This window comes from Pseudomonas sp. AC083 (genome assembly GCF_979253165.1).
Genome location: NZ_CEEDDH010000018.1, coordinates 1 through 57,671, shown reverse-complemented (window position 1 = coordinate 57,671; position 57,671 = coordinate 1). Strand labels below are relative to the sequence as shown.

The following is a 57,671-nucleotide window of genomic DNA, read 5'->3' as shown; positions in this document are numbered from 1 at the left end:
CACGGAACTGGCCCATGCCAAGGATGAAAACGAAAGCCTGCAACTGAACCTGATGGAGCAGGAAGAAAAACACGGCGCCACCGCCGCGCGCATTCAGGCGCTGGTTGATCGCGTCAATGCCGGTCCTGTGAGCGCATGAACCACGGCACAGCAGGGGTAAAAGTCATCTCCATTCTTGGCGAGGACTATTCGATCAAGGCACCGGCCGGGGAAGAACAGACCCTGCTGGACGCGGCGATGATGCTCAAGGCAGCGCTGGAAGACACCAAGCGCAAATACCCGACGCTGATCGGTGACCGTTTGCTGGTGCTGGCGGCGATGAATCTGTGCTCGCAGCAGATCGAAATGAAGAAGCAGCACCAGGAAGAACTCGACCGTTATCAAGAGCAAGTCAGCGCCACGGTCGACACCATTGCCAAGACGATCAGTCAGGGTTGACTCGCTTTTCGCAGCGCCTCGGTACATTGAGGCGCTGAACATGCTGAGGTCTTGTTGCTATGAGGCTTGGAGTATTGGCTGCCAGTAGACTTTTGTTGTCCATTCTCCATCGGATTGCTTGATGAACTCTGAGTGGGAAACTCTATAGGTGGTATTTTCGATCGTCACTTCATCACCCTTGGAAAGCAGGTGGATATATTCTGCCGACGCAATTGGCTGAGCTGTGCTGTACGTCGTGCCTGCGAGGGTGGTGATCGTAATTTTGTAATGGGTTACCGGGAAAACCATGACCTCGGTGAAGTGCCTGCGAATAATCATCGATTGAGAAGTCGAGCTCCCTACAAAGTCGCCAATGAGCGCCGATTTAACAAACGTATCGTTGTCAGCCATTGCCTGAACAAAATTCTCTCGTGGACCGGTGTCAGTCATGTTCTTTCTCCTGCTATAGACGGCTTGGATCTGGGACGCGGATGCTTGTCACAGACGTGAAACCGTGAATCTAAGCCACCCGATGCAAGTTGTAACCTGTCAGATTTGACAGTGAATCCCTCGATATAACGGCCTGCTTCTTGCTAGGAAGGATACGGCTGTACCGAAGGTTGTGTTTTATTCTGATGCTCTTTGTATACAATCGGCACGGCTGTTGCAGTGGTTCAGGCTCTTATTCTTCGGGGGTGCTCCATGCAGTGGTGGCGACGCAGTATTCAATGGCAGTTGATTCTCGGCATGGGCGCGGCCCTGCTGATCAGCATCGTGATTGTGGTTGGCATTTATACCCTGGTGGTCAACCGCCTCGCCCAGAGCTATCTGGTCGAACAAGCGCTGCCGTCGAGTATCGAAGCGACACGCAACGATATCGAACGCATCCTCGTACAACCGCTCACCGCCGCCAAGGACATCGCCAGCAACAGCATGGTGCGTGACTGGTTGGCGACAGGCGAGGACAGCAGCAAAACTGCGCTCTTCGCGCAGTATCTGGAAGGCATCCGTGCTGAACACAAAGCTTTCACCGCGCTGATCATCGGCACCGAATCCAACCACTACATCACCGAAAAAGGCCTGGATCGAACCCTCAGTCGCGCGAAACCGGCCGATGCCTGGTTCTATTCCTTTCTCGACAGCAATCAGCCGCGCACCCTCAATATCGACAACGATGGCGCCACTGGCGAGCTGGCCTTGTTCATCGATCTGAAGGTCGAGCAGGCCGGTAAAGTTGTCGGTGTCGCCGGGCTCGGGCTGAGCATGAAGGAGCTATCGGAGCTGATCCACAACTTCAGTTTCGGCGAGCGCGGCAAGGTCTATCTCGTGCGTTCCGACGGTCTGATTCAGGTCCATCCTGAGGCGCAGTTCAGCGGCAAACGCACCTTGACCGAGCAGATTGGTGCCAATGCGGCACAAGCGCTGATGGGGCACAAGGATGCGGTCAACAGCAGCTTCCAGCGCGAGGGTGAAGACTTCCTCGCCTTCAGCCTGCCGCTGCGCGATCTCGGCTGGACGCTGGTGGCCGAAGTGCCGCAGTCGCAGATCTACGCCGAAGCACGGAAAGCGATGTGGATGAGTGGCGGCATCGGTCTGCTGGTGGCGCTGGTCTGCCTGGCGTTGGTGGTGTGGCTGGCCCAGGGGCTGGTGCGACCGATTCGACAAGTAACACGGGCGCTGGTGGCCATCGGTAGCGGTGGTGGAGATTTGACTCACCGGTTAGATTCCAGCCGTGCCGATGAGCTGGGCGACCTGGCGCGGGGCTTCAACCGTTTCCTCGACAGCCAGCGCGCAATGATCGGTGAAGTGCTGACCACCAGCGAGCGCCTGCGCACGGCCGTAGGGCAAGTGGCTACGGTGGTGGACAACACCGCCGAGCGCTCCGGCCGGCAGCAGGAAATGACCGACATGGTTGCCACCGCCGTCCACGAAATGGGTCTGACCGTGCAGGAAATTGCGCAGAACGCTGGCAACGCCGCGCTTGCCTCGCAAACCGCGCGCGATGAGGCGTTGCAGGCACGGGAAGTGGTTGGTGGCTCGATCCGTCATATCGAAAGCATGTCCGATGAGATCGGCTTAGCGGCGGGCGCAGTGGGTGAGCTGGCGCAGCAAGTGGCGTCGATCGATTCGGTGCTGGCGGTGATTCGTGGCGTTTCCGAACAGACCAATTTGCTGGCACTCAACGCCGCCATCGAAGCCGCCCGCGCTGGCGACATGGGCCGTGGCTTCGCCGTGGTCGCCGATGAAGTGCGCACGCTTGCGCGCCGAACCCAGGCCTCGACCAATGAGATCCAGCTGATGATCGGCAGCCTCAAGCAAGGCGCGGAGAACGCCGTGTCTTCGATGCGCACCGGCCAGGCCGCGACGGGTACCGGGGTTGAATCGAGCCAGCGCACCGGTGCGTCGCTGACGGCGATTACCGGTCAGGTTGAGCGCATCAGCGACATGAACCATCAGGTAGCGACGGCGACCGAAGAACAGTCGGCGGTGACCGAAGAGATCAACCGCAACGTGCAGGGGATTTCCGATCTGGCACGGGCGACGGCGGGGGAGGTCAGGGCTTGTCGCGAAGACTGCCAGATGTTGCAGAAGCTGGCGGATGATCTGGCGCGGCAGATGGGTGGGTTCAAGTTGAGCTAAAGGATCAAGATCAAAAGATCGCAGCCTTCGGCAGCTCCAACATTGGAATGCGGTTTCTGTAGGAGCTGCCGAAGGCTGCGATCTTTTGCTTTTAGAACCACGCGTCCTGCATCCCCAGACACGTATCATCCCGCGCCTCCAGCAAGTCCAGCTCATGCTGGCAACCCGGCACTTCCCATGTCAGGAAATACCGCGCCGCCTGCAACTTGCCCTTATAGAAATCGACGTCCGCCGTATTCCCTTTGGCCAGGCCTTCCTCGGCGCGAATCGCCTGCTCCAGCCAGCGCCAGCCGATGACTGCGTGGCCGAACACTTTCAGGTACAGCGCCGAGTTCGCCAGGCTGCTGTTGACCTTGCCTTGGGCCAGATCCGTGAGCAGGCCGATGGTCACGGTTTGCAAGCGGGCCACGAGTTTTTCCAGCGGTTCGCGCAGGGTGGTCAACGAATCGTATGCAGTGGCACGTTCGGCCGTGTTGGCGATCAATCGAATCAGCTGCTTGAGACCGGCGCCACCGTTCTGCGCCAGTTTGCGCCCGAGCAAATCCAGAGACTGGATGCCGTGGGTGCCTTCGTGGATCGGGTTCAAGCGGTTGTCGCGGTAGTACTGCTCCACCGGGTACTCACGGGTGTAGCCGTGGCCGCCAAGAATCTGGATCGCCAGTTCGTTGGCTTTGAGGCAGAACTCCGAAGGCCAGGATTTGACGATGGGCGTCAGCAGGTCCAGCAGCTCATGAGCCTGTTTGCGTTCGGCTTCGGTTTCCAGAGTGGTGGTGTCATCGAACAACCGCGCGGCGTACAGGCCGAGGTCAAACGCACCTTCGACGTAGGATTTCTGCGTCAGCAGCATGCGTCTGACGTCCGCGTGCTGAATGATCGCCACCGGCGCAGTGGTCGGATCCTTGCTGTCCGGCACCCGGCCCTGCGGCCGCTCACGCGCATATTCCAGCGAATACAGGTAACCGGCATAACCCAGCATCACCGCGCCCATGCCGACGCCGATTCGCGCTTCGTTCATCATCTGGAACATGTAGCTCAAACCATGGTGCGGTTTGCCCACCAGATAGCCGACGCACTCGCCGTTATCGCCGAAGTTCAGCGCCGTCGATGTGGTCCCGCGCCAGCCCATCTTGTGGAACAAGCCGGCGAGCAGCACGTCGTTGCGCTGGCCCAGGCTGCCGTCGTCGTTGACCAGAAACTTCGGCACGATAAACAGCGAAATACCTTTCACCCCCGGCGGGGCGTCGGGCAGTTTGGCCAGAACCATGTGCACGATGTTTTCCGACAGCGGATGGTCGCCGCCGGAAATGAAGATCTTGTTGCCCTTGAGGCGATAGGTGCCATCGGACGCAGGCTCGGCGCGGGTGCGAATGTCCGACAGCGATGAACCGGCATGCGGCTCGGTCAGGGCCATGGTGCCGAAGAAACGCCCGTCGATCATCGGTTGCAGGAAGCGCTGTTTCTGCTCTTCGCTGCCGAAGCTCTCGATCAGGTTGGCCGCGCCCATGGTCAGGAACGGGTACGAGGTCGACGCTGCGTTGGCGGACTGAAAGTGCGCGAAGCAGGCTTGCGACAGCAGGGTCGGTAATTGCATGCCGCCCGCTTCAAAACTGCGTGCGGCGTTAAGAAATCCGGCTTCGAGAAAGGCATCCACCGCCGGTTTCACTTCGGGAATCAGAATGGCTTGGCCGTCTTCAAAGCGCGGCTCGTTTTCATCACCCTTACGGTTGTGCGGGGCGAAAAACTTTTCGGCGATATTGCGCGCGGTGCCGATGGCGGCGTCGAAGGTCTCGCGATTGTGCTCGGCAAAGCGCTCGCGCCGGGTCAGACCCTCGGCATCGAGGACTTCGTACAGCTCGAAAGCCAGATTGCGGGAACTGAGCAGCGTCTCGGACATGGCGGCCTACCTTAAAGAAAGTATGCCGCAGTCTAGGTAGGCCCATAAAAATGGGGAAGGAAGATAGATAAGGGTGATGGGGCGGCACAAGCCACAAGCTTCAAGCTGCAAGTAAGAGCAGTTTGCTTTTACTTGCAGCTTGTCGCTCGAAGCTTGTAGCTGCTTTTATCCGATCGTCATCAAGCTGGCATTACCCCCCGCCGCAGCGGTGTTGACGCTCAATGCCCGTTCGATCACCAGGCGCTCCAGGCCAATGTTGGTCTCGCCCTGGGACAGGCCCTGCACGCCAACGATCGCGCCGCCACGCTGGGCGATCTGCTGGCAGACGCCGCGCAACTGGTCGGAGTGACCGTGATGCAGTACGGCATCGAACACCACTTCGTCCTTGTTCCAGTCGGCAACGCGCTTGATCCGCGCCTGCACTTCCTTCGGCAGACGGGCGAACAAGGCCTTGCTCAGCTCGGTTTCCGGCCACACCGCCGAACCGCCCACCGCCAGCACCGCCGCCAGTTGCGTCAGCAGATCACCTTCAACTTCCGCCAGGCACAGCACGTGCTCGCGCGGCAGGATCGCGTAGCTGTTTTTCTCGCCGGTCGGGCCAGCCAGCACGCGGGTGATGCCGCTCTGCGATTGCGCTGCGTATTGCACGCACAGAGTGCTCAGGTCGGCGAACTTGTTGTTGTCGGCCCAGGCTTTCAACGCGTTCAACGATTGGCTCATGGCATCGCGCAAGCGCACGTCCGGGGCGACGATGGCATCACCACGGGCGAAGGATTGTTCGATGGCGTCGGCAGGGCGTGTCGACAACAGGCGGTACAGATACAGCGGGCCACCGGCTTTCGGGCCAGTACCCGACAGGCCTTCGCCGCCGAACGGCTGCACGCCGACCACGGCACCGACGATGTTGCGGTTGACGTAGACGTTACCGGCGTTGACGTTGTCGATCACCTTGGCGATGGTCTCGTCGATGCGCGTGTGCACGCCCAGCGTCAGGCCATAACCGGAGGCGTTGATCTGGCCGATGAGTTGATCCAGCTCTTTGCGCTTGTAGCGCACCACGTGCAGTACCGGGCCGAAGATTTCGCGTTGCAGTTCGTCGAAGCTTTCCAGCTCGATCAGGGTCGGCATGACGAAGGTGCCGCGCTTGACCTCTTCGCTGTCGGCAATCGCCACCTGGTAAACATTGCGACCTTTGTCGCGCATGCCCTGGATGTGCTTGTCGATGCCGGCCTTGGCTTCGGCGTCGATCACCGGGCCGATGTCCACGGACAGACGCTCGGGGTTGCCGAGACGGCTTTCGGCCATGGCACCTTTGAGCATTTCGATGACGCGATCGGCGGAATCTTCCTGCAGGCACAGCACGCGCAATGCCGAGCAGCGCTGACCGGCACTGTCGAAGGCCGACGACACTACGTCGATCACCACTTGTTCAGTCAGTGCCGAGGAATCGACGATCATCGCGTTCTGTCCACCGGTTTCGGCGATCAGCGGAATCGGACGGCCCTGGCTGTCGAGACGGCCAGCGATGTTGCGTTGCAGCAAGCGCGCGACTTCGGTGGAACCCGTGAACATCACGCCTTTGACGCGCTCATCGCCAACCAGACCGGCGCCGACGGTTTCACCGCGCCCCGGCAGCAGTTGCAGCACGCCTTCCGGGATGCCGGCTTCGAGCATCAGGCGCACGGCCTGAGCGGCGACCAGCGGAGTCTGCTCGGCCGGTTTGGCCAGTACCGGGTTACCGGCAGCCAATGCCGCAGCGACCTGGCCGCTGAAGATTGCCAGCGGGAAGTTCCACGGGCTGATGCACACCACCGGACCGAGTGGGCGGTGGGCGTCATTGCTGAAATCGTTGCGCGCCTGCACTGCGTAGTAACGCAGGAAATCGACGGCTTCGCGGACTTCGGCGATGGCGTTGGCGTAGGTCTTGCCGGCTTCGCGAGCCAGCAGGCCCATCAGCGGCTGGATCTCGCCTTCCATCAGGTCAGCGGCACGTTCCAAGATCGCCGCACGTTCGGCCGGCGGCGTGGCCTGCCAGATCGGCGCGGCGTTCAGCGCGCATTGAATGGCGTTGTCGACGTCTTCGACCGTAGCTTCTTGAACGTGACCGACCACATCGCGGTGATCGGACGGGTTCAGCACCGCGACCGGCGTTTCGTTGCTGGAGGCGCAACCGAGCATCGGCGCGGCTTTCCAGTCGTTGTGCGCGGTGGCGAGCAGGGCGCAGGACAGCGAGGCCAGACGATGTTCGTTAGCCATGTCGATGCCGCTGGAGTTGGCGCGCTCGGCACCGTACAGATCACGCGGCAGCGGAATGCGCGGGTGCGGCAGGCCAAAACCGCCTTCGACGGTGGCCATCTGCTCGATCTGTGCCACCGGATCGGCCACCAGTTCCTGGATCGAAATCGACTGGTCGGCGATGCGGTTGACGAACGAAGTGTTCGCGCCGTTTTCCAGCAAGCGACGTACGAGGTAAGCCAGCAGGGTTTCGTGAGTGCCGACCGGTGCGTACACACGGCACGGACGGTTCAGCTTGCCTTCGGCAACCTTGCCTACAACTTGTTCGTAGAGCGGTTCACCCATGCCGTGCAGGCACTGGAACTCGTACTGGCCCGGGTAATAGTTCTGACCGGCGATGTGGTAGATCGCCGACAGGGTGTGGGCGTTGTGCGTAGCGAATTGCGGGTAGATGACTTCCGGTACCGACAGCAGTTTGCGTGCGCACGCAATGTAGGAAACGTCGGTGTAAACCTTGCGGGTGTAGACCGGATAGCCTTCCAGACCTTCGACTTGGGCGCGCTTGATTTCGCTGTCCCAGTACGCGCCTTTTACCAGACGGATCATCAGGCGATGACGGCTGCGGCGGGCCAGATCGATCACGTAGTCGATCACGTACGGGCAACGCTTCTGGTAAGCCTGGATGACGAAACCGATGCCGTTCCAGCCGGTCAGTTGCGGCTCGAAGCACAGACGTTCGAGCAGATCCAGCGACAGCTCGAGGCGGTCGGCTTCTTCGGCGTCGATGTTCAGGCCGATGTCGTATTGCTTGGCCAGCAGGGTCAGCGACAGCAGGCGCGGGTACAGCTCGTCCATCACCCGCTCGTACTGCGCACGGCTGTAACGCGGGTGCAGTGCCGAGAGCTTGATGGAAATGCCCGGGCCTTCATAAATTCCGCGGCCGTGGGATGCTTTGCCGATCGAATGGATCGCTTGTTCGTACGAGGCCAGGTATTTTTGCGCGTCGACTTCGGTGAGTGCCGCTTCACCGAGCATGTCGTAGGAGTAACGGAAGCCCTTGGCTTCGAACTTGCTCGCATTGGCCAGTGCTTCGGCGATGGTTTCGCCGGTCACGAACTGCTCGCCCATCAGGCGCATGGCCATGTCGACGCCCTTGCGGATCATCGGTTCGCCGCTCTTGCCGATGATGCGGCTCAGCGACGAGGTCAGGCCGGCTTCGTTGTGGGTGGAAACCAGTTTGCCAGTCAGCAGCAGGCCCCAGGTCGCAGCGTTGACGAACAGCGAAGGGCTGTTGCCCAGGTGCGGATGCCAGTTGCCGGTGCTGATCTTGTCGCGGATCAGCGCATCGCGGGTGCCTTTGTCCGGGATGCGCAGCAACGCTTCGGCCAGGCACATCAGCGCCACGCCTTCCTGGGACGACAGGGAGAACTCCTGCAGCAGGCCCTGAACAATGCCCGCACGACCGCCGGCACTTTTCTGGTTACGCAGTTTTTCGGCGATGGTCGCCGCGAGCTTGTTGGTGGCTTCGGCCATCGGTGCTGGCAGGCGCGCCTGCTCGATCAGCATCGGCACCACTTCCGGCTCAGGGCGGCGGTAGGCGGCGGTGATCGAAGCACGCAGAACCGATTGCGGCAGAATGCTTTCAGCGAATTCGAGGAAGCATTGGTGAGCGTGATCGGTCTGCACTTCGCCCGCGTCATCGGCGTCTTTGGCGGTCAAACCGTTCAACTCGGTCAGGGTTGCACCACCCTCGAGTTTTTCCAGGTAATTGAAAATTGCCTGCTTGATCAGCCAGTGCGGCGTGCGATCAATCGAGGTTGCGGCAGCCTTCAGGCGCTCGCGGGTCGGGTCATCGAGTTTGACCCCAAGGGTGGTGGTAGCCATATTTTTATCCTCATGGTTGCCACAGTTGCGTGGCATCAGCTGGCCGCAAGATTAGCCGTGCGTTGAATGAGGTGCAACCGGGTGCAACCCTTTTTTTGCCGGAATAATACGCAGCTCGTCAGGAAATAATTTCTGGTACGAAAGTGCTGCTCCTGCTTGGTGCTTTTGCTTCTAGCAAAGAGCCATGACTGCGACAAAAGGGAGCAAAAACGGGGTGATCGTCGATTAATCCGACTGGGTGCAACTAATTCTCGCGAAACTGGTTGCACCTTATTTGCTTTGTTGCATAGCATTCGCCGCCAAGGTGCAACCGGGAATAACCCGGTGCACCGGCTGATGGCTTTCCTGGGGAAACATCAGTCTTAAATGCGCGGGATCCCGGATCGTCTGCCAAACGTCGTCGTTTGCGAGCGGTTCACCACCGCCGCTACATAAAAACAAAGCCAGGGCGTAACTCAATGAGCGTAAGCAATCCAACCCTGATCACATTCGTGATCTACATCGCAGCAATGGTGCTGATCGGCTTGATGGCCTATCGCTCCACCAACAACCTTTCCGACTATATTCTCGGTGGTCGCAGCCTCGGCAGCGTAGTCACCGCGCTGTCTGCCGGTGCCTCCGACATGAGCGGCTGGTTGCTGATGGGCCTGCCGGGCGCCATCTACATGTCCGGTCTGTCCGAAAGCTGGATCGCCATCGGCCTGATCGTCGGTGCCTACCTGAACTGGCTGTTTGTCGCCGGCCGTCTGCGTGTGCAGACCGAGCACAACGGCGATGCCCTGACTCTGCCGGATTACTTTTCCAGCCGTTTCGAAGATAAAAGCGGCTTGCTGCGGATCATCTCGGCGATCGTGATTCTGGTGTTCTTTACCATCTACTGCGCTTCCGGCATCGTCGCTGGTGCCCGTCTGTTCGAAAGCACGTTCGGCATGACCTACGAAACGGCGCTGTGGGCCGGTGCGGCGGCTACGATTGCCTACACCTTCATCGGCGGTTTCCTCGCGGTGAGCTGGACCGACACCGTCCAAGCCACGCTGATGATCTTCGCGCTGATCCTTACGCCGATCATCGTCCTGCTGGCCACTGGCGGCGTTGACACCACGTTCCTCGCCATCGAAGCGCAAGATCCGAGCAACTTCGACATGCTCAAAGGCACCACCTTCATCGGCATCATCTCGCTGATGGGCTGGGGTCTGGGCTACTTCGGCCAGCCGCACATCCTTGCGCGTTTCATGGCGGCGGATTCGGTGAAGTCGATCGCCAAGGCGCGTCGCATTTCCATGGCCTGGATGATCCTGTGCCTGGGCGGCACCGTTGCGGTGGGCTTCTTCGGTATCGCCTATTTCTCGGCGCACCCGGAAGTCGCCGGTCCTGTGACCGAGAACCCGGAGCGCGTGTTCATCGAACTGGCGAAAATCCTCTTCAACCCATGGGTTGCCGGTGTACTGCTGTCGGCCATTCTGGCGGCGGTGATGAGCACCCTGAGCTGCCAGTTGCTGGTGTGCTCGAGCGCCCTGACCGAAGACTTCTATAAAGCCTTCCTGCGCAAGTCCGCTTCGCAACTGGAGCTGGTCTGGGTCGGTCGTGCCATGGTGCTGCTGGTAGCCCTGATTGCTATCGCGCTGGCTGCCAACCCGGAAAACCGCGTACTGGGCCTGGTGTCCTACGCCTGGGCCGGTTTCGGTGCTGCATTCGGTCCGGTGGTGCTGATTTCGGTGGTCTGGAAAGACATGACCCGCAACGGCGCACTGGCCGGTATTCTGGTCGGCGCGATCACCGTGGTGGTCTGGAAGCATTTCGAACTGCTGGGTCTGTACGAAATCATTCCGGGCTTCATCTTCGCCAGCCTGGCCATCTACTTTGTCAGCAAGGCGGGTGAGCCGACTCGCGGCATGGTTGAGCGTTTCGAGGCAGCGGAAAAAGACTTCCATCTGAACAAGTGATGGACTGAGCTTCGGCTCACCTGAAAACGGCCCGTTTCCTACAGGAAGCGGGCCGTTTTTTTGTTGCCTGTGATTTCTCGAATCCTGTGGAAATCCATTGTGGGAGCGAGCCTGCTCGCGAATGCGATTGATCATTCAATGAATGTGTCGACTGACATGCCGCTTTCGCGAGCAGGCTCGCTCCCACAGGGTGGGTGGCAGGTTTGATTGAATTGTCTGTAGTCGAACGGCCGAATTAACAAGGTCCTTTCAGCAATCCACGTAGGGCAAATCTGAATTTCCCGTCACCTGCTCAGCACCCCTTGCCCCTCATGCAGAATCGCCCGCCCTCACACTGCAGAGAGACATCGGATGTTCGCGCCTGCCAATCAACCGCGTTTCACGTTGACACTCGAAGGCGCCCGGCATGACCTCAAAGTCCTTGAGTTCACGGGCAGGGAAGCCATCAGCCAACCCTTTCGCTTCGAGCTGGAACTGGTCAGCGAGCGGCCGGATCTGGATCTGGAAAGCCTGCTGCATGGTCAGGCGTTTCTGAGTTTCGATGCTCAGGGTTGCGGTATTCATGGTCAGATTTATCAGGTCGGGCAGGGCGATTCCGGGAAACGTCTGACACGCTATCACCTCAGTCTTGTCCCGCGTCTGACGTATCTGGGGCATCGCATCAACCAGCGGATTTTTCAGCATCAGAGCGTGCCGCAGATCATCACGCAGATCCTCAAGGATCATTCGATCCTGCGCGATGCCTTTGAATTTCGCCTGGGCAGCGAATACCCGGAGCGCGAGTACTGCGTGCAATACGCCGAAAGCGATCTGGCCTTTATCCAGCGCCTGTGTGCCGAAGTCGGCATTCATTACCACTTTCACCACAGCCCCGAAGGCCATCTGCTGGTATTCGGCGACGACCAGACCGTGTTCCCCAAGCTGCCCGAGCCGACGCTGTATTTGCCGGGCAGCGGCATGTCGGCGGGGGCGCCGGCGATTCAACGTTTCAATGTGCGCGTGGAAACCCGCACCAGCGTCGTCACTCGGCGCGACTACAACTTCGAAAAACCACGGCTGTCTCTGGAAAGTCGCAGTGACGGCGAGCAGCGTCCGGTGCTGGAGGACTATCTCTTCCCCGGCCAATTCAGTGATCGTGAAACCGGCAAACAGCTGACTCGGCGAGCGCTGGAACGGCACGTCGCCGATTACCGTCAGGCCGAGGGTAGCAGCGACGAGTCTTCATTGGTCTGCGGCCATTTTCTGCAACTCACCGAGCATCCGCGCAGCGACTGGAATGATCTGTGGTTGCTCACCTGTGTCGAGCATCGCGGCCGTCAGCCGCAGGTGCTGGAGGAATCGGTGACCAGCGATGGCGAATCCTTTCAGGGCTACCGCAATACTTTCGTCGCCACGCCGTGGGACGTGGTCTTTCGTCCGGCACTGTGCCCGGAAAAACCGCGCATGTCGGGCTACCAACCTGCCGTGGTCACCGGCCCGAAAGACCTGGAAATCCATTGCGATGAATATGGCCGGGTCAAAGTGCAACTGGCCTGGGACCGCGATGGCGAATTGAACGAGCACTCCAGTTGCTGGCTGCGCGTCGCGACCGGTTGGGCTCACGATCACTACGGCAGCGTGTTGATTCCGCGCGTCGGCATGGAAGTGCTGGTCGGCTTCATTGATGGCGATGCCGACAAGCCGCTGGTCATGGGTTGCCTGCCGAATGCGGCGACCCCGGTGCCGCTGGATCTGCCGGCAGACAAGACCCGAAGCGTGTTCCGCAGCCAGAGCAGTCCCGGCGGTGGCGGTTATAACGAACTGCGCATCGAGGACAAAAAGGGCGCCGAGGAAATCTACCTGCGTGCCCAGCGCAACTGGACCCAGCATGTGCTCAACGACCAGCAGTTGCAGGTCGATAATCAGCGCAGTGTGGTGGTCGCCGGCACCGCCCGCCATGAACTCAAAGCCGACGAGCAACGCATCACCCACGGCCAGCGCCAGACCGAAGTCAGGCAGGATGATCATTTGTCCGTGCTCGGCAACCGACAGGTTCGGGTAAACAGCCAGGCCACCAGCGCCTCGGCGCAGATCCATATCAGCGCAGGCCAGCAAGTGGTCATTGATGGCGGCGCGAGCGCGACGATTCAGGCCGGCGGACAGTGGATCAACATCGGCCCCGGCGGAATTTTCAGCAGCGTGCCGATTGTTGTGGGTGGCTCACCAATGGCGGCAACGAGTGCGGCACCGGTGGTGCCGGGCTTGCCAGAGAAACTGGTCGCTGCGCCGGCGGCGATTCTCACCGCCGCACAGATCATGAGTCTCAAAGGTGATGCGCCTTTCTGCGAGGAGTGTGAGCGGTGCAAGGACGGTGTCTGTGCAGCCTGAACAATTGACGCCCGAAGATTGGCTGGCGCGGCAGCCGCTGCACGCGTCGGAGCAATTGATCGCAATTTTCAGCCGCGCCAGCGATGCCGATGCTTTCAAAGCCTGGCAGGGCACGGCGAATCCGGTCTGGGCCGAGACCATTTATGCCGAGTGGGACGCGGTGATGCCCTTTGTGGGAATTGTCGCTGCAGACAGTGAGTTTTTACGCTGGGTGATGGAAACCGACTCGCGGGACTGGGGGTGGCTGGCGGTGTCTTCGGCGGATCTTGACGTGCTGGTCGAACATTTCCGCAGCCTGACTCAAGTGCTGATGCCGGACGGTAAAGCGGTGTTTTTCCGCTTTTGGGATGGTCGGTTTCTGCTGCCTCTTTTGCAGTCTGACGAGGTCATTCCCGCGCAATTGCTGCCAGTCGTTTCACGAGCCTTGATCAATGGCCAGGCCATTGAAATCGGGGGCCGTGCGCTGGTTTCGGGGCGGGTCTTTCCGTGGTGGAGCGTGCCGCAATCGCTGTTGGCGCAGACTGATGCAAGCGTACGCATCGCCAATGCTTTGCAATGGCTGAGCGAGGAGCAACCGGCCGTGTTCGAGGCGTTTCCCGAGGCTGTTTTGCGCTGCAAGGTTGGGCAGTTTTTCAAATTATCGATGTCGGAAGATTCGTCACGATCGGCGCTTCTGGAGTTTTTGCTGGCAGAGGCAGAGTGAAATTTCGGGGCAAGCACTTCGGACGTTTCCTTCGAATCGCGGCGGTTTTCATGAACTGGTGCGTGGTGAGTTGCAGGGATAGTCTTTTCGTTGTCACTGCGAGAGCGGTGGCAGGGTGAAGGATCCCCGCATTCATGACGTTACAGTTCGTTGGCTTTTTGCGGCACTTGGTTCAAGTCCGTAAGATCGTTCGCGGCGGCTGTGCGTGGGGCACGCTTCGGCGTGGCCGAGGTCCATGATTGCTCGGTTCCTACTCCTGCGCACAGCTGCCACCCTAACCCGTAGGAAGGTGTGATGGCGGCTCACGTTTATCAATCATGGGACCCGGAAAATGACCAATATGCATACTGATCCACCCTACGAAAAAATCACGCCTCACCCCGACAACCGCTTCATGGCCCTCACCGGCAATTGCAGCGACATGCCCAGCCTGTTCGTCGACACCCACGTGCCCCTCGACATCCTCATGGACGCCGCCAACCACCGCATCCGCGCCGTGGTCCAGGTCCTGGAAAACATGTGCATGCGCGGCTCGATCGAATGCGACTCCGTGATCCTCAGCGACTTTGCCCTGCTGTGCGCGATTCCATTGCGGGATGGCTGTGATGTGCTGGACGTCATCGGCAAGCGCCTGCGCAGCTTGCCCGCCTGAAGATCAAAAGATCGCAGCCTTCGGCAGAGTGAGCGCCTATCCCGTGTGAGCTGCCGAAGGCTGCGATCTTTTGAAATCAGAGTGTCAGTCAGAGATATACGCATCTTGAGTTTTGATAAAGCGGTTGAACGCTTCGGAGTTGTAGATCTTCAGGCACGCAAGTAGCACTACTTTCTCATTTGAGTGTTTGCTGCGTGAAGATGTCTGCTCGTAAGCCGCCAACACGTAGCTCAGTGTTTCTTTATAGGGGTCGTGCAGCACTTGCAGCGTGTCTTCGTTTTGCAGGATGGAATGCAGGCCGTTGCCCATGAACGAATAGGCATCGGCGGACACTGCAATGTCTGTTCTCAGGGCTGATTGCTCATTGAATGGCGCCAGGACGCAATGGCTCAGGCCATAGTTCTTGAGTGCCTGACGTGCTTGTTCAATATGGATTTCGCCGAGGGCGAGGCATGGGTTTAGCAGGCTGAGCAGGAAAATGATCAGATAGCGCATGAGTTTTTGACGTCCTGTCCTTCAAGTTTTAGCCAGTTTAACGCCATGAAAGCAAAGCCCCTCACCCTAACCCTCTCCCAGAGGGAGAGGGGACTGACCGAGTTGTCTGGGTGATGTACGCCGACCTGCGACTTCAGTGGTGAACTCGCTTGGCCAAGCCTGGATGGTGGTGTTCTTTCTGGGGACTGATCGTCTCACGACTTGCGACTTGCGCGCTTATCTACGCTTGGCCAAGCCTGAGATCACGTCGATCATTCAGGTCGATGTAACTCGCAAGATCACTACCGTCAGTCCCCTCTCCCTCCGGGAGAGGGCTAGGGTGAGGGCAGGCTTTTGTCCGCTCGGCTGCCAGCCCCTGACTTGCCGCCCGGTAAAAGGTAAACTTTGCGCCCTTCGCAGGAGCAGCCATGAATTATCGTCACGCCTTCCATGCCGGCAATCACGCCGATGTGTTCAAACACCTGACCTTGACACGCCTCATCGCTCTGATGTCGCGCAAGGAGCAGCCGTTTGCCTATCTCGACACGCACGCCGGCATCGGTCTGTATGACTTGCAGGGCGATCAGGCCAATCGCACCGGCGAGTACCTGGAAGGCATTGCGCGGTTGTGGGCTCAGCCGGATCTGCCGGCGCTGACCGCCGACTACATGAAGGTGCTGCACGAGATGAACCCGGATGGCCAGTTGCGCTATTACCCGGGTTCGCCGGAGCTGGCACGGCGTCTGACGCGGCCGCAGGATCGGGTGATGCTCAACGAGAAGCATCCCGAAGATGGCGTGTTGCTTAAGGACAACATGGCCGGCGATCGGCGGGTGAAAGTGCATCTGGGCGAGGGCTGGCATGTGGCGCGGGCGATGTTGCCGGTGCAGGAGAAGCGCGTGGTGATGCTGATCGATCCGCCGTTCGAGCAACTCGACGAGATGCAGCGTTGCGCGGCGTCGATGAAAGAAGCCATCGGCCGCATGCGCCAGACTGTGGCTGCGATCTGGTATCCGGTGAAGGATCAGCGTGCACTGCGGCGTTTCTATCAGGACCTGGCAGGCACGGGTGCACCGAAGTTGCTGCGTGTGGAGCTGCTGGTGCATCCGCTGGACACACCGAACAGCCTGAACGGTTCCGGGCTGGCGATCGCCAATCCGCCGTGGGGGCTGGAGGAAGAATTGCGTGAGTTGCTGCCGTGGTTGTCGAAGAAACTGGGGCAGACCCAGGGTGGCTGGCAGATGGATTGGCTGATTGCCGAGAGCTGATCGCCGAGCGATCGTTCCCACGCTCCGCGTGGGAATGCCTCAATGGACGCTCTGCGTCCGCTGTCAGGACGCGGAGCGTCCCGGGCTGCATTCCCACGCAGAGCGTGGGAACGATCAGGCGGGGTTAGTTGCCCGCAAGGCTTGCTGGCATGCACACGCCGGTGCCGCCAATCCCGCAGTAACCTTCAGGGTTCTTCGCCAGATACTGCTGGTGATACGCCTCGGCAAAGTACACGGTCGGGGCCTGGTCGATCTCGGTGCTGATTTCACCCAGACCGGCCTTGGCCAGTTCCGCCTGATACACGTCTTTGCTTTTCAGTGCCGCATCCAGTTGCTCCGGGGTGGTGGCGTAGATCACCGAGCGGTACTGAGTGCCGATGTCGTTGCCCTGACGCATGCCCTGAGTCGGGTTGTGCAGTTCCCAGAACATCGCCAGCAGCTCTTCATAGCTGACTTGGGCCTTGTCATACACCACCAATACCACTTCGGCGTGGCCGGTCAGGCCCGAGCAGACTTCTTCGTACGTCGGGTTCGGCGTGAAGCCGCCGGCGTAACCGACGACTGTGCTGACCACGCCTTTGCGCTGCCAGAAACGTCGTTCCGCGCCCCAGAAGCAACCCAGACCGAAAATCGCGAAGTCGACGTCCTGAAAGAATGGACCGAGCAGCGGGGTGTCTTCGAAGACGAAGTGTTTTTCCGGCAGGGTCATCGGGGTTTCGCGGCCGGGCAGGGCTTGTTCTTTGGTTGGAAGCACGTTTTTGTTCACCAGAATTTCCGAGCGCAGAACCATGAGCGTTCCTCTCAGTCAGGTTGGAGGTAAAAAGTCAGACCGCCAGTGTGCCGAATGATGCCGAGTTAATCACTACCCAATGTAGGAGCTGCCGAAGGCTGCGATCTTTTGATTTTGCTTTTTAAAAACCAGATCAAAAGATCGCAGCCTTCGGCAGCTCCAGAGGGCGGCATGTTATGGCGAGAATGGGGTAGAGGGGTTAGAGACAGAGCGGCCCACGCGGATAGCGCTTGAGCGCTTTGATCAGCTCATCGCCCGGAATCGGTCGGTCGAACAGATAACCCTGACCGACGTCGCAACGATGCCGGCGCAGGAACGCCAGTTGCTCGGCGGTTTCGATGCCTTCGGCGACAACTTTGAGTTTCAGGTTGTGGGCCATGGCGATCACGGCGGAGGTGATTTCCATGTCGTCCTGGTTGTCGGGGATTTCATGGATGAAGCTGCGATCGATCTTGATGATGTCGATCGGGAATTTCTTCAGATAGCTCAGCGACGAGTAGCCGGTGCCGAAGTCATCCATGGCCAGGGTCAGGCCCAGGCGTTTGAGCTGGTCGAGCTGCAAATGCGTGTCTTCGGTGGCTTCCAGCAACAAGCCTTCGGTCAGCTCGAGTTCGAGCAGATTGGCCGGCAGCGCTTCTTCCCTGAGGATGTTGGCGATCGAGGCGACCAGATCCGGATCGGAGAACTGTTTCGGTGACAGATTGATTGCCACCTGCAGATTGCCCAGGCCGGCAGCGGTCAGGGATTTGCTCATGCGACACGCCTGACGAGCAATCCACTTGCCGATCGGAATGATCAGGCCGGTTTCCTCGGCGACGCTGATGAACTGGTCCGGGCGAATCATGCCGCGTTCCGGGTGGTTCCAGCGCAACAGCGCTTCCATGCCCAGCAGGCGACCGCTGCGCAGGCACAGCTTGGGCTGGTAGAACACGTCCAGTTCGTTCTGCGTGAGGGCGCGGCGCAGGTTGTTCTCGACGAACAGTTTGTAACTGGCTTCGGCGTTCAGCGCTTCAGTGAACACCTGCAACTGGTGTTTGCCGTTGGCCTTGGCCTTGTGCAGCGCCAGGCCGGCGTTGCGCATCAGGGTTTGCGGATCGCGCCCGTGCAGCGGCGCGCAGGCCAGGCCGACGGAGCCGGTGACGCTGATCAACTGATTGTCGACGAACATCGGCTTGTCGAGGGTCATCAGCAACTGACTGGCGATCTGCTGCCCGGCTTCAAGGTCGGTGTCGTCGAGCAACACGGCGAATTCGTTACTGGCAAAACGCGCCAGACTGCCACTCGGGCTGAGGCTGTTGCGCAGGCGCCGGGCGAGGCTGATCAACAGTTTGTCGCCAGTCTGGTGGCCGAGGCTGTCGTTGATCCGCTTGAAATTGTCGATGTCCACCAGCAACAGGCTGATCGGCGTATCGCTGTCGCGGGCGAAGCGCTCATCGAGATTGCGGATGAATGCCGGACGGTTGCCGAGGTTGGTCAGGTTGTCGGTGTAGGCCAGGCGCTCGATACGTTGCTGCGCGAGTTTAGTCTGGGTGATGTCTTCGTAGATGCCGATGTAATGCGTGAGCTCACGGTTATCGCCGTAGACCTTGGAGATCGACAGCTGGCCCCAGTACGGTTCGAGGTTCTTGCGGCGGCTTTTGAATTCGCCCTGCCAGCTGTTGCTCTGGGCCAGCGCCGAAGGCGCGTCGAACAGCAGTTCGCTGAGGTTTTCCAGCGCCGGCAATTCCGACAGGCGCTGGCCGTGGACTTCCTCGGTGGTGTACTGGGTGATCGCGGTGAAGCTCGGGTTGACGTACTCGACCACGCCGTCGCAGTTGACCAGCAAAAAGGCGTTGGCGCTTTGCTCGACCGCGCGCTGAAACAGATGCAGGGCGCTAGTGGCGGTACGCCGGTTGTGATTGTTGATCACTTGCGCAAACTGGTCGGCCAATTCGCCGGCAAAGGCGATTTCGTCGGACTGCCAGGCACGGGTCACGCCGGTCTGTTCCAGGCACAACACGCCGACTACCTGGCCGTCGACGCGAATGCTGGCATCGAGCATGGCGTTGACGTCACGCGGACGCATCGCCTCGGCCATCTCGCGGGTGCGCGGGTCGTGCATGGCGTTGTGGGCATCGATGGCGCGGCTGCTGTGCAGGGCTTCCATGTAATCGGGGAAGCCGCTGATATCGATCGGCTCCGGCAGCAGGTATTCCTGAGTTGCGCGGTGGTAGGCGGAGATCGGCAGCAAGCGCTGGCCTTCGAGGTTCCACAGGCTGGCGCAGTCGATTTCGTAGATATCGCAGGCGCAGCGGGTGATCAGCTCCGCGGCTTCCTGTAGCGAGTTGTGCGTGCTGTAGCGCTGGCGTGCGAGTAGCAGAATCAGATCCTGCTGGGCGCGCACGCGGTCCAGATGCTGCAGTTGTTCCTGCTGGGCACGCTGGTTCAGCTCAAGGGCGATTTGCAGGCGCGAGTTCTGGGTTTCCAGATCCACCGAAGGCAGCGCCTGGGTTTCGTCGAACACCTCGTCGACCGCCAGCAGATAGCCGCGCAGCAAGTGCCGGTTGTGCTGTTTGTAAGCTTCGCCCAGCTCGAGCATGTTCAACGCGCCGGCGGCGGTGTGCAGGGTGTAGCGCACCACGTAATGCGCGCTTTTGCTTAGTTGCTGCTGGATCGCGTCATGCAGTTGGTAGCGCGCTTCGGGCTCCATCAGGCTGGCGTAGGGCGAGCCGACCAGTGCGCAGAGCTCGACGGCCGGCTGGCCAAACTGGCGTTCGCAGTTGGGATCAAGGAACAGCATCGCCCAACTGGCTTCATTCAAGCGCTCGAAACGCAGCATGCCGAGCCGCGAGGGCACAGGCAACTGCGTCACTACCTCGGCCGCCATACGGCTGGCGGCATCGGGCTGGCTCTTCATGAAGGAAACTCGCTTGGAAATATGCTGAATGCGCCGGGCTCTCGCCCTCTTGTCTGTTGGCTGCGGCAAGGTTGCATCATTGCGGCACCGACTGACAAGAGAGATGAAGGCCAAGTGCTATAAGAATATGTCGGCTGCAGTGAACATTTCTCCAGTGCACAACTGAAATGAGCAGAAGATCGCAGCCTTGAACAACTCTTGCAGGCGCCGCGTAGCCATACAGGAGGTGCCGAAGGCTGCGATCTTTTGGTGTTTCAACGCAATTTCATACTGATCGACTGCAACTTCTTGCCATCGCGGTCATGGTAATTGACCAATATCTGATCAGCCTCAACGACCACATGCGCAAAATTGTCCTGACTCACCACGGCACTGGTGAGCTCGTGCCGATAATCCCCGGCTACCGTGCGCACCAGCGGTTGATCGAGGATAAACGTTGAAGCCTTGGCATACGGCAGCAATTTGCTGTTGTGCAACGGCGAGGACACGATGGTGTGGACCTCGAAATCGGTGTCCTCGCTGTGACTCAAGCGACTGGTCAGCGAGCCATGGACGTCGCCGGAGACGAACACCACGTTCTTGATCCGGTGAGTGCGGATGGTTTCCAGCAGGCGCAGACGCTGCTCGGGAAAAGCTTTCCAGGCATCGTCACCGTTGAACTTGCGATCGGGATAGAACATCACGCTGGTCACCACGAACTTCACCCGTGCCGGGCTATGGATCAGCCATTGCAGCAGGGCCTGTTCTTGCTCGATGTCGAGAATGCGCCGGTCATCCTTCGACAAGTTGCGTCGGGTGCGACTGTCGGTGACGAACCAGGCGATATCGCTGTCGCCGAACTGATACCAATAATGCTTCAAGGTATTCCGGTCTATCTGGCCCTCGCTGTTATATGCGTAAACCGGGCTGTGGCTGGCTTGATAAAGTTCATAAGCGGCCATGGCGTTGCGATACAAGTCCTTGTCCGCATCTTTTGCATTGGCGGGCCAGTTATCTTCTATTTCATGATCGTCGAGCATCATGTAAGTCGATGTATTGGACATCAATCGTTGAATATTCGGTTGCGAGAATGCCGTTCGATACTTCTTCAGAATGTCTTTGGCTTCGCGATCCGGTGCAATGATATTCAAATCATCTACATACACTTGATCGCCGGTCATGATCACCGCGCTGACGGGTAGATGACTGTTCTCGACAAGTTGATTGATCGAGCCAAAGATGCGATCGCCCAGTTGCGGCAACGAAGCAATGCCCGCGGTAATCCGCAGATAACGGCAAGATCCGACGATAAAGCCCCGGGGCTGGCTGGCTTGCGCGGTGCGGGTACGAAAGCGGTAGAGCTGTCGCGGCCATTGCAGTGGAAACTCCACCACTGTGTCGATGGTGTGTACCGGATTCATCGGGCTTAACCAGCCGGCTTGATATTCGTATTCACAATCGGCGTCCAGATCCTGTAATACCAATACGCCTGACATGTCGTTGGCTGGGTGCAAAAGTGCAAATACGCTGTTCGACCATTTTTCCGTTCCGGCCTTGCGGGCGCGAACTCCGGCAAATACGCGTTTTTTGTCCTGTTGTTCGCCGCGCATGAAAATGCGCACTTCGTTAGTTGTGGCGTGGCCCACGATGGGGCCGATAGTCGGTTTGAACATGATCGATTCCGTTCGAGATTTTAATAAGATGAATTAAATAAGCGGAGCGCATTGAAGCAACTTTCCTGAGCAGAGGTTAGTTGGCTGGCGGCAGAAAATATTGGCGTTAAGTGGACCAGACCTGTGGCCGATGTCAGCGCAGGTTGTAGGAAAGAGGCGCGATCCGGTTTATTTCAGGCAAAAAAAAGCCCCGTCAATTGACGGGGTTGAGGTACGAGCGTGTGGCGCTCGAAAGGGTGCAGCAAGCGGCCCTCCGTCGCCGGAGGGCCGTTTGGGTTACAGCAGGATGGTACGGATGTCGCCCAACAGGCTGCCCAGACGCTGAGTGAAGCGTGCAGCAGCAGCGCCGTTGATCACGCGGTGATCGTAGGACAGCGACAGTGGCAGCATCAGCTTCGGCTGGAAGGCTTTGCCGTCCCAGACTGGCTGGATGGTTGCCTTGGAAACACCAAGGATCGCCACTTCCGGCGCGTTGACGATCGGCGTGAAGCCGGTGCCGCCAATGTGGCCGAGGCTGGAAATGGTGAAGCAGGCGCCCTGCATCTCGTCCGAAGACAGCTTCTTGGTGCGGGCTTTTTCAGCCAGCGAAGCCGCTTCAGCAGCCAGTTGCAGCAGGCTCTTCTGGTCGACGTTCTTGATCACCGGCACCAGCAGGCCATCCGGGGTGTCGACGGCGAAGCCGATGTTCACGTATTTCTTGCGGATGATCGCCTTGCCGCTTGGTGCCAGCGAACTATTGAAGTCCGGCAGCTCCTTGAGCAGGTGCGCGCAGGTCTTGAGCAGTAGCGGCAGGATGGTCAGCTTGACGCCAGCCTTCTCGGCCACGGCTTTCTGCGCTACACGGAAGGCTTCCAGCTCGGTGATGTCTGCCGAGTCGAATTGCGTGACGTGTGGCACGTTCAGCCAGCTGCGGTGCAGGTTGGCAGCGCCGACCTGCATCAGGCGGGTCATCGGCACTTCTTCGATTTCGCCGAAACGGCTGAAATCGACCACCGGGATCGGCGGGATGCCCGCGCCACCGGTAGCGCCGCCAGCAGCGGCCGGGGCTTCCTTGGCCTTCTGCATCATCGCCTTGACGTAAACCTGGACGTCTTCCTTGAGGATGCGACCGTGTGGACCGCTGGCGCCAACGGCGCTCAGCTCGACGCCGAACTCACGGGCCAGTTGACGCACGGCGGGGCCGGCGTGAACTTTGGCACCCGGTTTCGCTGGTGTCGCAGTCGGCGCTGCGGCTGCAGCGGCAGCAGGTGCTGCGGCAGCCGGAGCAGCAGCAGGTGCCGGAGCGCTCGGTGCAGCAGCCGCAGCCGGGGCAGCAGCAGGGGCCGCGCCTTTGACTTTGAGCTTGAGGATCAGGTCGCCGGTACCGACTTCGTCATCCAGCTTGATCGAAACGCTTTCGACCACGCCAGCGGCAGGCGATGGAATTTCCATGCTCGCCTTGTCGGATTCCAGGGTGATCAGCGACTGGTCGGCTTCGACGGTATCGCCGGCCTTGACCAACACTTCGATGATCTTCGCCTTGCCGGCCGAACCGATGTCCGGGACGTGGATGTCCTGAACGCTGTCAGCGGCCGGTGCAGCCGGAGCCGCCGCCGGGGCTGGCGCAGCGGCAGCAGCAGGCGCAGCAGCCTGAGCCGGAGCGGCCGCAGCCGGGGCCGCAGCACCCGCCACTTCCAGATCCAGAATCAGATCGCCAGTGCCGACTTCGTCGTTGAGCTTGACGCTGATGGCCTTGACCACGCCAGCGGCAGGCGACGGGATTTCCATGCTGGCCTTGTCGGACTCCAGCGTGATCAGCGATTGATCAGCCTCGACGGTGTCGCCGACCTTGACCTGAATCTCGATGATCTGCGCCTTGCCCGACGAACCGATGTCCGGCACGTGCACTTGCTGTACCGAAGCGGCAGCAGGGGCAGCGGCAGGCGCGGCAGCAGGTGCCGCAGCCGGTTTCTCTTCGGCTTTCGCAGCAGGCGCAGGTGCCGCTTCAGCGGCGCCCTCGACTTCCAGCTCAAGCAGTTCGTCGCCTTCTTTCAGACGGTCGCCCAGCTTCACTTTCAGGCTCTTGATGACGCCGGCTTTCGGGGCCGGCACTTCCATGCTGGCCTTGTCCGATTCCAGGGTCAGGATGCTCTGGTCGGCTTCGATGCGGTCGCCGACCTTCACAAACAGTTCAATTACTTCACCTTCACCGCTGCCGATGTCAGGTACGCGAATGAGTTCGCTCACAAAATGTCTCCTCAGCAGTCCAGTGGGTTGCGTTTTTCCGGGTCGATGCCGAACTTGGCGATGGCTTCAGCCACAACCTTAGGTTCGATATCACCACGGTCAGCCAGTGCTTCCAGGGCTGCCAACACCACGAAATGACGGTCGACTTCGAAGAAATGACGCAGTTTCTTGCGGCTGTCGCTGCGGCCGAAACCGTCGGTGCCCAGGACTTTGAATTCCTTGGACGGTACCCACTGACGGATCTGCTCGGCGAACAGCTTCATGTAGTCGGTAGAAGCAATGACCGGACCTTTACGGCCGTTCAGGCACTCTTCGACGTAGCTCAGCTTAGGCTTCTGGCCAGGCTTGAGGCGGTTGCTGCGCTCTACGGCGAGGCCGTCGCGACGCAGTTCGTTGAAGCTGGTAACGCTCCACACGTCAGCGCCGATGTTGAACTCTTCACGCAGGATCTTCGCCGCTTCACGCACTTCACGCAGGATGGTGCCGGAGCCCATCAGCTGAACGTGGTGCGCCGCATCGCGAGTGTCTTCCTCGAGCAGGTACATGCCTTTCTTGATGCCTTCTTCGGCACCGGCCGGCATGGCTGGCTGCTGGTACGACTCGTTCATCACGGTGATGTAGTAGAAGATGTCCTGTTGCTCTTCGGTCATCTTCTTCATGCCGTCCTGAATGATCACCGCCAGCTCGTAGCCGTAGGTCGGATCGTAGGTGCGGCAGTTCGGGATGGTCGCGGCCAGCAGGTGGCTGTGACCGTCTTCGTGCTGCAGACCTTCACCGTTCAGGGTGGTACGGCCGGCGGTGCCGCCGATCAGGAAGCCACGGGTACGGCTGTCGCCAGCGGCCCAGGCCAGGTCGCCGATACGCTGGAAGCCGAACATCGAGTAGAAGATGTAGAACGGCAGCATCGGCTGGTTGTGGCTGGAGTACGAAGTACCGGCAGCGATGAACGAGCTCATGGCGCCTGCTTCGTTGATGCCTTCTTCAAGGATCTGACCTTTCTGGTCTTCCTTGTAGAACATCACCTGGTCTTTATCGACTGGCTCGTAGAGCTGGCCGACGGAGGAGTAGATGCCCAACTGACGGAACATGCCTTCCATACCGAAGGTACGGGCTTCGTCCGGGATGATCGGGACGATGCGCGGGCCGATTTCCTTGTCCTTGACCAGTTGCGCCAGGATCCGCACGAAAGCCATGGTGGTGGAAATTTCACGGTCGCCCGAGCCATCGAGGATGGCTTTCAGGGTGTCCAGGTCCGGAGTCGGTACGCTGAAGCTCTGCGCACGGCGCTGCGGCACGAAACCGCCCAGTGCGGCACGGCGCTCGGCCAGATAACGCGCTTCGGCGCTGTTTGGCTCTGGTTTGAAGAACGGCAGGTTCTCCAGTTCTTCGTCCTTGACCGGAATGTCGAAGCGGTCGCGGAACAGCTTCAGGCTGTCGACGTCGACCTTCTTGGTGTTGTGCGCAGTGTTTTTCGCTTCGCCGGCACCGGTGCCATAACCCTTGATGGTCTTGGCGAGGATGACGGTCGGTTGTTCCTTGTGGTTGACCGCTTCGTGGTACGCCGCGTAGACCTTGTACGGGTCGTGGCCGCCACGGTTGAGTTTCCAGATCTCGTCGTCGGACAGATCGGCAACCATTGCCTTGAGTTCAGGCGTGTTGAAGAAATGCTCGCGAACGAACGCGCCGTCTTTGGCTTTGTAGTTCTGGTATTCGCCGTCGATGACTTCGTCCATGCGGCGTTGCAGGATACCGTCGACGTCTTTGGCCAGCAGCGGGTCCCAGAAACGGCCCCAGATGACTTTGGTCACGTTCCACTGCGCACCACGGAACACGCCTTCGAGTTCCTGGATGATCTTGCCGTTGCCGCGAACCGGGCCGTCGAGGCGCTGCAGGTTGCAGTTGATGACGAAGATCAGGTTGTCCAGCTTCTCGCGGCCGGCCAGGGAGATCGCGCCCAGGGATTCCGGCTCGTCGCACTCGCCGTCACCGAGGAAGCACCAGACCTTCTGTTTGCCCGGCTGGATGAAACCGCGGTGCTCCAGGTACTTCATGAAGCGCGCCTGGTAGATCGCCTGGATCGGACCCAGACCCATCGATACGGTCGGGAACTGCCAGAAGTCAGGCATCAGCCAAGGGTGCGGATAGGACGAAAGGCCTTGACCATCGACTTCCTGACGGAAGTTGTTCATCTCGTCTTCGGTGATGCGGCCTTCCATGAATGCACGGGCGTAAACGCCTGGCGAGGTGTGGCCCTGGAAGTAGATCAGGTCGCCGCCGTGTTCGTCGGTCGGGGCCTGGAAGAAATAGTTGAAGCCGATGTCATACAGGGTCGCACTGGAAGCGAAGCTGGAGATGTGACCACCCAGGTCCGAATCTCGCAGGTTCGTGCGCATTACCATGGCCATCGCGTTCCAGCGTACCAGCGAGCGAATGCGGCGTTCCATGAACAGGTCGCCAGGCATGCGTGCTTCGTGGGTAACGGGGATCGTGTTGCGGTAAGGCGTGGTGATCGCGTAAGGGAGCTGCGAGCCGCTGCGGGTCGCGAGTTCGCCCATACGGGTCATCAGATAGTGAGCACGGTCTTCGCCTTCTTTGTCGAGAACCGATTCCAGGGCGTCCAGCCATTCCTGGGTTTCGACGGGATCGAGGTCTTGCATGGCTTGCTCCAGGGCGGAAAGGCTTCCAGAATCGGTTGCCTGAGTTTGCGACTGGCCTTGTGGGCAGACGATTTAAAATTCTTGGATTGCCGACAGGTTGTTCCGGCGGCGTGTAGTTTTACTACAAATCTTCCGGCATTTCAGCCTTTCGAATGTATAGACGAGTAGTAAAACTACAGATGAAAGGCTTGTGGCCTCCGACTGCGTTGTGAGAATAATCGTTAAGGCGGGTCGATTTCCATCCGAATAAGGTGAAAGTTTGATGCTGGATGCCAAAGAAGAAGAAATTTCAGCTATTTCTAACTTTTGTTCGACAGTCCTTCACGTAGCGGGTTTTCATCATTCACTACAAGCGGCCCTCAATACGCCGATCAAGGATAGACCATGACCCTGCCCGTGCTTGCCGAACTGCCCGCCATTCTCCTGCCGTTGGTCAGCCGATCCGAGCAGTCGTTCCGTACGTCCGTCGCCGCCCTTGAAGACGATCACGGCCTGTCGAACTGGACGCCGGAGCGCTGGGCGCAATTCGCCCGCGTCAGCGCCTCCAGCGAATTTGTCATTGAACAGAGCATTCGTGACCCTTTGATGTTGCTGTCGCTGGTGGCGTCCGGCGAACTTGATCGAGCGTTTGCGCCCGGCGAGCTGTGCGCACAGATTGCCGCCGCTGTGAACAGCGCGCAGAGCGAAGACGAACTCGGCCGCGCCTTGCGCCGCCAGCGCGCACGGCATCAGGTACGGATCATCTGGCGCGACCTGACCCGCCAGGCCGATCTGGTGCAGACCTGCCGCGACCTCTCGGACATGGCCGACGCCACCATCGATCAGGCTTATCAATGGCTGTACAGCCGCCACTGCGAGCAGTTCGGCACGCCGACCGGCCGGCGCAGCGGTGAGCCGCAGCAGATGGTCATCCTCGGCATGGGCAAGCTCGGCGCGGTCGAGCTGAATCTGTCTTCCGACATCGACCTGATCTTCGCCTACCCCGAAGGCGGCGAAACCGTCGGCGTGAAACGCTCGCTGGACAATCAGGAATTCTTCATCCGCCTCGGCCAGCGTCTGATCAAGGCGCTGGATCCGATGACCGTCGACGGCTTTGTTTTCCGCGTCGACATGCGCCTGCGTCCATACGGATCCTCTGGTGCGCTGGTGCTCAGCTTCAACGCGCTGGAGCAGTATTACCAGGATCAGGGCCGCGACTGGGAACGCTACGCGATGATCAAGGCGCGGGTGGTGGCTGGCGATCAGGTCGCCGGCGCGCAGTTGCTCGACATGCTGCGGCCCTTCGTTTACCGGCGTTATCTGGATTTTTCGGCGATCGAAGCGCTGCGCACGATGAAGCAGTTAATCCAGCAGGAAGTGCGGCGCAAGGGCATGGCCGACAACATCAAGCTCGGCTCCGGCGGCATCCGCGAGGTCGAGTTCATCGCGCAGGCCTTTCAACTGATCCACGGTGGCCGCGACCTGAGCCTGCAACAGCGTCCTCTATTAAAGGTGCTGAGCACGCTGGAAGGGCAGGGCTATCTGCCGCCAGCGGTGGTCAGTGAATTGCGCGAAGGGTACGAGTTTCTGCGTTACACCGAACATGCCATTCAAGCGATTGCCGACCGTCAGACGCAGATGCTGCCGGACAGCGCTCAGGATCAGGCGCGGATCGCCTTCATGCTGGGTTTCGCCGATTGGTCGGCGTTCCATGAACAACTGATGTACTGGCGCGGGCGCGTGGCCTGGCATTTCGCCCAGGTGATCGCTGATCCCGACGAAGAAGAGGGTGGCAAAAGCGAAGTGGTGGTCGGTGGTGAATGGCTGCCGCTGTGGGAGGAAGAACAGGACGAGGAGGCCGCGTGCCGGCAGTTGCAGGAGGGCGGTTTCGTCGATGCCGGCAAAGCCCTGAAAGCGCTGGCCGGTTTGCGCGGCAGTCCGCAATTGCGCGCGATGCAGCGGCTGGGGCGCGAGCGTCTCGATGCTTTTATTCCGCGACTGCTTGCGCAAGCGGTGGAGCATGACAATCCCGATCTGGTACTCGAGCGAGTGCTGCCGCTGGTGGAAGCGGTGGCGCGGCGCTCGGCGTATCTGGTGTTACTCACGGAAAACCCCGGTGCGCTGCGTCGCCTGCTGACCTTGTGTGCGGCGAGCCCGTGGATTGCCGAGCAGATCACGCGCTTCCCGTTGCTGCTCGACGAATTGCTCAACGAAGGTCGGCTGTTCAAGCCGCCGCTGGCGCCGGAACTGGCGGCCGAGTTGCGCGAACGCCTGACGCGAATTCCCGAAGACGACCTCGAGCAGCAAATGGAAGCCCTGCGCCATTTCAAGCTGGCGCACCGCTTGCGCGTCGCCGCTTCGGAAATTGCAGGCAGCCTGCCGCTGATGAAAGTCAGTGATTACCTGACCTGGCTGGCCGAAGCGATTCTCGAACAGGTGCTGGCGCTGGCCTGGCGGCAGACCGTGGCCAAGTACGGCACGCCGCTGCGCACCGACGGCACGCTGTGCGATCCCGGCTTCATCATTGTCGGTTATGGCAAAGTCGGCGGTATCGAATTGGGGCATGGTTCCGATCTGGATCTGGTGTTCATCCATGACGGCGATCCGCAGGCGGAAACCGACGGGCCGAAATCCATCGACGGCGCGCAGTTCTTCACGCGCCTGGGGCAGCGGATTATTCACCTGCTCACAGCGCAGACCAACTCCGGTCAGCTGTATGAAGTGGACATGCGCCTGCGGCCGTCCGGTGCTTCCGGGTTGCTGGTGAGTTCCCTCGGCGCGTTCGCGCGCTATCAGGAAAACGAAGCATGGACTTGGGAGCATCAAGCCTTGGTGCGCGCGCGGGTGCTGGTGGGCAGTCAGGATGTTGGCCAGGCCTTCGAGAAAGTCCGCGCCCAGGTATTGGGCAAACCTAGGGATCTGGCCAAGCTGCAACAGGAAGTCAGCGAGATGCGGGCGAAGATGCGCGACAACCTCGGGACCCGCAGCACCGCGGCCGGCACGGCGGCGAATGCGTTCGACGCGGGCGTGCCGTTTGACCTCAAGCAGGACGCCGGAGGTATCGTCGATATTGAATTTATGGTGCAATACGCGGCCCTGGCGTGGTCGCACAGCCATCCACCGCTGCTGCGCTGGACCGATAACATCCGCATTCTGGAAGAGCTGGAACACGAAGGGCTGATGCCCGCCGAAGATGCCAGTCTGTTGCGTGAGGCCTACAAGGCCTACCGCTCCGCCGCCCACCGGCAGGCCTTGCAGAAGGACGCCGGGGTGATACCGGGCGACCAGTTTGCCGACGAACGCCGGCAGGTTTTGCGTATATGGAAAGAGATGGGGCTAAGCTGAAACGCGCCAATGAACGCAATGAGATTCAAACGGTGGGAGCGAGCCTGCTCGCGAACGCGGAGTGTCAGTCAACAGCAATGTTGAACGTGCCGACCCCTTCGCGAGCAGGCTCGCTCCCACAGTGACCTGCGGTGAGCGCAGTGATGTGAACAGATGCAAAAACCTGTAGGAGTGAGCCTGCTCGCGATAGTGGAGTGACAGTCGACAGACATGTTGAACGAAATGACCCATCGCCAGCAGCGCCGCTTCCACAATGATTATCGAGGCGGGGAGGCGTAAATGCCTCCCCGGTTCGTTTTTGGAAACCACATGAATATTCTGATCGTTGGGCCCAGTTGGGTCGGTGACATGGTGATGGCGCAGACACTGTTTCAGTGTCTCAAGCAACGCCACCCGCAATGCGCAATCGACGTGCTGGCGCCCGAGTGGAGCCGGCCGATCCTCGAGCGCATGCCCGAAGTGCGTACGGCCTTGAGCTTCCCGCTCGGCCACGGCGCGCTGGAACTGGCGACGCGCCGGCGCATCGGCAAATCCCTGCGCGGTCAGTACGATCAGGCGATCCTGCTGCCCAACTCGCTGAAATCGGCACTGGTGCCGTTTTTTGCCGGCATCCCGAAACGCACCGGTTGGCGCGGCGAATTCCGCTATGGCCTGCTCAACGACGTGCGTACCCTCGACAAAGAACGCTACCCGCTGATGATCGAGCGTTTCATGGCGCTGGCCTATGAAGCGAACGCCGAGCTGCCGAAGCCGTACCCGCGCCCGAGTCTGCAAATCGACCCGGTGACCCGCGAAGCGGCACTGGCCAAATTCGGCCTGACCCTTGATCGCCCGGTCCTGGCTTTGTGCCCCGGCGCCGAGTTCGGCGAATCCAAGCGCTGGCCGTCCGAGCACTACGCCAAGGTCGCCGAAGCGCGCATCCGCGAAGGCTGGCAGGTATGGCTGTTCGGCTCGAAAAACGATCACGCGGTCGGCGAAGACATTCGCGCCCGGCTGATCCCGGGCCTGCGTGAAGAATCGGTCAACCTCAGCGGCGGCACCTCGCTGGCCGAGGCCATTGACCTGCTCTCATGCGCCGATTCCGTTGTGTCCAATGACTCTGGACTGATGCACGTCGCTGCTGCATTGAATCGTCCGCTGGTCGCGGTGTACGGCTCGACCTCGCCGGGCTTCACCCCGCCGCTGGCCGAGCAGGTCGAGATCGTGCGCCTGGGCATCGAATGCAGCCCGTGCTTCGATCGAACTTGCCGGTTCGGCCATTACAACTGCCTGCGCCAGCTGATGCCGGACGTGGTCAACGATGCCTTGCAGAAGTTGCAGGGCTCCGTGGTCGAGGTTCACTAACTTGCGGGTATTGTTGATCAAGACTTCATCGCTGGGCGACGTGATTCACGCGTTGCCGGCGCTGACCGACGCCGCCCGGGCCATTCCCGGAATCAAGTTCGACTGGGTGGTGGAAGAGGGTTTCGCCGAGATTCCGAGCTGGCACCCGGCGGTCGATAAAGTGATTCCGGTGGCGATCCGCCGCTGGCGCAAGAGTCTGTGGAAAACCATCACCAGCGGCGAGTGGAAACGCTTCAAGCAAAGCGTGCGCGCCAATAAATACGATCTGGTGATCGACGCTCAAGGCCTTCTGAAAAGTGCCTGGCTGACCCGCTACGTCAAAGCCCCGGTGGCCGGCCTCGATAAAACTTCCGCGCGCGAGCCGATGGCTGCGCGCTTCTACGATCGTAAACTCGCTGTCGCCCGAGGCCAGCACGCCGTCGAGCGCGTACGCCAGTTATTCGCCATCGCTCTGGGTTACGACTTGCCCAAAGGCCTCGGCGATTACGGCCTCAACGTCGAGCGACTGGTCGAGTTGCCACGCAAGAACGCTTACGTGGTGTTCCTCCACGGCACCACTTGGGACACCAAGCACTGGCCGGAAATCTACTGGCGCGAGCTGACCGAGCGGGTCGGCTACCTCGGCGTTGGCGTCAGGCTGCCATGGGGCAACCCGCAGGAAAAGGCTCGCGCCGAGCGCATTGCTGCCGGCTTCAAACACGCCGAAGTGCTGCCGAAGCTCAATCTGGCCGGCGTCGGCAAAGTCCTCGCCGGCGCGCAAGCCTGCGTGGCGGTGGACACCGGGCTCGGCCATCTGGCCGCTGCGCTGGATGTGCCGACCATCTCGTTGTTCGGCCCGACCAACCCGGGCCTCACCGGCGCCTACGGCAAGCTGCAGATTCATCTGGCCAGCGACTTCCCGTGCGCGCCCTGCATGCAGAAAAAATGTACCTATCAACCGACCGAGCAGGATGCCCGTCAGTTTGACCTGAAACGCGAGCAGCCTTTGTGCTTCACGCGTGTGAACCCCGAGCGTGTCGCCAGCCGACTGAGCACGTTGTTAATGGCTGAGGAGTTGCGCTGATGCAATTGGCATTTGTCCTGTACAAATATTTCCCGTTCGGTGGCTTGCAGCGCGACTTCATGCGCATCGCCCTTGAATGTCAGAAGCGCGGCCATCAGATTCGCGTCTACACGCTGATCTGGGAAGGCGACGTGCCGCCGGGTTTCGAAGTGCTGGTGGCGCCGGTCAAGGCGTTCTTCAATCACCGTCGCAACGAAAAGCTCAGCGCGTGGATGGCCGCGGATCTGGCCAAGCGTCCGGTCGATCGCCTGATCGGTTTCAACAAGATGCCGGGTCTGGACGTTTACTACGCCGCCGACGGCTGCTTTGAAGACAAGGCGCAGAACCTGCGCAACTCGTTGTATCGCCGCTGGGGTCGCTATCGCCACTTCGCCGAGTACGAGCGCGCGGTGTTCGCCAAGGACGCGAAGACCGAAGTGCTGATGATTTCCGAAGTACAGCAACCACTGTTCATCAAGTATTACGACACGCCGCTCGAGCGTTTCCACCTGCTGCCGCCGGGCATTGCCCAGGATCGTCGGCGGCCGGCGAATGCCGATGAGATTCGCGCCGGTTTCCGCGCTGAATTCAATCTCAAGGACGACGAGTTGCTGCTGGTGCAGATCGGCTCCGGCTTCAAGACCAAGGGTGTCGATCGCAGCCTCAAGGCGCTGGCCGCACTGCCCGCCGAATTGCGCAAACGCACCCGGCTGTTTGTAATTGGCCAGGATGACCCCAAATTATTCCAGATGCAGAGTGCGACGCTGGGCCTGGGCGACAATGTGACCTTTCTCAAAGGGCGCAGCGATATCCCGCGCTTCCTGCTCGGTGCCGATCTGTTGATCCACCCGGCCTACAACGAAAATACCGGCACCGTGCTGCTTGAAGCGCTGGTGGCCGGGTTGCCGGTGTTGGTCAGCGCGGTCTGCGGTTACGCCCATTACATTGCCGAGGCCGATGCCGGGCGCGTGCTGGACGAGCCGTTCGAGCAGGCGCAGCTGACGCAATACCTGACCGAGATGTTGAGCAATGACGCTGCACGTGCGGCCTGGAGCCGCAACGGTCTGGCCTTCGCCGAGACGGCCGACCTCTACAGCATGCCGCAGCACGCGGCGGATGTGATTCTGGCGGAGCACGCTTAATGAAGTTGATGCTGGCTGAACCGTTCAAAAGCCTTTGGGCCGGACGCGACCCGTTCGCCGAAGTCGAGGGCTTGCAGGGCGAGGTATACCGCGAGCTGGAAGCGCGCCGGACATTGCGTACGGAAGTCGACGGCCATGGCTTTTTCGTCAAGATCCACCGTGGCATCGGCTGGGGCGAAATCTTCAAGAACCTGCTGACCGCCAAGCTGCCTGTGCTCGGCGCCGGGCAAGAGTGGAAGGCCATCCAGCGCCTTCAGGAAGTCGGCGTGCCGACCATGACCGCCGTCGCCTACGGCGAGAAGGGCAGCAACCCGGCGGATCAGCATTCGTTCATCGTCACCGAAGAGCTGGCGCCGACCATCAGCCTCGAAGACTTCAGCATTGACTGGGTCCAGCAGCCGCCGGAGCCAACACTCAAGCGCGCATTGATTGCCGAAGTCGCGCGGATGACCGGGATGATGCACCGCGCCGGGGTCAATCACCGCGACTGCTACATCTGCCATTTTCTGCTGCACACCGACAAACCGGTCACACCGCAGGATTTCAAGCTCTCGGTGATTGACCTGCACCGTGCCCAAACCCGCGCGAAAATCAATCAGCGCTGGCGCAACAAGGATCTGGCGGCGCTGTACTTCTCCGCGCTGGACATCGGCCTGACCCGCCGCGACAAACTGCGTTTCCTCAAGGGCTATTTCCAGCAACCGCTGCGGCAGATTCTGGCAGAAGAGGCGCCACTGCTGAGCTGGCTGCAAGGCAAGGCCGACAAGCTCTACGCGCGCAAACAGCGTTACGGGGATGCGCTCTGATGGCGGGTTGGACACTTGAGCCGCAGTACAGCGACCTCGCTCAAGATTTTGGCAGCCTCGAAGCGGTGTTTGCGTTACAGGGCGAACGCCTGACCCGCGATCCGCTGTCGGAGGTGGTTCGGGTGCAGCGCGACGGGGTCAATTACTACGTCAAACGCTACGTCGGCGCCGGTAAGGGCCTGCGCCGTTACCTCGGCAAGCCGCGGGTAAAAATGGAATGGCAGAACCTCAAGCGCTTCGCCAAGTGGGGCATCCCCACTGCCGAGGTGGTGGCCTGGGGGCTGGAGCGGCGGGGCGCGGCCTACGATCGGGGCGCGATGATCACCCGTGAGCTGCCCAATACCGAAGACCTCTCGGCACTGGCCGAGCGCAAGGATCCCAGGCTCAAGGATCGCGCCTGGGTCGACGGTGTCAGCCGGCAACTGGCTGGCTACACCCGGACCATGCACGACCATCGGTTTACGCATAACGATTTGAAATGGCGCAATCTGCTGATCGACGATCAGGCGCGCATCTTCCTCATCGACTGCCCCAACGGCGAATTCTGGCGCGGCTTCTGGCTCAAGTACCGGATCACCAAGGACCTCGCCTGTCTCGATAAGCTGGCCAAATACCACCTGTCCAATACCCAGCGCCTGCGCTTCTATAAGCAGTATCGCCAGTGTGATCGGCTCGATGTCGCCGACAAGAAACGGATTCGGCACGTGGTGAGATTTTTTGAGGGACGTGAATGACTGATTTTCTTGCCGTACAGGACCGCGCTCTGCTGGAGCGCCACGGTCTCGGCAATTTCGACGCACTGTGGGCCAAACAGCTTGAAGCTGTGGATGAGCCCAACACTGCCGGTGGCGGCTGGAGCAGCGTGTTCCGCCTGGACCTGGAAGGCCAGGGCTATTACCTCAAGCGCCAGAGCAATTATCTGACGCGGACCTTGCATGCGCCGTTTGGCGAGCCCAGTTTTGCCCGTGAGTTTCGCAACATCAGCCGTTACCGCAAGCTGGGCATTCCTGCGTTGCAGGCGGCGTTTTTCGGTGAACGCAACGTTGCCGGGGAAGTGCGCGCCATTCTGCTCACCCGCGCCCTGGATGGCTGGAGCGACCTGGATTCGTTGCTGGCGCACTGGACGCAGCTCAGTGCCGCACAGCATTCGGCCATTCTCAGGGCTTGCGGTCTGCTGGCGCGGCGGCTGCACGGTGCGCGTCAGGTGCATGGCTGTTTCTACCCCAAGCACATATTCCTGCGCGCCACCGGCGACGGCTATGAGGCGCAACTTATCGATCTGGAGAAAACCCGGCCACTGCTGTTCGGCATGCGTGATCGGGTCAAGGATCTGGAACCGTTGCAACGTCGCGCGCCGCAGTGGAGCGAGGCCGACTTGCGCCAATTGCTCGCGGCTTATCTCGATCAGCCGACTGACAGCTCGCTGCTCGACAGCTGGCTGAGCCGACTGACGGCGCGGCGCAGCCACAAGGAGACCCGTTGATGCAATTGTCCGAGCTGGCCCGGACCGGGCGGACCCCCTCACTGCCGCTGACCGTGACCCTGGCGGACGCTGCCGGCGCGGCGGATTTGCAGTTGCTGAGTCTGCTGCGGGTGTTGCCCGGGCAGCGTTACGTTGGCGCAGGTGTCTGGCGCGGTCGGCCGGTGCTGGCCAAGTTGTTGGTCGGCAGCAAAGCTGCGCGGCATTTTCAGCGTGAGCTGCAAGGCGTGCGCTTGCTCGCTGCGCAGGGCATGACCACGCCGCTGTTATTGGCCGATGGGCTGAAAGACGGTGAGGGTGGCTGGCTGCTGTTCGAATTTCTCGAGGGTGCCGAGAGCCTTGGTGATGCCTGGGCCAAGGTCGAGTCTCTGCCGGCGCTGGCCGATGAGCAGACCGCTGTTCTGGCCGAAGCACTGGATGCTATCGGTCGGCTGCACGGCAAAGGGCTCTGGCAGGAAGACTTGCATCTGGACAATCTGCTGCGCCACGGCGGTCAGCTGTATTTGATCGATGGTGCCGGCGTTCGTGCGGAAACGGCGGGGCAGCCCTTGTCCCGGCAGAAAGTGCTGGAAAATCTCGGCGTGTTTTTCGCCCAGTTGCCAAAATCACTCGAACCGTTCACCGAAGAACTGCTGGTGTATTACCTGCTCAGCAACAGCGAACATGCTTTACCGCTAGAGGCGTTGCAAAAACAGATCGACAAGGTGCGCAACTGGCGACTCAGGGATTACCTGATCAAGGTTGGCCGCGACTGCACGTTGTTCTCCGTGCAGCGCGGGGCATTTGGCCTGCGCGCCGTTCGCCGTGAAGAAGAAGCGGCCATGCTGCCGGTGCTTGAGCAGGCTGACGCCTTGCTTGATCAGGGGCACCTGTACAAGACCGGTGGCGCGGCCAGCGTCGGCAAAGTCGAGATAGCCGGGCGGGCTCTGGTTATCAAGCGCTACAACATCAAGAATTTCGCCCATTGGCTCAAGCGCTTCTGGCGCCCGAGCCGGGCCTGGCATTCGTGGCGCGAAGGCAATCGCCTCGCGTTCCTTGGCATCGCCACGCCGAAACCGCTGGCGGTACTGGAGAAGCGCTTCTTGTGGCTGCGTCGCAGTGCCTATCTGGTCACCGAGTACCTGCCGGGACCGGACATCATCGAGCGCTTTGCGCCGTACATGGACAATGGCCAGGCACCGGAAGCCGAGTTGCAGGCGCTGGATCAACTGTTTGCCCGATTGATCGCCGAGCGTATCAGTCATGGCGATTTCAAGGGCCACAACCTGTTCTGGCAGGCGGATCGCTGGGCGCTGATCGACCTCGACTCGATGTGTCAGCACGCCTCGGTTGGCAGTTTCGCCCCGGCCTATACCCGGGATCGGGCGCGGTTCATGCGCAACTGGCCGCAAGACAGCGCGTTGTATCGGGTCATTGATGAGCGGCTGCCGAAAGGAGTCTCCAGCGCGGGGTGACTCAATTCGCGGGCAGGGTCGTTCTCGCAATGGGCCCGGTTCACTGTGGGGTTGAGTCTGCTCGCAGTAACGGACAAACACAGCGACTTGTCCTACAGCATCTCCAGAATCCGTGAGCTGTGCCCGGCTCGGCCTCGATGCTAATTTGCCTGACGATTCTGGAGGGCGAATCTTGAGCATGAAAAAAATGGTGACGCTGAGCGTTCTTACCTGGGTTCTCTCAGGCTGTGGCAGTGTCTCAACCGTGTTACAGGGGGACGCCGATGCTGCCCGCGACTTGCGCAAAAAGAAGACCTACTGCCAATCGATTCCGCGCATCTACAGTGGCGTGGCTTTCGACTTTTGCACTTTGAATGCGCCGCCCGATCCTACGGGTATGCTGGCGCCGTTTGTTTGGTTCGATCTTCCCCTGTCCGCCGTGTTCGATACGCTTTCGCTGCCTTACACGGTATATCGGCAGATTACCGATTCAAATCTGAGTATTTACTGGCGCAGAGACGGCTATTGAGTCGTTGAACCTGTTGATTCGGACCAATCGTGCAGGTGGCAATTCGCACAAGGTAATTCCCGTCATGTTTACGCTATAATCCCGCCCTTTAGCTGTCACTCGCCCTGTGCGAGGGCACATCAATTTTCAAGGCGCATCGCGCCTGCATGCAGACTAAAGAGGCTAGACCCCTGTGGCATTGACGATTCTTGGCCTGTCCGGCGCCCTTAGCCATGATCCTTCCGCAGCCTTGTACATCGACGGCAAGCTGGTCGCGGCGGCTGAGGAAGAGCGCTTCGTACGCGATAAACATGCAAAGAACCGCATGCCCTACGAATCGGCGAAATTCTGCCTCGAGCAAGCCGGCATCAAACCTTCCGACGTTGACGTGGTGGCGATTCCATTCGCTCCGATCAGCCTGTTCGGCAAGGCCCGCTGGCACTACGCCAAGCGCTATTGGTACGCCCCGGATCGTGCTCTTGATGCGATCCTGATGGGCAACCGTCGCTACAAGCGCTATCGCAACAAGATCGTCTGGTGCCTCGAGCAACTGGGCTTCGATCCGAAGAAAATCAAGATCGAGCCGGTCGAGCATCACCTGGCTCACGCCTCCAGCGCCTATCACTGCTCGGGTTTCAAAGAGAAAACCGCGATCCTCGGCATTGACGGCAAGGGTGAATACGCCACGACCTTCTTCGGCTACGGCGAAAACGGCAAGATCCACAAGATCAAGGAATTCTTCGATCCGGACTCCCTTGGTGGTCTGTACGGCGCGATCACCGAGTTCCTCGGTTTCGAGATGCTCGACGGCGAGTTCAAGGTCATGGGCATGGCGCCGTACGGCGACGCCAGCAAGTATGATTTCTCGCGTCTGGCCTCGTTCGAGAATGGCGAACTGGTGATCAATACCGACTACGCCAACGTCATCGGCCTGCGTCGCTATAAAGAGAAGGGCAAAGGCTTCTACTTCTCGCCGAAGCTGATCGAGTGGCTGGGTCCGAAGCGCGAAGGCGACATCGCTGACGAGCCTTACATCCACTACGCCGCGAGCATGCAAGCGCTGTTCGAGAAGCTGGCGTTGCAGATGATCGACTACTACCTGGGCGACGTGCTCAAGGAAACCGGCAAACTGGCTTTCGCCGGCGGCTGTGCGTTGAACGTCAAGCTGAACCAGAAAATCATCGCCCGCGACGACATCAAAGAGCTGTTCGTACAGCCTGCGTCCGGCGATGCCGGCACCGCGGTCGGCGCTGCCGCTTACGTGTCGCACGCCCGTGGCGTGCCGGTCGAGAAGATGGAACACGTCTATCTCGGCCCGTCGTACAGCAACGAGGACGTGATTGCCGCCTGCGCCCGTCACGAGAACAAGCCGACCTGGCGCAAGCTCGACAACATGCCCGAGCAGATCGCCAAAATCATGGTCGATGGCAACCCGGTAGCCTGGTTCCAGGGCCGCATGGAATTCGGCCCGCGGGCGCTGGGTGGCCGTTCGATCATCGGTTGCCCGAGCGTGGCCGGTGTCGCCGACCGCATCAACCACCAGATCAAGTTCCGCGAGCGCTGGAGGCCTTTCTGCCCGTCGATGCTCGATACCGTCGCGCCGCAGATGATCAAGATCGATCACCCGGCGCCGTTCATGACCTTCACCTTCGAAGTCGCCGAAGAATGGAAAACCCGCGTGCCGGAAGTTGTCCATGAAGACGGTACTTCTCGGGCCCAAGTGCTCAAGCGCGAATACAACCCGCGCTACTACGACATGATGAAGGCGCTGGAAAACCTCACTGGTAACGGCGTATCGCTGAACACTTCGCTCAACCGTCGTGGCGAGCCGATGATCTGCTCGCCGACCGACGCCCTGAACATGTTTTTCGGCTCTGACCTGCAATATCTGATCATGGAAGATATTCTGGTCGTCAAAGAAGGCGTGCAAGGAAACGGTCTTGACTGAAACACTGATCAGTGTCGTCATCCCCGCGTATAACTACGCCGATTCCCTGCCTCGGGCTGTGGAGTCGGTGTTGCTGCAGTTGCATGAAGCGACGGCGGATCTGCTGGTTATCGATGACGGGTCCACTGACTCGACGCCTGAGGTAATGCAAGCGTTGCTGGCCGAACATGCCGGGCGTTTTCGTGCCATACGCCAAAGCAATGGCGGGCTGTCTTCAGTGCGCAATCGCGGGATCGAGGAAACCACCGGGCAATTTCTGATTTTTCTCGATGCAGATGACGAGATGGCTCCCGGTGCTCTTGGAGCGCTATCGCAACACATCGCCAGTCATCCTGACACGCGGATGATCATCGGCGCTCATTGGTCGATCTTCTCTGGTGGCAAGCGCAGCCTGCAGGCTGTCAAACCGTTGCCAGCCACGGTGCGACAGCGGGTCAGGGGCTATTTGCTGGACAAGTCGGTGTCGATCTCAAACGGTGCCTGTGCAATGCATCGTGAGGTATTCGCGCCGGGCAACTATCCCGAGCATCTGCGCAACGTTGAAGATTTGCCGGTATTCGCTCAAGTGCTGGCGCGCTTTCCCTGCACGGTGGTCGAGCAGCCACTGGCGCTCATTTACAAGCACGCCGACAGCATGCGCCATGATCTGCGCCAGAGCCTGGCCGCGGGTACCGAGCAGGTGGTTGCTGAAGTTTTTTCCAGTCAACGGATGCCGCAAGAGTTCCATGATTTGCGCCAGGCTTATCTGGCGCAGCGTTGTCTGTCGTTGTTCCGCGATTGCTACTCCCATGGCGAATATGCGTTAGCGAAAACGTTCTATATGCAAGCGTTGCGCGCCGACTGGCGCATCCTCGGGCGCTGGTCATACATGCGCAAAGCCTTGCGTCTGCTGTTCCGATAAATCGATCTGTTTTTTTGCGTACCTGTGGCGCGTGATGTTGAGGGGGCTGGGTGAAAGGTACGGATAGTAAATGGGCGGTCAAGGCAGCTCGGGTAATCGATGAGCGACCGGTCAGTGTCGCGTTCTGGGCAAGCATTCTCCTTTCATTGATCGCCGTGTGGGGTACCGCAACGGTCGGTCGCGATGCCGCGCTGTACATCGATATCGCCCATCAGGTTGTCTTGCACGGGGCCGACGTGGCCTGGGCGCATTTCGACTGGCCGTGGTTCTCCATTCTTCTGGCGCTGACCCATCGCTTCCTGCTGTTGCCGCTGGAGTTGAGCGCCTATCTCTGGTGCGGTCTGTTTTTTGCCGGCACCAGTGCCTTGATGGTCGATTGTATCCGTCGACGCTCGCCCGAGCTTGCCGGCTGGGCGTGCCTGATTGTGCTGGCGATGCCAGCGGTCAATGCCTTTCGAAATGACATCATCCGCGAATGCGGTTTCTGGTTTTTCTGCACGCTGGCGTTATGGCAGGCGTTGCGTTGGCAAGCGCTGGGCGGCTGGATCAGGGCGGGTCTGATCCACTTGGCGATCGTGGCTGCTGCGCTGTTCCGGCTGGAGGCATTGCTGTTATTGCCGGCGCTCGGGCTGTGGCAATTGCCGGGTCTGTGGTGCTCTGGCCAGCGCACCCGTCTGCTGCAGTTTGCTTTGTTGCCGGCAATAGGGCTGCTGGTTGCATCGGCCTTCGGGTTTTTCATGTCGGCGCGCTTCCTTCTGTATCTGGACATGATTGCACCGCGGGGCGTCTACGAGTCGTTTCAGATGCTGTCCGAACAGTTCGGCAACTCGCTGATCAACAAGTATTCCCAGGATGAAGCCGGGCGCATCGTGTTCTTTGGCCTGCTGGCGACGATGACGATCACATTCGTCAAGCTGATGGGGCCGTTCGCTGTGCCCTTCATCCTGCGTCGCAACTGGGGCGTATTGGGTGTTTATTGGCGTGACTATCGTCCTTTCGCCTGGGCGGCGCTGCTGTATCTCGTTGTGCTGATGCTGTTTTTCATCAAGCAGCAATTCATGAACGCCCGGTATCTGAGTTTCCTGAATTTGCTTTTCGTACCGGTACTGGCGATGGCGCTGGCGGCATTTGCCCGGCAGTTTCCGCGCTGGACCAAAGTCCTGGTCGTGGCAGCGTTGCTGGTGATGCTGTCAAATGTGATCTCCACGGGTGCAGGCAAGACCCATTACGTGACTGCCGGGCGCTGGGTGTCTGCGCACGTCGAACCTGATACCAGCGCATGGTTCGAAGACGGTCGCATCAGCTATTACGCCGGGCGCGGTTATGTATTGCCGACGCTCACACGTGAACAGGCCATGTCACCGGAGCACGCCGATGAATATCGCTATTTCCTGATCGAGGGGAAAGGTGATGAACCGTGGCTGGGCGAATGGCTGGTGGCGCACAAGATGCGCATCATCGAGCGCTTCGCCAATCGCAAGGGTGCGACGATTCTGGTGATCGGCAAGTAAGGCTCAATCCAGCAGCAGGCGCAGGCGTTCCATCAGCGCAGCTTGTCGCTTGCTCGGCAATGCCTGGCGATAACCCTCAAGAAAAGTTCTCCCGGCGTCGCCGCCGAGCAGCCATTGCCGGTCTTGTTTGTAGCGCAGCAAGTGGGCGAAGTTGCGCAGTCGCTTGCTGTCGCTCAGGGCGCGCCTCTGGCAGCGCAGGTCGGCGATGTCGATCAATCCGAGCTGATTCTGCGGCGTCTGCACGACATTGCCGAAGTGCAGGGATCGGAAGTACACGCCTTTTTCGTGCAGTTGCGCAATAAATCCTCCCAGTTGACTGCGCAACGTCTCGGTTTCTTCGGGCGTGCCCTGCAATTGCCGTACGGTTTCGCCCGCCAGCGGTGCGTAATACACGCCATCGCGCTGAATGCTTGGAATGCGATAAACCGCGATCACGTTCGGACAGAGGATGCCGCGCTGCTGCAACGCCTTGGTGTTGTTGGCGAAGCGCTGGGCGTAGGGAAAGAACAGCGCCGAACTCAGCAGGCGTTTGCGGCGGAACAGCTTGAGCATGCGACCGTCGGCCAACCTGAGCACCTTGTCGCCGGAACCGTCGGCTTCGAGTACCTGAGCACCCTTGCGCAGTGCCTCGTAAGTGCTGTGATCAATCGATTGCATGCCTGACTCCCCATCGTGAGCCGGCTATCTTAACCGACTTGCCCAATGGCTGGCGCCCGGTGATGTTGATCGGCGCAAAAGGGCCTGTGATATCATCGCCGCCTCACTGATTTACGCGGATTCCCATGAGCAGTCCTGAACCGAAAGCCCAGTCAACGCTGGCGATCTACTTCCGCCTTTTGGCTTACGTGCGTCCTTACGCCGGCCTGTTCATTCTGAGTATCGTTGGCTTTCTGATCTTCGCATCGACCCAACCGATGCTTGCCTACATCCTCAAATATTTCGTCGACGGCCTGGCTAATCCGGAGGCCAGCCTGTTTCCCGGCAATCCTTATCTGGGCAAGTTGCAGTTGCTCGAAAGCGTGCCGTTGCTGATCGTGCTGATTGCCGTGTGGCAAGGCATCGGTTCGTATCTGGGCAACTACTTTCTGGCGCGGGTCTCTCTCGGCCTGGTGCATGACCTGCGTGTGGTTCTGTTCAACAAGCTGCTGGATCTGCCCAACAGCTATTTCGACAAGAACAACTCCGGCCACCTGATTTCCCGCATTACCTTCAACGTGACCATGGTCACCGGCGCCGCCACCGACGCGATCAAAGTGGTGATCCGTGAGGGCATGACGGTGATTTTCCTGTTCTGCACCCTGTTGTGGATGAACTGGAAGCTGACCCTGGTGATGGTCGCCATCCTGCCGGTCATCGGCCTGATGGTGAACAGCACCAGCAAGAAATTTCGCAAGCAGAGCAAAAAGATTCAGGTCTCGATGGGTAACGTCACGCACGTTGCGTCCGAGACGATTCACGGCTACCGCGTGGTTCGCAGCTTTGGTGGTGAAACCTATGAAAAGGTGCGCTTCCACGACGCCAGTCAGAGCAACACCGACAAACAGCTGACCATGACCAAGACCGGCGCGGTGTATACGCCGATGCTGCAATTGGTGACGTATAGCGCCATGGCGGTAGTGATGTTTCTGGTCCTGTACCTTCGCGGTGATGCGTCGCCCGGTGATCTGGTGGCCTACATAACCATGGCCGGCCTGCTGCCAAAACCGATTCGCCAGCTCTCTGAAGTCAGCTCCACAATCCAGAAGGGTGTGGCAGGTGCGGAGAGTATTTTCGAACAGCTGGACGAGCCAGCAGAAGTTGATCGGGGCACGGTCGAGCGCGACCGCCTGCAAGGTCGCCTCGAAGTGCGCAACCTCAGCTTCAGTTATCCCGACAGTGACAAGAAGGTCCTTGATGACATCAGTTTCGTCGTCGAACCGGGACAAATGGTCGCGCTGGTCGGTCGTTCCGGAAGTGGCAAGTCCACCTTGGCCGGTCTGATTCCACGCTTCTACCAGCACGAGCAGGAACACGGGCATATTCTGCTCGATGATGTGCAGGTACAGGACTTGACCCTGCGCAGCCTGCGTCGGCAGATTGCCCTGGTGACCCAGCAGGTCACGCTGTTCAACGATACGGTGACCAATAACATCGCTTACGGCGACCTGGCCGGGGCGCCGTTCGAAGAAGTCAAACGCGCGGCCACCGAAGCCTACGCCGATGAATTCATCATCAAGATGCCGCAGGGCTATGAAACCCTGGTCGGTGAAAATGGTGTGTTGCTGTCCGGTGGTCAGCGTCAGCGCATCGCCATCGCACGTGCATTGCTCAAGGATGCGCCGCTGCTGATTCTCGATGAGGCCACGTCGGCCCTAGATACGGAATCGGAACGGCATATCCAGGCGGCTCTCGATCATGTGGTGCAGAACCGCACGACGCTGGTCATCGCTCACCGTTTGAGCACCATCGAAAAGGCCGACCTCATTCTGGTCATGGACGAAGGCAAGATCGTCGAGCGCGGCACCCATACCCAGCTCCTGGCGCAAAATGGCTATTACGCACGCTTGCACGCCAAAGAGTTCGAAGAAGGCGACGAGCCGCAACCGACCCATGTGACCGACCTATGCTGACGGCGTTTCGCGTTTGGCGGGAGCGCGGCTGGAGCGAGATTGATCAGGCAGCCTACGCCCAGGCCTGGCAGCGATTCGGTGGCAGTTTTGCAACTCATCCTGAAGTGGTGGAGCGGCTGTCGGCGTTTGTCGGCATCAAGCTTCACTACCTGGGCTGGGTCGTCGATGGCGAAGTCGTCGCGGCTGTTGCTTGCTGGGGCAGGCACGCCGCGCTGTCCAAGGAAGTGCTCAAACGCGAAGGCAAGCGTGGGCTGCTGGACATGGGCAACGCCGAACTGATTCTGCCGATTGCCGCGGATGTCGTGGTTCCGGTGCGCCAGCGCATGGCTTATGTCTCGCAGCTTAACGCCGAGCAGATCAGCACCCTGCGCGCGCAGCCGGAAGGGCTGGCGCTGGCGCGGCTGCCTGAAGATTATTCGAAGAAATTTCGCTACAACCAGCGTCGCGAACAGCGCCTGCTGGAAGAGGCGGGTGGTGCGCTGATTCCGATGTCCGACTTGACGCCACAGGAGCAGGCCGCCGCTTACGGTGATCTGTTCCAGCGCCGTTGGGGTTTCGAGGTGCCTGGCAAGGCCGGGCTGGTCGAAGTCTTCACTCTCTTGCGCGAGTTCATGACCGGCTCGGTGGTGATGCTTGAATCGGCGCCAGTGGCGATCCAGATTCTCTACCGTGTCGAAGCGCCGCAATGGGTATCGCTGGAATACGTCAACGGTGGTGTCGACCCGCAAAGCCGCGAGTTCAGTCCCGGCAGCGTGTTGAGTTTCGTCAACACCCAGCAGGCTTGGGCGGATGCTCAGGCACTGGGCAAGACACTGCGCTATTCGTTCGGCCGTGCCGACCGCGAATACAAGGATCGCTGGTGCCACACGGTGCCCGTCTACAAGGTCTGAAACCATGACTGCTCGCAAGCAACAGCTTCTCAAGGCGCACCGACGCAGCAAACGCATGTTCCTCATCGCGTTTGTGATCGCGCTGGTGGCGGCCGGCTTCTTGCTGGGCTGGTGGCTGGTGCCGGTGCTGCTGGTCTTGGCGTGGGTGGCGCATGAGGCGTGGTTTGCAGACCATCTGTTCTATCGCGCAAGCGACGACTATCAGTACAACTTTCCCAGCGGTACGCCGCGTCAAGCCGTGGAGCTGGATGCTGGAATCGTGCGTCTGAGCGAGCCGCTGGCGCCGGGTGAAACGCTGCTGCTGGAGCTCAAGATAACGGCCAAGTGGCTGGGCCGCTGGCGGGATCCTTATGTCGAACTGGGTGGCGATCGCCAGGATTTTGAGCGTGGCGTCGGCGGGCGGCGCTTTCTCAATCTGTCCGGGCAGGCGGCGGCGCTTGGCGACAATACCCTGACAGTGCGTGGTCGGCATTGCACGCTGAGTTCCAGCGGCACACTGTGGGTCATGCGCAATCCCGATTACGCGCAGCAACGGGTCATGGTCATCGCGCCCCACGCCGATGATGCCGAGCTGGCGGCTTTCGGGCTTTACAGTCGCTGCAAAGAAGCGAGCATCGTCACCCTGACCCAGGGCGAAATTGAAGCCGAAGACTTCCAGCGCCTCGGGCTGGACAAGGCTCAGGCTGCTCGCTTGAAGGGCAGGCTGCGCGCTTGGGACAGCCTGAGCATTCCTTTATGGGGTGGGGTGTCGGCCAGTCATTGTGTACAGCTGGGCTACTACTGTCTTCAGTTGCCAGCGATGGCCGAGGAGCCGGGCAAACCATTCGGCTCGCGGGAATCCGGCGAAAACGATGTGCGCAGTGTTCGGCAGCACAATCCGATCAAACTCCCCGGCGATGTCGATGGTGCGCCGACCTGGATCAATCTCGTCGGTGATATACGGCAATTGCTCGAGCACTTTCGGCCCGAAGTCGTTGTCACTCCGCATCCCGAACTGGATCCGCACAGCGATCACGTCGCTACTACCCGTGCTCTGCTGGAAGCCATCGCCGCCAGTACCTGGAAACCGTCGACGTTGCTGATGTACGCCAATCATCTGCATGACAATGATCGCTGGCCAATGGGCCCGGCCGGTGGCGGTATCGCGCTGCCGCCGGCAGTCGAGCCGTTGCCGTCCGATCGTCTGTGGAGTCCATTGCTGTCAGCGGATGTGCAATTGGACAAGGCGATGGCGCTGGCCATGGAGCATGACCTGCAGGGCCCGCTCGGATTCAAGCGGCAGTCGCGCCGGGTGATCCAGCAAGTGCTGGCCGGACGTCGCTGGCCTGTCACAGGCAGTAACGAGTTTTTCCGCAAGGCTGTTCGCCGCCACGAACTGTTCTGGGTCCGCGACCTTTCAGATTGAGGCGGACGGCGCTTTACCCTGTGTTAATATCGCGCCCCTGTTCATTTTGTATGTGGGTTGCTCCATGAAGTTGTCCATGCCGCGTTTCGATCAAGCCCCTGTCTTGGTAGTCGGCGATGTCATGCTCGACCGTTACTGGCATGGCGGAACCTCACGGATTTCCCCTGAGGCGCCGGTGCCGGTGGTCAAGGTCGAGCAAATCGAAGACCGTCCGGGCGGTGCCGCGAACGTTGCCCTGAACATTGCCGCACTGGGTGCGCCGGCGTCGCTGGTCGGTGTGACCGGTGATGACGAAGCCGCCGACAGCCTGAGCAACAGTCTCAAGGGCGCCGGCGTACGTGCCCTGTTCCAGCGCATTGCGCACCAGCCCACCATCGTCAAGCTGCGGGTCATGAGCCGGCACCAGCAATTGCTGCGTATCGACTTCGAAGAACCGTTCGCCACCGATGCGCTGGCGCTCGGCTCGCAGGTCGATGACCTGCTCGAAGGCATCAAGGTGCTGGTGCTTTCCGACTACGGCAAAGGCGCGCTGAAAAACCATCAGGCGCTGATCCAGGCTGCTCGGGCGAAAAACATCCCGGTACTGGCCGACCCGAAGGGCAAGGATTTCTCGATCTACCGTGGCGCCAGCCTGATCACCCCGAACCTGAGCGAATTCGAAGCCATCGTCGGCGGTTGCGTTGACGAACACGAACTCGTCAGCAAGGGCGCAACGTTGATGCACGATCTGGAGCTGGGAGCACTGCTGGTCACCCGTGGCGAACACGGCATGACCCTGCTGCGCCCGGATCAACCGGCGTTGCATTTGCCAGCGCGTGCCCGGGAAGTGTTCGATGTGACCGGCGCCGGCGACACCGTGATTTCGACCCTGGCCGCGGCGATTGCTGCCGGTGAGGATCTGCCACACGCCGTGGCCCTGGCCAACCTGGCGGCGGGTATTGTGGTCGGCAAGCTTGGTACCGCGGCCATCAGTGCCCCGGAACTGCGCCGCGCTATTCAGCGTGAAGAAGGCTCCGAGCGCGGTGTGCTGGGCCTTGAGCAATTGGTGCTGGCCGTCGCCGACGCCCGTGCGCATAACGAACGAATCGTCTTCACCAATGGCTGCTTCGACATCCTGCACGCCGGCCATGTGACTTATCTTGAGCAGGCACGAGCCCAAGGCGATCGACTGATTGTCGCAGTCAACGACGATGCTTCGGTCAGTCGCCTGAAAGGCCCCGGTCGCCCGATCAATAGTGTTGACCGGCGCATGGCGGTTCTGGCGGGCCTCGGTGCCGTGGACTGGGTCATCAGCTTCCCGGAAGGCACGCCAGAGAATCTGCTGCGCGAGGTCAAGCCGGATGTGCTGGTCAAGGGTGGCGATTACGGCATCGATCAGGTTGTCGGTGCAGATATCGTCACCGCTTATGGCGGTACCGTGAAAGTGTTAGGACTGGTGGAAAACAGCTCGACGACCGCAATTGTCGAAAAAATCCGCAGTCGCTGATCAGATGAATTTTTACCGTTGTGTACCGCGTGTGAACGGATTTTGCCTTGGGGATTTCACCGTTTCCGTTGATGTTGGCAGGTTTGAATCCGCTGCGCTTGCCTGCCTACGTTACGTGGTCATTTAATTTATGAAAGTCATGCTTCTGGTGATGGACGAGCAGCGGGTCATTCTCGACCGGCTCTATGACATCGTTCAGCAGAACTGCGATGAATGTTTTATCTATCGTCTGAGCAAACAGCAGCAGATGAACCTCGGAGCCTTTCTGGCTTCGGTCGAGTACCAGACCTTTGATCGCGTGGTGATCTTCTCCCGGGTCAAACGTCTGGCGCCGCAACTGCGGGTGCTCAAGTGCATTCCAGGGCTGGTGTTTCTCGAGCACGATGCTTATCAGAACTACATGCCGGCCAGTAAGTACCGTGGTGTTTACTCGCGCTTGTACAGCCGATTGCCGAGTTGCCGGGCGCTGGTTTCCGGCGCAGTGGTCGCGCGCAAGATGCTCGCCGAAGGCATCGATACCGTGTTCGTCTCCAAAGGTTATGACGAGCAAATGCTGCACAACACCGGGGTCGAGCGCGACATCCCGATCGGCTTCCTCGGCAGCCTGAAGAGTACTGAGTACGCCGAGCGCAAGGCCATGCTTGAAGCCCTTTCACAGCGCACCGGGATGCTCGTGACTCGTACCAAATCGGGTGCGGAATATCTGGAAACCCTTAATCGCATCAAAATCTTCGTCAGCGCCGACATCGGCATGAACGAGTTCATGATCAAGAACTTCGAAGCCATGGCTTGCGGCTGTGTGCTGCTGGCCTGGAGCCAAGGCGAAGAAGACCGGTTGCTCGGTTTCGAAGACATGCACAACACCGTGTTCTATCGCAGCGAAGACGAGGCGGTGGCGAAGATCAAGCTGCTGCAGGACGACCCGGAACTGGCGCAGCGAATAGCCAGCAACGGCCAGGCGTTTGCTGAAAGCCGTTACTCGTTTGCGCGGGTCGGTCAGGCGCTCGCCGAGGCCATACAACACGAGATGCGCCCATGGCAGCCGCCGTCGGCTTTCACCCGGTTCTGGGTCAAATTGCGTTACGGCATGAAGGTGCCGGCCTGAATGGCGGGCGAATACATGGCGCTGGATGCGCTGCCCGGTGGCGACCAGTCGGTTTTGCAAGCCTTGCCCGAAGCCCTGCGCGAATGCCTCAGCCGTGCGGCGCGGGTGGTATTGATCGCTAATAATCCCGCGGTTACCGCAGCTGACTTCGCGGCGCTGAATATCGGCGCTGATGACGTCGTCGTCAGTTTCAATCATTGCATCAAGGCGACGCTGCTCAACGAGCAAAGCGTGAATGTCTTCGTGCACGGCTACAACGCGCCGGACGCCTATTTCTTCGGACTACCCTGCAACCAGGACGTACAGCGATTGTTCGACCGTGCGGGCGAGCGCTGCTTCACCATGCTGGTGGGTTGCGCAGCACCGATGTGCCCGTTGCCTCGCGTTGCGATGTACTGGGATCGCATTCCGTTGCCGCCGCTGTGGAACTACCCGGTCGACCGCCCGGGCGGCAAGCGCTACGTCGGCCCCTCCACCGGCTTCAACACGCTGGTGCTGTTCGACTGGCTGCGCGGGAATGTCGGTGACACCTATCAGTTAATGACTTTGGGCTTCTCCAACGAGGCGGGAAAGCTGTGGGGTGGTCATGCCTGGGATTACGAGCGGGACTGGTTGCAAAAGTCCGATGTGATTGTCGTGCCGCTGCAACCCCGACGCTGGTGGCAGAAACTGTTCAAGCGCAAATAAGCCACGCCGCAGTCGTTGCCTGCCGGGCCGAATCATTTCTTCATAGGTGTAATCGAGTGTTGAAAATTGCCGTGGCGTTTTTCGGGATTCCGAGAAATTCGCCGATCTGCTTCCCTTCAATCGAACAGAAGGTACTGGCGCAGTTGCCTGCGGGCAGCGAGGTGCAGTGCTTTTATCATCTGTATAAAGTCGATGAAGTGCAGAATTCGCGTTCCGGCGAGAAAGGCGAGCTGGCGGCTGACAACTATCAGCCCTTCGAATCCATGAGCGGCGCGCTGACCTTGACCGAAGGCGTGCTGGAGCGCTGGGATTTCGAGCGGGTCAAGGCACAGGGTGACACCTGGGCCGATGACTATGCATCGCTGCGCAACCTGATTTATCAGCTCAACTCATTACACACCGTCACCACCGAGATTGAATCCTTCAATCCGGATTTCGTCGTGTTCGTGCGGCCGGACAATTTCTTCCACACGGCGCTGCCAGGCTACGTGTTCAACCACGCCGAGGCGCGGCGGCACAACGTCTATATTCCTGACTGGCAGTGGTGGGGCGGCCTGAATGACCGTTTTGCCGTATGCGGGCGCGACACCTACGTTGCGTACGGCAAGCGCATTGAACGTATCTTCGATTTCTGCAAGGCGACCGGCCGCAAGCTGCACTCCGAGCGCTTGCTCAAGTTCGCCCTGCTCAAGGCAGGCGCCAAGGTCTGCACTTTGCCGATCCAGGCCTCCCGCGTGCGCATCACCGGCGCATTTGCCGAAGAGTCGTTCTCCCCCAAGCGTGGCATGGGCAAGCGCGAAAACCGCTACTTCCACTTCTTCGCGACATTGCGCACCTGGTGGGATCGCCGGCGCTAGCGGCTCGCGCGTTTCCTGCCCAGCCCGACCAGGCGCAGTGCCTTGATGCTCAACTGCTTGAGGCCGGTGCGTGGCGCTTTCGCCGGTGTCAGACCTTGTTGCACCAGCCAGTCCTTCCAGCGAATGCGTTCGTCGTGCACGACCCAGCCCTGTTGCGTTGCAAAGCTTTCCGCCAGGTGAATGCCGCGGGTGCTGGCCGGTATCAGCTTGTCGCGTTTGAGGGTAAACAGCTCGGCAGTTGGCGCGCCATCCTTGAGCGGCATGAGATACAAATCAGGACGTTTTCGGTCCAGCCGCGCCACCAGTTGATCACCCTCCAAGCGTTCATCGACATGAAACAAGCTCAGCGATTTGGCTTCCCTGGGCACTTCCAAACGCAAATCGTAGATCAATTGCAGCGACGCGGTCGGTAGATGCACGTACGCCCGCGGCCGCTCCAGCAATTGCAGGTTGGCGCAGCGCACCGGCCGTGCCGAACCGGACAACGGCGTCAGGCGAAACGGCAGTGCTTCGCGGTAATGCAGCGCGGCGGAGTAGGGCGCCGGCAACCAGGTGTCATTGAAACGCCCACCGAGCCAGCCTTCCGGGGTTTCCAGCAGACACTCTTCGGCAATTTCCTGAATTGCTGTGTGCAGCGGAATATTCAATTCGTGGGCCGGTACGTAGCCGGAAATCAGCTTCAGTACCACGTCACCGCGATCCTGCCGACGCTGGCGCACCAGCACCCAGTAATCGCGATTCTGCCAATGCAAGGTCAGGCGCACGGACACGCCGAGGTTGGCCAGTTCCAGGGCGAAGCGCTCGCTGTCGGCGACGCTCACCGGTTTGCGCCGTTGCAGGGTCTGGGCGAAGTTCAGCGGCATGCCGACGCTCTGATAGCTCAGGCCTTCGGGTGTGGCTTCGACGAACAGCGGCAGCGTCTTGAAGTTGCTCGGGTTCTTGCGGATGAGCGTGCGCGGCATATCGGCTCCTGGCTTAAGGCCGCGGGGCGGCGTCAGTGACTACGCAGGACCTGGGCAACGGTCGCTACGTTATGGGCGAGGTGCAGCGGATTGATTGTGCCGACAATAGCACTGGCGACGCCGGGCTGAGTGAACAGCAACTCGAAGCTGGCGCGCACCGGATCGACTCCCGGACTCAGACAGACATGACCGCTGGCCAGGGCTTTTTTCACCAGAATCGCTTTGCCGTGGGCAGCAGCATAGTCAATGACTGCCTTTTCGTTTTGTTCGTTCAGATTGTAGGTGACCATCGCGCAGTCGCCTTGCTCCAGCGCTTTCAGCCCACCTTCGACGGTTTTCCCGGAAAACCCGAAGCCGCGAATCTTGCCCTCGGTCTTCAGCGCCGCGAGGGTGGCGTAGACCTCTTCGTGCTCGAGGATGGCCATGTCGTTGCCGTCCGAGTGCACGAGGACCAGATCGATAAAATCCGTTTCCAGACGTTGCAGGCTGCGCTCGACCGACATTCGCGTGTGCGCAGCGCTGAAGTCGTGGCGCGACAGGCCGTCGGCAAACTCCTCGCCGACCTTGCTGACAATCACCCAATCCTGTCGCTGGCCGCGTAGCAGCGGGCCGAGGCGTTCTTCGCTGCGACCATAGGCCGGCGCGGTGTCGATCAGGTTGATGCCCAGATCCCGCGCCTGGCGCAGCAGCATGCGCGCCTCGTCGTCGCCGGGAATCTGAAAGCCGTTGGGGTATTTCACCCCTTGATCGCGGCCGAGTTTGACTGTGCCCAGGCCCAGCGGCGAAACCGACAGGCCGGTGCTGCCCAGCGGGCGATGCAGCTCGTGCAGAGTAGCGATGGTCATGGCAGCAGTTGCTCCCACGCGGGTACACCGAGCGGCGGTTTCGGCAATGGCGGCAGCGGTTCAGTCGCCTGCGGCTGGATGCCGTCGCGTTGCAGCGAGGCGATAACGCGGTCGGCGAAGTCTGGCGCCAGTGCCAGTTTGGTCGGCCAGCCGACGAGCAAGCGACCTTCCTCGGCGAGGAACGCGTTGTCCGGGCGGGTCAGGCCGGTTTGCAGCGGCTCGGCGCGGTCGACGCGCAGGGTCGCCCATTGCGTGGTGCTGAGGTCGATCCACGGCAGCAGTTGGGCGATTTCCTTTTGCGCGGTGGCGATCTGTTCGGCCGGCTCGCGGGCCACGCCTTCGCTTTCGGCAATGTCGCCGCCCATGTACCAGACCCACTGACCATCAGCCGCCGGATGCGTGGTCACGGTGATGCGCGGCTTGGTGCCGCCGCCCAGGCAGTGCGCGTACAACGGTTTCAAGCCGGGGCCCTTGGCGAGGATCATGTGCAGTGGTCGGCGCTGCATGGCCGGACGGCTCAGGCCCAGGGCTTCAAGCAGTTCGGCCGTGCCGGCGCCGGCGCTGAGGACGATGCGCTGGGCGCGGATCTCACGCCCATCGACTTTCAGGCCGACCAGCACGCCGGCTTCCAGCAGCGGTTCGATGACCTGCCCGGCGAGCAGACCGTCACCGGCCAACTCGGCCAGGCGCTGGATCAGGCTCGGGACATCCACCACCAGTTCGGCGAGGCGATAGACTTTGCCCTTGAAGCGCTTGTCTTGCAGGGCCAGCGGCAGCTCGTCGCCCTTGACCTGATCGACCCGGCCACGCACGGCTTTGCTGGCGAAGAAACTGGTCAGATTGCCGGCCAGCGTGCCCGGCGACCACAGGTAATGCGCTTCGGACAGCAGGCGTACGCCAGACAGATCCAGCTCGCCATTGCCGGCCAGCGCCTCGCGCCAGCGGCGCGGCATGTCGGCGATGGCTTCCGAGGCGCCAGTCAGCGCACCGTGCAGCGCGTACTTGGCGCCGCCATGGATGATGCCTTGAGATTTGACACTCTGCCCGCCACCGAGGCTGGCGCTTTCCACCAGCACGGTCGAAAAACCCTGACCGCGCAGGCGCGCATTCAGCCAGAGGCCGGCGACACCAGCGCCGACAATCAGAACGTCGGTGGAAATAACGGATGGCATGCGGCGACCTCGGAGCTTGAAGAAGCCGCAAGTTTCAAGCTTCAAGCTGCAAGCTGCAACCCGGACCAGCAAATCAGCAATGCTTGCGGCTTGCCGCTTGAAGCTTGCTGCCGCTTTTTAATGCCCGGCAGTTTTCGAAAACAGCTGGATCACGACGACCCCCAGCACGATCAACGCCATCCCCAGCATCGCCGGTACGTCGAGTTTCTGCCCGTAAATGAACAGAGCGGCGACGCTGACCATGACAATGCCCATCCCCGCCCAGACCGCGTAGGCAACGCCCACCGGTACGGTGCGCACCACCAGCGTCAGCATCCAGAATGCGATCCCGTAGCCGACAATCACCAGAATCAGCGGCAGCGGCGTGCTGAAGCCCTTGACCGCTTTCATCGAAACGGTGGCGATCACTTCGGCGCAGATGGCGATGGCCAGATAGACGTAAGCGTTCATGGTTTCGATCCTCAAATAAATCGTTGCTTGCTGAGGTGACATTCTAGGGACTGCTCAGATGGGGTAAAGTCATTACCTATCTGTTCTGAAGATGGGTTGGAAGCAATCATGCAATGGAATCTCGAGCAGCTGCGTGTATTTGTCGACGTCGCTGAACAGCGGTCTTTCTCCGCCGTGGCGCGGCGACAACGCAAGGCGCAATCGGCGATCAGCAGTGCTGTTGCGATGCTCGAAGAGGATTTGGGCGTGAGCCTGTTCGAACGCAGCAGCGGTCGGCAGCCGATGCTCACCGAGGCGGGCGCGGCATTGCTGGAAGAGGCCCGCGAAGTGTTGCGCCAGTGCGAGCGCCTCAACGGCAGGGCCATGGCGATGCTGCGCGGTCAGGAGGCGCAGTTGCGGGTGGCTCAGGACGAGGCGATGCCGTATCAGGCGCTGGTGGAAAGTTTCGGTGAACTGGCCGAGCAGTTTCCCAGCCTGGAAGTGCAACTGACCAGCGCCGCCCAAGGCGAAGTCGCGCGCAAACTGGTCGAGCGTCGCGCCGACCTCGGCCTGCTGTTCTATCACGATGAAATCCCCGAAGCCCTTGAGCGCCGCGTGCTGGGTCGAGTGGAAATGGTCACGGTCTGCGGTGTCAATCATCCGCTGGCGCAGCAGGCCTACGTGACCTGCCAGCAACTGGCGCAGCACCGGCAATTGCTGATGTCGACACAGACCAGCGTCTATCCCGGCAACGAGCCGGCCAGCCCGCAGGTGTGGCGCGCCGACAGTTTTTACGTGATGTCCGAATGGCTGGTGCGCGATCTCGGCTGGGCGTGGTTACCGCGCCACGTTGTGCAGTACTCGGCGTATCAGGGCCAAATGGTTGAACTCGATAGCGAATGGACGCCGCCGGCGTTGGTGGTGGAACTGGTCTGGCGTCGCGACGAACCGCTCGGCCCGGCCGCGCGCTGGCTGGCGGAACGTTTTGCCGTGCACTTGCGGGCGATCGGCGACAAAAGCCGATAAACTCCGCCGCCATGAATAGAACTCTCTACACCGCGCTGTTTTACCTGGGGCTGCCATTGGTGGCGATTCGGCTGTGGCTGCGCGCACGCAAGGCGCCGGCGTATGCCAAGCGCATTGGCGAGCGCTTTACTCTTGGCATGCCGACCTTGCAGCCCGGCGGCATCTGGGTGCACGCGGTGTCGGTCGGCGAAAGCATTGCCGCCGCGCCGATGATCCGCGCGCTGCTGGAACGCTATCCGGCGCTGCCGATCACCGTGACCTGCATGACCCCGACCGGTTCGGAGCGGATTCAGGCACTGTTCGCCAACGAGGCGCGCATCCAGCACTGCTATCTGCCGTATGACTTGCCTTGTACGGCGGCGCGTTTTCTTGATCGCGTGCAGCCGAAACTTGCGGTGATCATGGAAACCGAGCTGTGGCCCAATCATATTCATCAATGTGCCAAGCGCGGGATCCCGGTGGCGCTGGCCAATGGACGGTTGTCGCAGCGTTCCGCCAAAGGCTATGGCCGCTTCAGCAAACTCACCGCGCCTATGCTTGCCGAGATGAGCCTGTTGGCGGTGCAGACCGAAGCCGAGGCCCAGCGCTTCCGCGATCTCGGCGCGCGTTTGGAAGCCGTTGAAGTCACTGGTTCGATCAAGTTCGACCTGACCATCGACCCGCAACTGTTGCAGCGTGCTACCGAATTGCGTAGCCAATGGCAGGCACAGGATCGTCCCGTGTGGATCGCCGCGAGCACTCACGAAGGCGAAGATGAAGTGGTGCTCGACGCTCATCGTCGCCTGTTGGCCAATCATCCGGATGCGTTGCTGATTCTGGTACCGCGTCATCCCGAGCGCTTCAACTCGGTGTTCGACTTGTGCCAGCGCGAAGGTTTCGCCACGGTACGTCGCTCGACCGGGGCCAATGTCGATGCGCAGACGCGCGTGCTGCTTGGCGACACCATGGGCGAGTTGCTGTTTCTCTATGCCCTGGCCGACAGCGCTTTTGTCGGCGGCAGTCTGTTGCCGAATGGCGGGCACAACCTGCTCGAACCCGCCGCGCTGGCGAAACCGGTACTCAGCGGCCCGCACCTGTTCAACTTCCTCGACATCGCTGCGCAACTGCGCGAAGCCGGGGCATTGGCCGAAGTGGATGATGCCGAAGGCCTGGCAGTCGAGGTGCAGCGCTTGTTCGAACTGCCCCGTGATGCGCAGCGCATGGCCGAGGCCGGGCTGGCGGTGATGCGGCGCAATCAGGGCGCGTTGCAGCGGCTGCTGGATGGCTTGGCGCGGCTGATCCAATAGTCGCCTGGAATATTACTGTGGTGAGGGGATTTACCCCCGCTGGGTTGCGGAGCAACCCCAAAACCATTCGACGCGGTGATTCAGTCCGATCTGGCCAGCAGGATTTACGACTGCTGCGCAGCCGGACGGGGATAAATCCCCTCGCCACAGGGATTCACTCCAGATTGTTAATGGCCGGGCCTTACTGTGGCGAGGGGATTCATCCCCGCTGGGTTGCGAAGCAGCCCCAAAACCATTCAGCGCGGTGATTCAGTCCGATCTGGCCAGCAGGATTCACGACTGCTGCGCAGCCGGACGGGGATAAATCCCCTCACCACAGGCGATTCATCCAGATTGTTCATGGCCGGGTCTTACTGTGGCGAGGGGATTTATCCCCGCTGGGTTGCGAAGCAACCCCAAAACCATTCGACGCGGTGATTCAGGCAGATCTGGCAAGCAGGATTCACGACTGCTGCGCAGCCGGACGGGGATAAATCCCCTCACCACAGGCGATTCATTCCAGATTGTTTATGGCCGGGTCTTACTGTGGCGAGGGGATTTATCCCCGCTGGGTTGCGAAGCAGCCCTAAACCATTCGACGCGGTGATTCAGTCAGATCAGGCCAGCAGGATTTACGACTGCTGCGCAGCCGGACGGGGATAAATCCCCTCGCCACAGGGATTCACTCCAGATTGTTAATGGCCGGGCCTTACTGTGGCGAGGGGATTCATCCCCGCTGGGTTGCGAAGCAGCCCCAAAACCATTCAGCGCGGTGATTCAGTCCGATCTGGCCAGC

At 60.3% G+C, this 57,671-nt stretch carries 44 protein-coding genes and 1 pseudogene (1 of these 45 running past the window's edge); 31 read left to right on the top strand and 14 right to left on the bottom strand.

Going from position 1 to position 57,671, the window contains the following annotated elements:
• On the top strand, positions 1-139 hold the 3' portion of the coding sequence (locus AC0IXA_RS22245; RefSeq protein ID WP_341638440.1) for a hypothetical protein. Its footprint begins 92 nt before the window's first position; 139 of the gene's 231 nt are visible here — the last part of the coding sequence; the start codon falls outside the window, past its left edge; its stop codon occupies positions 137-139.
• Complete coding sequence (locus tag AC0IXA_RS22240; RefSeq protein WP_056787426.1) at positions 136-438, top strand: cell division protein ZapA; 303 nt, start codon at positions 136-138, stop codon at positions 436-438. The genes AC0IXA_RS22245 and AC0IXA_RS22240 overlap by 4 nt, the downstream gene beginning before the upstream one ends.
• A 57-nt stretch (positions 439-495) precedes the next feature.
• On the opposite strand, the gene AC0IXA_RS22235 is transcribed toward AC0IXA_RS22240, so the two are convergent.
• Positions 496-867 carry a hypothetical protein gene (locus AC0IXA_RS22235; RefSeq protein ID WP_341638441.1) on the bottom strand — a complete coding sequence of 124 codons (372 nt, stop codon included), beginning with the start codon at positions 865-867 and terminating at the stop codon, positions 496-498.
• Positions 868-1,119: 252 nt separating this feature from the next.
• Between AC0IXA_RS22235 and AC0IXA_RS22230 the strand changes: the two are divergent.
• Positions 1,120-2,190, top strand: a pseudogene (locus AC0IXA_RS22230) (HAMP domain-containing protein); the annotation flags it as partial.
• A 21-nt stretch (positions 2,191-2,211) separates the two neighbouring features.
• Positions 2,212-3,057: a methyl-accepting chemotaxis protein gene (locus tag AC0IXA_RS22225; RefSeq protein ID WP_460154572.1), complete on the top strand. Its 846-nt coding sequence runs from the start codon at positions 2,212-2,214 to the stop codon at positions 3,055-3,057.
• Positions 3,058-3,148: 91 nt separating this feature from the next.
• On the opposite strand, the gene AC0IXA_RS22220 is transcribed toward AC0IXA_RS22225, so the two are convergent.
• A complete protein-coding gene (locus tag AC0IXA_RS22220; protein ID WP_471814510.1) occupies positions 3,149-4,951 on the bottom strand; it encodes an acyl-CoA dehydrogenase in 1,803 nt (600 codons plus the stop codon).
• Between the two features lie 165 nt (positions 4,952-5,116).
• Entirely contained in the window at positions 5,117-9,070 is a 3,954-nt protein-coding gene (gene putA, locus AC0IXA_RS22215) for a trifunctional transcriptional regulator/proline dehydrogenase/L-glutamate gamma-semialdehyde dehydrogenase (protein WP_122508532.1), read from the bottom strand.
• A gap of 458 nt (positions 9,071-9,528) precedes the next feature.
• On the opposite strand from putA, the gene putP reads away from it, so the two are divergent.
• From putP to AC0IXA_RS22195, 4 genes are all read left to right on the top strand, one after another.
• Positions 9,529-11,013: a sodium/proline symporter PutP gene (gene putP / locus AC0IXA_RS22210; RefSeq protein ID WP_016772011.1), complete on the top strand. Its 1,485-nt coding sequence runs from the start codon at positions 9,529-9,531 to the stop codon at positions 11,011-11,013.
• A 351-nt stretch (positions 11,014-11,364) separates the two neighbouring features.
• Entirely contained in the window at positions 11,365-13,380 is a 2,016-nt protein-coding gene (locus AC0IXA_RS22205) for a type VI secretion system Vgr family protein (protein WP_122601445.1), read from the top strand.
• The gene (locus AC0IXA_RS22200) at positions 13,370-14,083 is read left to right on the top strand and encodes a DUF4123 domain-containing protein (RefSeq protein ID WP_122601446.1); all 714 of its coding nucleotides are present in this window, start codon (positions 13,370-13,372) and stop codon (positions 14,081-14,083) included. Before AC0IXA_RS22205 ends, AC0IXA_RS22200 begins: the two co-directional genes overlap by 11 nt.
• Before the next feature lie 331 nt (positions 14,084-14,414).
• Positions 14,415-14,735 (top strand): hypothetical protein, encoded by a 321-nt coding sequence (locus AC0IXA_RS22195; RefSeq protein ID WP_110644861.1) that lies wholly within the window; start codon positions 14,415-14,417, stop codon positions 14,733-14,735.
• An 84-nt stretch (positions 14,736-14,819) separates the two neighbouring features.
• On the opposite strand, the gene AC0IXA_RS22190 is transcribed toward AC0IXA_RS22195, so the two are convergent.
• A complete protein-coding gene (locus AC0IXA_RS22190; protein WP_122508536.1) occupies positions 14,820-15,230 on the bottom strand; it encodes a hypothetical protein in 411 nt (136 codons plus the stop codon).
• A 407-nt stretch (positions 15,231-15,637) separates the two neighbouring features.
• Between AC0IXA_RS22190 and AC0IXA_RS22185 the strand changes: the two genes are divergently transcribed.
• Positions 15,638-16,477 carry a 23S rRNA (adenine(2030)-N(6))-methyltransferase RlmJ gene (locus AC0IXA_RS22185; RefSeq protein WP_471814509.1) on the top strand — a complete coding sequence of 280 codons (840 nt, stop codon included), beginning with the start codon at positions 15,638-15,640 and terminating at the stop codon, positions 16,475-16,477.
• A 124-nt stretch (positions 16,478-16,601) separates the two neighbouring features.
• Here AC0IXA_RS22185 and msrA read toward each other — a convergent pair whose 3' ends face one another.
• The 5 genes from msrA to aceE form a co-directional block, all read right to left on the bottom strand.
• Positions 16,602-17,267: a peptide-methionine (S)-S-oxide reductase MsrA gene (gene msrA, locus AC0IXA_RS22180; RefSeq protein ID WP_471814508.1), complete on the bottom strand. Its 666-nt coding sequence runs from the start codon at positions 17,265-17,267 to the stop codon at positions 16,602-16,604.
• Between the two features lie 199 nt (positions 17,268-17,466).
• Positions 17,467-20,163: a putative bifunctional diguanylate cyclase/phosphodiesterase gene (locus AC0IXA_RS22175; protein WP_471814507.1), complete on the bottom strand. Its 2,697-nt coding sequence runs from the start codon at positions 20,161-20,163 to the stop codon at positions 17,467-17,469.
• Positions 20,164-20,417: 254 nt separating this feature from the next.
• Complete coding sequence (locus AC0IXA_RS22170) at positions 20,418-21,815, bottom strand: alkaline phosphatase D family protein (RefSeq protein ID WP_471814506.1); 1,398 nt, start codon at positions 21,813-21,815, stop codon at positions 20,418-20,420.
• A gap of 276 nt (positions 21,816-22,091) precedes the next feature.
• The gene (aceF, locus tag AC0IXA_RS22165; RefSeq protein ID WP_471814505.1) at positions 22,092-24,041 is read right to left on the bottom strand and encodes a dihydrolipoyllysine-residue acetyltransferase; all 1,950 of its coding nucleotides are present in this window, start codon (positions 24,039-24,041) and stop codon (positions 22,092-22,094) included.
• A gap of 11 nt (positions 24,042-24,052) precedes the next feature.
• Complete coding sequence (gene aceE, locus AC0IXA_RS22160) at positions 24,053-26,698, bottom strand: pyruvate dehydrogenase (acetyl-transferring), homodimeric type (protein WP_471814504.1); 2,646 nt, start codon at positions 26,696-26,698, stop codon at positions 24,053-24,055.
• Between the two features lie 262 nt (positions 26,699-26,960).
• Here aceE and AC0IXA_RS22155 point away from each other — a divergent pair, with 262 nt between their 5' ends.
• From AC0IXA_RS22155 to AC0IXA_RS22095, 13 genes are all read left to right on the top strand, one after another.
• Positions 26,961-27,086 (top strand): hypothetical protein, encoded by a 126-nt coding sequence (locus AC0IXA_RS22155; RefSeq protein WP_256205860.1) that lies wholly within the window; start codon positions 26,961-26,963, stop codon positions 27,084-27,086.
• Positions 27,083-30,022 carry a bifunctional [glutamate--ammonia ligase]-adenylyl-L-tyrosine phosphorylase/[glutamate--ammonia-ligase] adenylyltransferase gene (gene glnE, locus AC0IXA_RS22150; protein ID WP_471814503.1) on the top strand — a complete coding sequence of 980 codons (2,940 nt, stop codon included), beginning with the start codon at positions 27,083-27,085 and terminating at the stop codon, positions 30,020-30,022. Before AC0IXA_RS22155 ends, glnE begins: the two co-directional genes overlap by 4 nt.
• 309 nt (positions 30,023-30,331) lie before the next feature.
• Entirely contained in the window at positions 30,332-31,366 is a 1,035-nt protein-coding gene (gene waaF / locus AC0IXA_RS22145; protein WP_341638450.1) for a lipopolysaccharide heptosyltransferase II, read from the top strand.
• 1 nt (position 31,367) lies between these two features.
• A complete protein-coding gene (gene waaC, locus AC0IXA_RS22140; RefSeq protein ID WP_471814502.1) occupies positions 31,368-32,429 on the top strand; it encodes a lipopolysaccharide heptosyltransferase I in 1,062 nt (353 codons plus the stop codon).
• Complete coding sequence (locus AC0IXA_RS22135) at positions 32,429-33,550, top strand: glycosyltransferase family 4 protein (protein WP_073471643.1); 1,122 nt, start codon at positions 32,429-32,431, stop codon at positions 33,548-33,550. Before waaC ends, AC0IXA_RS22135 begins: the two co-directional genes overlap by 1 nt.
• The gene (gene rfaP, locus AC0IXA_RS22130) at positions 33,550-34,356 is read left to right on the top strand and encodes a lipopolysaccharide core heptose(I) kinase RfaP (RefSeq protein ID WP_341638452.1); all 807 of its coding nucleotides are present in this window, start codon (positions 33,550-33,552) and stop codon (positions 34,354-34,356) included. Before AC0IXA_RS22135 ends, rfaP begins: the two co-directional genes overlap by 1 nt.
• The gene (locus tag AC0IXA_RS22125) at positions 34,356-35,090 is read left to right on the top strand and encodes a lipopolysaccharide kinase InaA family protein (RefSeq protein WP_341638453.1); all 735 of its coding nucleotides are present in this window, start codon (positions 34,356-34,358) and stop codon (positions 35,088-35,090) included. The genes rfaP and AC0IXA_RS22125 overlap by 1 nt, the downstream gene beginning before the upstream one ends.
• A complete protein-coding gene (locus AC0IXA_RS22120; protein WP_341638454.1) occupies positions 35,087-35,839 on the top strand; it encodes a lipopolysaccharide kinase InaA family protein in 753 nt (250 codons plus the stop codon). Before AC0IXA_RS22125 ends, AC0IXA_RS22120 begins: the two co-directional genes overlap by 4 nt.
• On the top strand, positions 35,839-37,290 hold the full coding sequence (locus AC0IXA_RS22115) for a lipopolysaccharide kinase InaA family protein (protein ID WP_471814501.1): 1,452 nt from the start codon (positions 35,839-35,841) through the stop codon (positions 37,288-37,290). Before AC0IXA_RS22120 ends, AC0IXA_RS22115 begins: the two co-directional genes overlap by 1 nt.
• A gap of 178 nt (positions 37,291-37,468) precedes the next feature.
• The gene (locus AC0IXA_RS22110) at positions 37,469-37,798 is read left to right on the top strand and encodes a YceK/YidQ family lipoprotein (protein ID WP_425375769.1); all 330 of its coding nucleotides are present in this window, start codon (positions 37,469-37,471) and stop codon (positions 37,796-37,798) included.
• Positions 37,799-37,970: 172 nt separating this feature from the next.
• Positions 37,971-39,725, top strand: a complete 1,755-nt coding sequence (locus AC0IXA_RS22105; protein WP_122693271.1) for a carbamoyltransferase family protein — start codon at positions 37,971-37,973, stop codon at positions 39,723-39,725.
• Positions 39,718-40,626 carry a glycosyltransferase family 2 protein gene (locus AC0IXA_RS22100; RefSeq protein WP_341638457.1) on the top strand — a complete coding sequence of 303 codons (909 nt, stop codon included), beginning with the start codon at positions 39,718-39,720 and terminating at the stop codon, positions 40,624-40,626. Before AC0IXA_RS22105 ends, AC0IXA_RS22100 begins: the two co-directional genes overlap by 8 nt.
• 50 nt (positions 40,627-40,676) lie before the next feature.
• A complete protein-coding gene (locus AC0IXA_RS22095) occupies positions 40,677-42,137 on the top strand; it encodes a hypothetical protein (RefSeq protein WP_341638458.1) in 1,461 nt (486 codons plus the stop codon).
• A 3-nt stretch (positions 42,138-42,140) separates the two neighbouring features.
• On the opposite strand, the gene AC0IXA_RS22090 is transcribed toward AC0IXA_RS22095, so the two are convergent.
• The gene (locus AC0IXA_RS22090) at positions 42,141-42,794 is read right to left on the bottom strand and encodes a lipopolysaccharide kinase InaA family protein (RefSeq protein ID WP_471814500.1); all 654 of its coding nucleotides are present in this window, start codon (positions 42,792-42,794) and stop codon (positions 42,141-42,143) included.
• A 125-nt stretch (positions 42,795-42,919) separates the two neighbouring features.
• Between AC0IXA_RS22090 and msbA the strand changes: the two genes are divergently transcribed.
• The 7 genes from msbA to AC0IXA_RS22055 all read left to right on the top strand — a co-directional run bounded on the left by msbA (position 42,920) and on the right by AC0IXA_RS22055 (position 51,176).
• The gene (gene msbA, locus AC0IXA_RS22085) at positions 42,920-44,746 is read left to right on the top strand and encodes a lipid A export permease/ATP-binding protein MsbA (RefSeq protein WP_471814499.1); all 1,827 of its coding nucleotides are present in this window, start codon (positions 42,920-42,922) and stop codon (positions 44,744-44,746) included.
• Positions 44,740-45,636: a GNAT family N-acetyltransferase gene (locus tag AC0IXA_RS22080; protein ID WP_160769210.1), complete on the top strand. Its 897-nt coding sequence runs from the start codon at positions 44,740-44,742 to the stop codon at positions 45,634-45,636. The genes msbA and AC0IXA_RS22080 overlap by 7 nt, the downstream gene beginning before the upstream one ends.
• Before the next feature lie 4 nt (positions 45,637-45,640).
• The gene (locus tag AC0IXA_RS22075; protein WP_341638461.1) at positions 45,641-47,041 is read left to right on the top strand and encodes a PIG-L deacetylase family protein; all 1,401 of its coding nucleotides are present in this window, start codon (positions 45,641-45,643) and stop codon (positions 47,039-47,041) included.
• Positions 47,042-47,105: 64 nt separating this feature from the next.
• Positions 47,106-48,527, top strand: a complete 1,422-nt coding sequence (gene hldE / locus AC0IXA_RS22070) for a bifunctional D-glycero-beta-D-manno-heptose-7-phosphate kinase/D-glycero-beta-D-manno-heptose 1-phosphate adenylyltransferase HldE (protein ID WP_076565323.1) — start codon at positions 47,106-47,108, stop codon at positions 48,525-48,527.
• Positions 48,528-48,657: 130 nt separating this feature from the next.
• The gene (locus AC0IXA_RS22065) at positions 48,658-49,632 is read left to right on the top strand and encodes a glycosyltransferase family protein (protein ID WP_258710905.1); all 975 of its coding nucleotides are present in this window, start codon (positions 48,658-48,660) and stop codon (positions 49,630-49,632) included.
• Positions 49,633-50,319: a hypothetical protein gene (locus tag AC0IXA_RS22060; protein ID WP_341638462.1), complete on the top strand. Its 687-nt coding sequence runs from the start codon at positions 49,633-49,635 to the stop codon at positions 50,317-50,319.
• Between the two features lie 56 nt (positions 50,320-50,375).
• Entirely contained in the window at positions 50,376-51,176 is an 801-nt protein-coding gene (locus AC0IXA_RS22055) for a hypothetical protein (RefSeq protein WP_341638463.1), read from the top strand.
• On the opposite strand, the gene AC0IXA_RS22050 is transcribed toward AC0IXA_RS22055, so the two are convergent.
• The 4 genes from AC0IXA_RS22050 to AC0IXA_RS22035 form a co-directional block, all read right to left on the bottom strand.
• On the bottom strand, positions 51,173-52,138 hold the full coding sequence (locus AC0IXA_RS22050; protein ID WP_071174214.1) for a metal ABC transporter ATPase: 966 nt from the start codon (positions 52,136-52,138) through the stop codon (positions 51,173-51,175). The two genes, AC0IXA_RS22055 and AC0IXA_RS22050, sit on opposite strands and share 4 nt — an antisense overlap.
• A 32-nt stretch (positions 52,139-52,170) precedes the next feature.
• Positions 52,171-52,983, bottom strand: a complete 813-nt coding sequence (locus AC0IXA_RS22045) for an aldo/keto reductase (RefSeq protein ID WP_341638464.1) — start codon at positions 52,981-52,983, stop codon at positions 52,171-52,173.
• Complete coding sequence (locus tag AC0IXA_RS22040; protein ID WP_217851147.1) at positions 52,980-54,155, bottom strand: NAD(P)/FAD-dependent oxidoreductase; 1,176 nt, start codon at positions 54,153-54,155, stop codon at positions 52,980-52,982. Before AC0IXA_RS22040 ends, AC0IXA_RS22045 begins: the two co-directional genes overlap by 4 nt.
• A gap of 117 nt (positions 54,156-54,272) precedes the next feature.
• Entirely contained in the window at positions 54,273-54,605 is a 333-nt protein-coding gene (locus AC0IXA_RS22035) for a DMT family transporter (protein ID WP_016771980.1), read from the bottom strand.
• 108 nt (positions 54,606-54,713) lie between these two features.
• Here AC0IXA_RS22035 and AC0IXA_RS22030 point away from each other — a divergent pair, with 108 nt between their 5' ends.
• Both AC0IXA_RS22030 and waaA read left to right on the top strand, forming a co-directional pair.
• Positions 54,714-55,610, top strand: a complete 897-nt coding sequence (locus tag AC0IXA_RS22030) for a LysR family transcriptional regulator (RefSeq protein WP_125926288.1) — start codon at positions 54,714-54,716, stop codon at positions 55,608-55,610.
• 11 nt (positions 55,611-55,621) lie between these two features.
• A complete protein-coding gene (gene waaA, locus AC0IXA_RS22025; protein WP_341638465.1) occupies positions 55,622-56,896 on the top strand; it encodes a lipid IV(A) 3-deoxy-D-manno-octulosonic acid transferase in 1,275 nt (424 codons plus the stop codon).
• Positions 56,897-57,671 lie beyond the last annotated feature (775 nt).

What these genes read in the sequence shown, in the direction of transcription:
- AC0IXA_RS22240 (WP_056787426.1), top strand. Translation starts at nt 136, where the DNA reads ATGAACCACGGCACAGCAGGGGTAAAAGTCATCTCCATTCTTGGCGAG.
- AC0IXA_RS22235 (WP_341638441.1), bottom strand. Translation starts at nt 867, where the DNA reads ATGACTGACACCGGTCCACGAGAGAATTTTGTTCAGGCAATGGCTGAC.
- AC0IXA_RS22225 (WP_460154572.1), top strand. Translation starts at nt 2,212, where the DNA reads ATGATCGGTGAAGTGCTGACCACCAGCGAGCGCCTGCGCACGGCCGTA.
- AC0IXA_RS22220 (WP_471814510.1), bottom strand. Translation starts at nt 4,951, where the DNA reads ATGTCCGAGACGCTGCTCAGTTCCCGCAATCTGGCTTTCGAGCTGTAC.
- putA (WP_122508532.1), bottom strand. Translation starts at nt 9,070, where the DNA reads ATGGCTACCACCACCCTTGGGGTCAAACTCGATGACCCGACCCGCGAG.
- putP (WP_016772011.1), top strand. Translation starts at nt 9,529, where the DNA reads ATGAGCGTAAGCAATCCAACCCTGATCACATTCGTGATCTACATCGCA.
- AC0IXA_RS22205 (WP_122601445.1), top strand. Translation starts at nt 11,365, where the DNA reads ATGTTCGCGCCTGCCAATCAACCGCGTTTCACGTTGACACTCGAAGGC.
- AC0IXA_RS22195 (WP_110644861.1), top strand. Translation starts at nt 14,415, where the DNA reads ATGACCAATATGCATACTGATCCACCCTACGAAAAAATCACGCCTCAC.
- AC0IXA_RS22190 (WP_122508536.1), bottom strand. Translation starts at nt 15,230, where the DNA reads ATGCGCTATCTGATCATTTTCCTGCTCAGCCTGCTAAACCCATGCCTC.
- AC0IXA_RS22185 (WP_471814509.1), top strand. Translation starts at nt 15,638, where the DNA reads ATGAATTATCGTCACGCCTTCCATGCCGGCAATCACGCCGATGTGTTC.
- msrA (WP_471814508.1), bottom strand. Translation starts at nt 17,267, where the DNA reads ATGGTTCTGCGCTCGGAAATTCTGGTGAACAAAAACGTGCTTCCAACC.
- AC0IXA_RS22175 (WP_471814507.1), bottom strand. Translation starts at nt 20,163, where the DNA reads ATGAAGAGCCAGCCCGATGCCGCCAGCCGTATGGCGGCCGAGGTAGTG.
- AC0IXA_RS22170 (WP_471814506.1), bottom strand. Translation starts at nt 21,815, where the DNA reads ATGTTCAAACCGACTATCGGCCCCATCGTGGGCCACGCCACAACTAAC.
- aceE (WP_471814504.1), bottom strand. Translation starts at nt 26,698, where the DNA reads ATGCAAGACCTCGATCCCGTCGAAACCCAGGAATGGCTGGACGCCCTG.
- AC0IXA_RS22155 (WP_256205860.1), top strand. Translation starts at nt 26,961, where the DNA reads ATGCTGGATGCCAAAGAAGAAGAAATTTCAGCTATTTCTAACTTTTGT.
- glnE (WP_471814503.1), top strand. Translation starts at nt 27,083, where the DNA reads ATGACCCTGCCCGTGCTTGCCGAACTGCCCGCCATTCTCCTGCCGTTG.
- waaF (WP_341638450.1), top strand. Translation starts at nt 30,332, where the DNA reads ATGAATATTCTGATCGTTGGGCCCAGTTGGGTCGGTGACATGGTGATG.
- AC0IXA_RS22135 (WP_073471643.1), top strand. Translation starts at nt 32,429, where the DNA reads ATGCAATTGGCATTTGTCCTGTACAAATATTTCCCGTTCGGTGGCTTG.
- rfaP (WP_341638452.1), top strand. Translation starts at nt 33,550, where the DNA reads ATGAAGTTGATGCTGGCTGAACCGTTCAAAAGCCTTTGGGCCGGACGC.
- AC0IXA_RS22125 (WP_341638453.1), top strand. Translation starts at nt 34,356, where the DNA reads ATGGCGGGTTGGACACTTGAGCCGCAGTACAGCGACCTCGCTCAAGAT.
- AC0IXA_RS22120 (WP_341638454.1), top strand. Translation starts at nt 35,087, where the DNA reads ATGACTGATTTTCTTGCCGTACAGGACCGCGCTCTGCTGGAGCGCCAC.
- AC0IXA_RS22115 (WP_471814501.1), top strand. Translation starts at nt 35,839, where the DNA reads ATGCAATTGTCCGAGCTGGCCCGGACCGGGCGGACCCCCTCACTGCCG.
- AC0IXA_RS22110 (WP_425375769.1), top strand. Translation starts at nt 37,469, where the DNA reads ATGAAAAAAATGGTGACGCTGAGCGTTCTTACCTGGGTTCTCTCAGGC.
- AC0IXA_RS22090 (WP_471814500.1), bottom strand. Translation starts at nt 42,794, where the DNA reads ATGCAATCGATTGATCACAGCACTTACGAGGCACTGCGCAAGGGTGCT.
- msbA (WP_471814499.1), top strand. Translation starts at nt 42,920, where the DNA reads ATGAGCAGTCCTGAACCGAAAGCCCAGTCAACGCTGGCGATCTACTTC.
- AC0IXA_RS22080 (WP_160769210.1), top strand. Translation starts at nt 44,740, where the DNA reads ATGCTGACGGCGTTTCGCGTTTGGCGGGAGCGCGGCTGGAGCGAGATT.
- AC0IXA_RS22075 (WP_341638461.1), top strand. Translation starts at nt 45,641, where the DNA reads ATGACTGCTCGCAAGCAACAGCTTCTCAAGGCGCACCGACGCAGCAAA.
- hldE (WP_076565323.1), top strand. Translation starts at nt 47,106, where the DNA reads ATGAAGTTGTCCATGCCGCGTTTCGATCAAGCCCCTGTCTTGGTAGTC.
- AC0IXA_RS22065 (WP_258710905.1), top strand. Translation starts at nt 48,658, where the DNA reads ATGAAAGTCATGCTTCTGGTGATGGACGAGCAGCGGGTCATTCTCGAC.
- AC0IXA_RS22060 (WP_341638462.1), top strand. Translation starts at nt 49,633, where the DNA reads ATGGCGGGCGAATACATGGCGCTGGATGCGCTGCCCGGTGGCGACCAG.
- AC0IXA_RS22050 (WP_071174214.1), bottom strand. Translation starts at nt 52,138, where the DNA reads ATGCCGCGCACGCTCATCCGCAAGAACCCGAGCAACTTCAAGACGCTG.
- AC0IXA_RS22045 (WP_341638464.1), bottom strand. Translation starts at nt 52,983, where the DNA reads ATGACCATCGCTACTCTGCACGAGCTGCATCGCCCGCTGGGCAGCACC.
- AC0IXA_RS22040 (WP_217851147.1), bottom strand. Translation starts at nt 54,155, where the DNA reads ATGCCATCCGTTATTTCCACCGACGTTCTGATTGTCGGCGCTGGTGTC.
- AC0IXA_RS22035 (WP_016771980.1), bottom strand. Translation starts at nt 54,605, where the DNA reads ATGAACGCTTACGTCTATCTGGCCATCGCCATCTGCGCCGAAGTGATC.
- AC0IXA_RS22030 (WP_125926288.1), top strand. Translation starts at nt 54,714, where the DNA reads ATGCAATGGAATCTCGAGCAGCTGCGTGTATTTGTCGACGTCGCTGAA.
- waaA (WP_341638465.1), top strand. Translation starts at nt 55,622, where the DNA reads ATGAATAGAACTCTCTACACCGCGCTGTTTTACCTGGGGCTGCCATTG.